The 57,671-nt window shown below is 69.3% G+C and carries 52 protein-coding genes (1 of these 52 running past the window's edge); 31 read left to right on the plus strand and 21 right to left on the minus strand.

The features are described 5' to 3' along the window. The first annotated feature begins 7 nt into the window (after window positions 1–7). Window positions 8–1,567, plus strand: a complete 1,560-nt coding sequence (locus tag BLU81_RS35085) for a chitinase (RefSeq protein WP_172890676.1) — start codon at window positions 8–10, stop codon at window positions 1,565–1,567. A 203-nt stretch (window positions 1,568–1,770) separates the two neighbouring features. Further along, a complete protein-coding gene (locus tag BLU81_RS35090; RefSeq protein ID WP_092558063.1) occupies window positions 1,771–2,073 on the plus strand; it encodes a hypothetical protein in 303 nt (100 codons plus the stop codon). Between the two features lie 102 nt (window positions 2,074–2,175). Here the strand turns inward: BLU81_RS35090 and BLU81_RS35095 are convergent, their stop codons facing one another. Continuing rightward, window positions 2,176–3,366 carry a glycosyl hydrolase family 18 protein gene (locus BLU81_RS35095; RefSeq protein ID WP_092551245.1) on the minus strand — a complete coding sequence of 397 codons (1,191 nt, stop codon included), beginning with the start codon at window positions 3,364–3,366 and terminating at the stop codon, window positions 2,176–2,178. 13 nt (window positions 3,367–3,379) lie between these two features. Further along, a complete protein-coding gene (locus tag BLU81_RS35100) occupies window positions 3,380–4,621 on the minus strand; it encodes a chitinase (protein ID WP_092551248.1) in 1,242 nt (413 codons plus the stop codon). Window positions 4,622–4,779: 158 nt separating this feature from the next. Between BLU81_RS35100 and BLU81_RS35105 the strand changes: the two genes are divergently transcribed. The 4 genes from BLU81_RS35105 to BLU81_RS35120 all read left to right on the plus strand — a co-directional run bounded on the left by BLU81_RS35105 (window position 4,780) and on the right by BLU81_RS35120 (window position 8,321). Continuing rightward, a complete protein-coding gene (locus BLU81_RS35105) occupies window positions 4,780–5,394 on the plus strand; it encodes a sigma-70 family RNA polymerase sigma factor (protein WP_092551251.1) in 615 nt (204 codons plus the stop codon). Then, entirely contained in the window at window positions 5,391–6,128 is a 738-nt protein-coding gene (locus BLU81_RS35110; RefSeq protein ID WP_092551254.1) for an anti-sigma factor, read from the plus strand. The genes BLU81_RS35105 and BLU81_RS35110 overlap by 4 nt, the downstream gene beginning before the upstream one ends. A 70-nt stretch (window positions 6,129–6,198) precedes the next feature. After that, window positions 6,199–6,846, plus strand: coding sequence for a fasciclin domain-containing protein (locus BLU81_RS35115; RefSeq protein ID WP_092551257.1), 648 nt, complete (start codon window positions 6,199–6,201; stop codon window positions 6,844–6,846). Next, a complete protein-coding gene (locus BLU81_RS35120) occupies window positions 6,846–8,321 on the plus strand; it encodes a molybdopterin-dependent oxidoreductase (protein WP_092551260.1) in 1,476 nt (491 codons plus the stop codon). Before BLU81_RS35115 ends, BLU81_RS35120 begins: the two co-directional genes overlap by 1 nt. Here the strand turns inward: BLU81_RS35120 and BLU81_RS35125 are convergent. The 7 genes from BLU81_RS35125 to BLU81_RS35155 form a co-directional block, all read right to left on the minus strand. Next, the gene (locus BLU81_RS35125) at window positions 8,302–8,526 is read right to left on the minus strand and encodes a ferredoxin (protein ID WP_231953648.1); all 225 of its coding nucleotides are present in this window, start codon (window positions 8,524–8,526) and stop codon (window positions 8,302–8,304) included. The genes BLU81_RS35120 and BLU81_RS35125 overlap by 20 nt on opposite strands. Beyond that, window positions 8,520–9,716, minus strand: coding sequence for an NADH-ubiquinone oxidoreductase-F iron-sulfur binding region domain-containing protein (locus BLU81_RS35130; RefSeq protein ID WP_197686017.1), 1,197 nt, complete (start codon window positions 9,714–9,716; stop codon window positions 8,520–8,522). The genes BLU81_RS35125 and BLU81_RS35130 overlap by 7 nt, the downstream gene beginning before the upstream one ends. After that, on the minus strand, window positions 9,716–10,315 hold the full coding sequence (locus tag BLU81_RS35135; RefSeq protein ID WP_092558069.1) for a ferric reductase-like transmembrane domain-containing protein: 600 nt from the start codon (window positions 10,313–10,315) through the stop codon (window positions 9,716–9,718). Before BLU81_RS35135 ends, BLU81_RS35130 begins: the two co-directional genes overlap by 1 nt. Beyond that, the gene (locus tag BLU81_RS35140; protein WP_092551263.1) at window positions 10,312–11,226 is read right to left on the minus strand and encodes an FAD:protein FMN transferase; all 915 of its coding nucleotides are present in this window, start codon (window positions 11,224–11,226) and stop codon (window positions 10,312–10,314) included. Before BLU81_RS35140 ends, BLU81_RS35135 begins: the two co-directional genes overlap by 4 nt. A 1-nt stretch (window position 11,227) precedes the next feature. After that, window positions 11,228–11,461, minus strand: a complete 234-nt coding sequence (locus BLU81_RS35145; RefSeq protein ID WP_092551266.1) for a hypothetical protein — start codon at window positions 11,459–11,461, stop codon at window positions 11,228–11,230. A gap of 130 nt (window positions 11,462–11,591) precedes the next feature. Further along, window positions 11,592–12,722 (minus strand): LCP family protein, encoded by a 1,131-nt coding sequence (locus tag BLU81_RS35150; protein WP_092551269.1) that lies wholly within the window; start codon window positions 12,720–12,722, stop codon window positions 11,592–11,594. A gap of 162 nt (window positions 12,723–12,884) precedes the next feature. Beyond that, window positions 12,885–13,367 carry a flavin reductase family protein gene (locus tag BLU81_RS35155; protein WP_172890677.1) on the minus strand — a complete coding sequence of 161 codons (483 nt, stop codon included), beginning with the start codon at window positions 13,365–13,367 and terminating at the stop codon, window positions 12,885–12,887. 141 nt (window positions 13,368–13,508) lie between these two features. Here BLU81_RS35155 and BLU81_RS35160 point away from each other — a divergent pair, with 141 nt between their 5' ends. The 4 genes from BLU81_RS35160 (at window position 13,509) to BLU81_RS35175 (ending at window position 18,672) form a co-directional block, all read left to right on the plus strand. Further along, window positions 13,509–15,170 (plus strand): ABC transporter ATP-binding protein, encoded by a 1,662-nt coding sequence (locus BLU81_RS35160; protein WP_231953649.1) that lies wholly within the window; start codon window positions 13,509–13,511, stop codon window positions 15,168–15,170. Further along, window positions 15,167–15,901 carry an energy-coupling factor transporter transmembrane component T gene (locus tag BLU81_RS35165; RefSeq protein WP_172890678.1) on the plus strand — a complete coding sequence of 245 codons (735 nt, stop codon included), beginning with the start codon at window positions 15,167–15,169 and terminating at the stop codon, window positions 15,899–15,901. Before BLU81_RS35160 ends, BLU81_RS35165 begins: the two co-directional genes overlap by 4 nt. Further along, window positions 15,898–16,470, plus strand: a complete 573-nt coding sequence (locus BLU81_RS35170; protein WP_092551275.1) for an ECF transporter S component — start codon at window positions 15,898–15,900, stop codon at window positions 16,468–16,470. The genes BLU81_RS35165 and BLU81_RS35170 overlap by 4 nt, the downstream gene beginning before the upstream one ends. A gap of 126 nt (window positions 16,471–16,596) precedes the next feature. Then, the gene (locus BLU81_RS35175) at window positions 16,597–18,672 is read left to right on the plus strand and encodes a hypothetical protein (protein ID WP_157751945.1); all 2,076 of its coding nucleotides are present in this window, start codon (window positions 16,597–16,599) and stop codon (window positions 18,670–18,672) included. Between the two features lie 26 nt (window positions 18,673–18,698). Here the strand turns inward: BLU81_RS35175 and BLU81_RS35180 are convergent, their stop codons facing one another. After that, window positions 18,699–20,852, minus strand: coding sequence for a hypothetical protein (locus BLU81_RS35180; RefSeq protein WP_092551280.1), 2,154 nt, complete (start codon window positions 20,850–20,852; stop codon window positions 18,699–18,701). A gap of 200 nt (window positions 20,853–21,052) precedes the next feature. On the opposite strand from BLU81_RS35180, the gene BLU81_RS35185 reads away from it, so the two are divergent. From BLU81_RS35185 to BLU81_RS35210, 6 genes are all read left to right on the plus strand, one after another. Then, entirely contained in the window at window positions 21,053–21,625 is a 573-nt protein-coding gene (locus BLU81_RS35185) for a hypothetical protein (protein WP_157751946.1), read from the plus strand. Between the two features lie 142 nt (window positions 21,626–21,767). After that, window positions 21,768–21,965, plus strand: a complete 198-nt coding sequence (locus tag BLU81_RS35190; protein ID WP_092551286.1) for a hypothetical protein — start codon at window positions 21,768–21,770, stop codon at window positions 21,963–21,965. A 626-nt stretch (window positions 21,966–22,591) separates the two neighbouring features. Then, window positions 22,592–22,909 (plus strand): MerR family transcriptional regulator, encoded by a 318-nt coding sequence (locus tag BLU81_RS35195; protein ID WP_092551289.1) that lies wholly within the window; start codon window positions 22,592–22,594, stop codon window positions 22,907–22,909. Window positions 22,910–23,269: 360 nt separating this feature from the next. Continuing rightward, a complete protein-coding gene (locus tag BLU81_RS35200) occupies window positions 23,270–24,106 on the plus strand; it encodes a hypothetical protein (RefSeq protein WP_157751947.1) in 837 nt (278 codons plus the stop codon). A gap of 194 nt (window positions 24,107–24,300) precedes the next feature. Further along, window positions 24,301–26,121 (plus strand): site-specific DNA-methyltransferase, encoded by a 1,821-nt coding sequence (locus tag BLU81_RS35205; protein ID WP_092551295.1) that lies wholly within the window; start codon window positions 24,301–24,303, stop codon window positions 26,119–26,121. Window positions 26,122–26,124: 3 nt separating this feature from the next. Next, a complete protein-coding gene (locus BLU81_RS35210) occupies window positions 26,125–28,401 on the plus strand; it encodes a DEAD/DEAH box helicase family protein (protein WP_092551298.1) in 2,277 nt (758 codons plus the stop codon). Here BLU81_RS35210 and BLU81_RS35215 read toward each other — a convergent pair. The 4 genes from BLU81_RS35215 to BLU81_RS35230 form a co-directional block, all read right to left on the minus strand. After that, window positions 28,307–29,062, minus strand: a complete 756-nt coding sequence (locus BLU81_RS35215) for a heme ABC transporter ATP-binding protein (protein WP_092551301.1) — start codon at window positions 29,060–29,062, stop codon at window positions 28,307–28,309. The two genes, BLU81_RS35210 and BLU81_RS35215, sit on opposite strands and share 95 nt — an antisense overlap. Further along, window positions 29,059–30,066, minus strand: a complete 1,008-nt coding sequence (locus BLU81_RS35220; protein ID WP_231953650.1) for a FecCD family ABC transporter permease — start codon at window positions 30,064–30,066, stop codon at window positions 29,059–29,061. Before BLU81_RS35220 ends, BLU81_RS35215 begins: the two co-directional genes overlap by 4 nt. A 77-nt stretch (window positions 30,067–30,143) precedes the next feature. Then, window positions 30,144–31,169 (minus strand): heme/hemin ABC transporter substrate-binding protein, encoded by a 1,026-nt coding sequence (locus BLU81_RS35225; RefSeq protein WP_092551307.1) that lies wholly within the window; start codon window positions 31,167–31,169, stop codon window positions 30,144–30,146. Then, window positions 31,166–31,954, minus strand: a complete 789-nt coding sequence (locus BLU81_RS35230) for a hypothetical protein (RefSeq protein WP_157751948.1) — start codon at window positions 31,952–31,954, stop codon at window positions 31,166–31,168. The genes BLU81_RS35225 and BLU81_RS35230 overlap by 4 nt, the downstream gene beginning before the upstream one ends. Before the next feature lie 125 nt (window positions 31,955–32,079). Between BLU81_RS35230 and BLU81_RS35235 the strand changes: the two genes are divergently transcribed. The 4 genes from BLU81_RS35235 to BLU81_RS35250 all read left to right on the plus strand — a co-directional run bounded on the left by BLU81_RS35235 (window position 32,080) and on the right by BLU81_RS35250 (window position 36,639). Next, window positions 32,080–33,264, plus strand: a complete 1,185-nt coding sequence (locus tag BLU81_RS35235; protein ID WP_231953651.1) for an HtaA domain-containing protein — start codon at window positions 32,080–32,082, stop codon at window positions 33,262–33,264. Between the two features lie 76 nt (window positions 33,265–33,340). Continuing rightward, window positions 33,341–34,333 carry a WxL protein peptidoglycan domain-containing protein gene (locus BLU81_RS35240; RefSeq protein WP_092551316.1) on the plus strand — a complete coding sequence of 331 codons (993 nt, stop codon included), beginning with the start codon at window positions 33,341–33,343 and terminating at the stop codon, window positions 34,331–34,333. 67 nt (window positions 34,334–34,400) lie between these two features. Continuing rightward, window positions 34,401–35,066 carry a biliverdin-producing heme oxygenase gene (locus BLU81_RS35245; protein ID WP_092551319.1) on the plus strand — a complete coding sequence of 222 codons (666 nt, stop codon included), beginning with the start codon at window positions 34,401–34,403 and terminating at the stop codon, window positions 35,064–35,066. Window positions 35,067–35,166: 100 nt separating this feature from the next. Beyond that, window positions 35,167–36,639 carry an Ig-like domain-containing protein gene (locus BLU81_RS35250; protein ID WP_092551322.1) on the plus strand — a complete coding sequence of 491 codons (1,473 nt, stop codon included), beginning with the start codon at window positions 35,167–35,169 and terminating at the stop codon, window positions 36,637–36,639. 16 nt (window positions 36,640–36,655) lie between these two features. Here BLU81_RS35250 and BLU81_RS35255 read toward each other — a convergent pair whose 3' ends face one another. Further along, a complete protein-coding gene (locus BLU81_RS35255) occupies window positions 36,656–40,054 on the minus strand; it encodes a DUF4132 domain-containing protein (protein WP_092551325.1) in 3,399 nt (1,132 codons plus the stop codon). Between the two features lie 72 nt (window positions 40,055–40,126). Here BLU81_RS35255 and BLU81_RS35260 point away from each other — a divergent pair, with 72 nt between their 5' ends. After that, window positions 40,127–41,221, plus strand: coding sequence for a threonine aldolase family protein (locus tag BLU81_RS35260; protein ID WP_092551328.1), 1,095 nt, complete (start codon window positions 40,127–40,129; stop codon window positions 41,219–41,221). Here BLU81_RS35260 and BLU81_RS49330 read toward each other — a convergent pair. Continuing rightward, window positions 41,218–42,837 (minus strand): pectate lyase family protein, encoded by a 1,620-nt coding sequence (locus tag BLU81_RS49330; RefSeq protein WP_172890679.1) that lies wholly within the window; start codon window positions 42,835–42,837, stop codon window positions 41,218–41,220. The two genes, BLU81_RS35260 and BLU81_RS49330, sit on opposite strands and share 4 nt — an antisense overlap. 110 nt (window positions 42,838–42,947) lie before the next feature. On the opposite strand from BLU81_RS49330, the gene BLU81_RS35270 reads away from it, so the two are divergent. The 6 genes from BLU81_RS35270 to BLU81_RS51665 all read left to right on the plus strand — a co-directional run bounded on the left by BLU81_RS35270 (window position 42,948) and on the right by BLU81_RS51665 (window position 49,399). After that, on the plus strand, window positions 42,948–43,493 hold the full coding sequence (locus BLU81_RS35270; protein ID WP_092551331.1) for a hypothetical protein: 546 nt from the start codon (window positions 42,948–42,950) through the stop codon (window positions 43,491–43,493). An 84-nt stretch (window positions 43,494–43,577) separates the two neighbouring features. Further along, a complete protein-coding gene (locus BLU81_RS35275; RefSeq protein WP_092551334.1) occupies window positions 43,578–44,720 on the plus strand; it encodes a Gfo/Idh/MocA family protein in 1,143 nt (380 codons plus the stop codon). Then, window positions 44,717–45,856, plus strand: a complete 1,140-nt coding sequence (locus tag BLU81_RS35280; protein ID WP_092551337.1) for a dihydrodipicolinate synthase family protein — start codon at window positions 44,717–44,719, stop codon at window positions 45,854–45,856. Before BLU81_RS35275 ends, BLU81_RS35280 begins: the two co-directional genes overlap by 4 nt. Beyond that, window positions 45,853–46,644 (plus strand): sugar phosphate isomerase/epimerase family protein, encoded by a 792-nt coding sequence (locus tag BLU81_RS35285; RefSeq protein ID WP_092551340.1) that lies wholly within the window; start codon window positions 45,853–45,855, stop codon window positions 46,642–46,644. The genes BLU81_RS35280 and BLU81_RS35285 overlap by 4 nt, the downstream gene beginning before the upstream one ends. Before the next feature lie 276 nt (window positions 46,645–46,920). Then, window positions 46,921–48,018, plus strand: a complete 1,098-nt coding sequence (locus BLU81_RS35290; RefSeq protein ID WP_092551343.1) for a serine/threonine-protein kinase — start codon at window positions 46,921–46,923, stop codon at window positions 48,016–48,018. A gap of 67 nt (window positions 48,019–48,085) precedes the next feature. Next, window positions 48,086–49,399: a calcium-binding protein gene (locus BLU81_RS51665; protein WP_092551346.1), complete on the plus strand. Its 1,314-nt coding sequence runs from the start codon at window positions 48,086–48,088 to the stop codon at window positions 49,397–49,399. Here BLU81_RS51665 and BLU81_RS35300 read toward each other — a convergent pair. Continuing rightward, a complete protein-coding gene (locus BLU81_RS35300) occupies window positions 49,384–49,725 on the minus strand; it encodes an ArsR/SmtB family transcription factor (protein WP_092551349.1) in 342 nt (113 codons plus the stop codon). The two genes, BLU81_RS51665 and BLU81_RS35300, sit on opposite strands and share 16 nt — an antisense overlap. A gap of 168 nt (window positions 49,726–49,893) precedes the next feature. On the opposite strand from BLU81_RS35300, the gene BLU81_RS35305 reads away from it, so the two are divergent. Next, the gene (locus tag BLU81_RS35305; RefSeq protein ID WP_092558077.1) at window positions 49,894–50,265 is read left to right on the plus strand and encodes a hypothetical protein; all 372 of its coding nucleotides are present in this window, start codon (window positions 49,894–49,896) and stop codon (window positions 50,263–50,265) included. Between the two features lie 78 nt (window positions 50,266–50,343). Here the strand turns inward: BLU81_RS35305 and BLU81_RS35310 are convergent, their stop codons facing one another. The 4 genes from BLU81_RS35310 to BLU81_RS35325 form a co-directional block, all read right to left on the minus strand. Then, the gene (locus BLU81_RS35310) at window positions 50,344–50,937 is read right to left on the minus strand and encodes a biotin transporter BioY (protein ID WP_231953652.1); all 594 of its coding nucleotides are present in this window, start codon (window positions 50,935–50,937) and stop codon (window positions 50,344–50,346) included. A 99-nt stretch (window positions 50,938–51,036) separates the two neighbouring features. Beyond that, window positions 51,037–52,998: a M4 family metallopeptidase gene (locus tag BLU81_RS35315; RefSeq protein WP_092551352.1), complete on the minus strand. Its 1,962-nt coding sequence runs from the start codon at window positions 52,996–52,998 to the stop codon at window positions 51,037–51,039. A 135-nt stretch (window positions 52,999–53,133) separates the two neighbouring features. Beyond that, a complete protein-coding gene (locus tag BLU81_RS35320) occupies window positions 53,134–53,715 on the minus strand; it encodes a DNA mismatch repair protein MutL (protein WP_231953653.1) in 582 nt (193 codons plus the stop codon). Window positions 53,716–53,781: 66 nt separating this feature from the next. Beyond that, window positions 53,782–54,993, minus strand: a complete 1,212-nt coding sequence (locus BLU81_RS35325; RefSeq protein ID WP_307833819.1) for an RNA-guided endonuclease InsQ/TnpB family protein — start codon at window positions 54,991–54,993, stop codon at window positions 53,782–53,784. Between the two features lie 184 nt (window positions 54,994–55,177). Here BLU81_RS35325 and BLU81_RS35330 point away from each other — a divergent pair, with 184 nt between their 5' ends. The 3 genes from BLU81_RS35330 to BLU81_RS35340 all read left to right on the plus strand — a co-directional run. Beyond that, on the plus strand, window positions 55,178–55,864 hold the full coding sequence (locus tag BLU81_RS35330; protein ID WP_092551361.1) for a response regulator transcription factor: 687 nt from the start codon (window positions 55,178–55,180) through the stop codon (window positions 55,862–55,864). Continuing rightward, entirely contained in the window at window positions 55,861–57,129 is a 1,269-nt protein-coding gene (locus BLU81_RS35335) for a sensor histidine kinase (RefSeq protein ID WP_092551364.1), read from the plus strand. Before BLU81_RS35330 ends, BLU81_RS35335 begins: the two co-directional genes overlap by 4 nt. An 87-nt stretch (window positions 57,130–57,216) precedes the next feature. Continuing rightward, window positions 57,217–57,671: the 5' portion of a lytic polysaccharide monooxygenase gene (locus BLU81_RS35340; protein ID WP_092551367.1), read on the plus strand. 355 nt of this gene lie beyond the right edge of the window; 455 of the gene's 810 nt are visible here — the first part of the coding sequence; its start codon is at window positions 57,217–57,219; its stop codon lies off the right edge, out of view.

Here is a 57,671-nt window from a genome sequence, read left to right on the forward strand (position 1 = left end):
GGCATCCATGCCGGAGTACGACCCCCTCGCCGACCCGAACTGGCAGGAGCCGGAACAGTCGCCCAAACGGCTGTCGTGGACGAGGCTGGGAATCCTGGTGCTCGTACTGGGCATGGTCGGCGCCGGAAGCACCTTCGGGGTGCTGCACCTGCGGGACACGTCCGGCCCCACCGCGAAATCCTGGGCGGTGCCGTACGTCGACGTCACCCTCACGCCCACCTTCCAGTTCCAGGACCCCAGCGCGAACCCCGCCAACGACGTCGCCCTCGGCTTCGTCGTCGCCGACCCGGACGACTCGTGCACCCCGAGCTGGGGTGGGGCGTACACCCTCGGCGAAGCCTCCTCCGCTCTTGACCTGGACCGTCGCATCGAACAGCTCCGGCAGGCCGGCGGGGACATCACCCTCAGCCTCGGCGGGCTCAGCAACTCCGAACTGGCCGTCGCCTGCACCGACCAGGATGAACTCACCGCGGCGTACCAGCAGCTGATCGACCGGTACGAGGTGCGGACCCTCGACCTCGACATCGAGGGAACCGCCACCGCCGACCAGGCCTCGCTGCAGCGCCGGGTCAAAGCGGTCGCCGCGGTGCAGAAGGAACACGACGACCTCGACGTGTGGCTGACCCTGCCGGTCACCCCGAGCGGTCTCACCGCGGACGGTGTCGGCGTGGTCCGCGGCATGCTCGAAGGCGGCGTGGATCTGCGCGGCGTCAACGTGATGACGATGGACTACAACAACGGCGACAAGACCCCGGACATGCTGGCGCTGGGCCTCAGTGCCCTGAACGGCACCCACCAGCAACTGACCGACCTCTACCTGCGGCTCGGCCAGAAACTCACGTCGCCGCAGGTCTGGTCCCGGATCGGCGCCACCCCGATGATCGGCCAGAACGACATCGACGCCGAACGTTTCACCGTCGCCGACGCCGAAGGCCTCGCCCGGTTCGCCGTCGACAACGGCCTCGGCCGGGTCTCGATGTGGTCGATCAACCGGGACGCGCCCTGCACCGGAACCTTCGCCGGGGTGGTCGTGCACTCCAACACGTGCAGCGGTGTCGACCAGGAGGTGCTCGCCTTCTCCAAGGTCTTCGCCGGACTGCCCGGCAAAGCCACCGGCGACGACCCCGGCTCGGTCGAGATCCCGGACCGGGCGATCACCGTCGACGACCCGAAGACCAGCCCGTACCCGATCTGGCGTCTGACCGCCCTGTACGTCACCGGCTACAAAGTGGTCTGGCGCGGCGTGGTCTACGAGGCCAAGTGGGGCAACTCGGGTGTGGACCCGTCCGGGGTGCCGGTCGCCGGCCAGCAGAGCGCCTGGTCGGTGCTCGGCCCGGTCAGCCCGGTCGAGAAGGCCCCGGAGCCGACCCCGCAGGTCACCAACGTCGTCCGCACCTGGAAACCGGACCTCACGTACCGGCGTGGCTTCCGGGTGCTCTACGAAGGCCTGCCGTACGAGGCGCGCTGGAACAACAAGGACCAGACCCCGTCGACAGCGTTCCCGATCGACGCCGACGACCCGTGGAAGCCCTTGTTCGACGTCCCCGGCGAGCCCTCGACGTCGTGACGACAGCGACTCGTCTCAGGTCCGATGTGTTCTGTCGCTGAACAACAACACCAAGATTGGTGCGTACGGCGAGACGGTCCCGTTCACGGTGTGCCTCGGCACCACGTGGACCGGATCGCGCCGTCGTCCGAATATCGGCCGACGGGATCGTTCCCAGATGAAATAATCATGTAGGTCACTGCATCTGGGAGAACGGGGTGGACATGACGGAGCCTGACGTGCCATCGGTGCTGGCGGGAATGCCGACGTTCGAGTGGGACTCGGACCAGGCGGTGCGTTACGAGGTCGCGGTCGAGGCGATCAGCCAGGCTGTGGCCGCTTACACCGCGCTCGTCAACCAGGCGAGGACCCGAGGTGACAGTGCTGAGGCGGAGCGGCTCGCCGGGCTGCGTGCCGACTGCACGCAGGAACGTAACGCGTTGCGTTCGACCGATTTCGCCGCGCTGAACGCCACCGTTCGCCGGTATCGGGACCTGATCGAGAGTCTGCGGGCACAGGCTCGATGAGCGATTTCGATCCCCGCCGGTACCTGCTGTCCAAGGCGTAATCCCGGCGGATCTTCCGGAGAAGGGCCGACCACCACGGTGGCCGGCCCTTCTCCGCACCGGTCAGAAGCCGGCGGTGACCCGGGTGAACTCCCAGTCCGCCTGGGCGATGCCGGAGCATTCGCTGACCACGCCGCCGCCGGCGCAGCCGCGGTCGCGGTTGACCGACCAGAAGGTGAAGCGGGCCAGGCCCTTGCTCGTCGCGTAGTCGCGGATCCGGGTCCAGGTCTCGACCGTTGTCACTTCCTGCTGGTCGGAGAGGCCGTTCATACCGGAAATGCCGATCTTGGCGTACGCCTGGGCGTCGGTCCAGCCGAACGTCGTCTTCAGGGTGTTCTTCAGGCCCTCGGTGGCGCCGATGGTGGCGGCGTACATGTCGGCGTGCCCGTTGAAGTCGAACGGCATCTGGGTGAACACGTCGATGTTCGCGTTCTTCGCCTTGGCCTGCTGGATCAGCCGTAGCCCGCTGGGGTTCGGGCCGGTCGGCGTGGTGCCGAAGGTGATGATGGTCTTCACGCCGGGGTTGCGCTGCTTGACGATCTTCAGCGCGTCGACGATCCGGTCCGCGACCACGTAGTTCTCGAACTCGTCGGTGTTCTCGATGTCGATGTCGATCGCCTTGAGCTGGAAGGTGTCGATCACCTTCTGGTACGCGCCGGCCAACGCCTCCGGGGTGGAGCAGTTCGGGCCGAGCTTGTTGCCGCTCCAGCCGCCGATCGACGGGATCACGTCGGCACCGGCCGCCCGGATCGCCGCGATGGTGCTGGCGTGCACGCCGCCGGTCAGGCCGGTCGAGCCGTCCCAGGCCGGGTTGCAGCCGTTGCTGGCCAGCACGAACGCCATCGTGAACGCTCTGATGCCGGTCGCGTTGACGACGGTGGCCGGGGCCGGCGGGTTACCCCAGCCGGGGTAGAGGTACGGGGCGGCGGCCATCTTCGTACCGGACGGGGGGTTGGTGGTAGGGGGTGTGGTTGTCGGGGGTGTGGTGGGTGTGGTGCCGCCACAGACGCCGTTGTCGATCCAGACCGCCCACTGGGTGCTGCTGGTGGCCGGTGACTCGTTCTGCGTCCACCACTTGGCGGTGTAGTTGTGGCCGCTTTGCGAGGCCACGGTGTCCTTGAGGTAGACGGTGGCCGCGTTCCATGCCGGGGCGCACGCGACGGCCGCGTTCGAACTGGCCATCGGCAGGATCGCGGCGGCGGCACCGACGGCTCCGACCGACGCCACGATGGCGATCTTCTTGCTGAGTCTCACGGGGAACTCCGAATCAGGGGAGGGTGGTGAGGTGCGGCGCGACGGTGTTGGCCCAGCTGTTGCCGTTTGTCACATCCCAGTTGATCGACCAGGTCATCGCGCCGCGGATGCCCGGATACGTGGCCGGTGGCCGGAACGTGCCGCAGTTGACGCCCCTGGCCAGGCAGTCTAGGGCGGCGTTCACCACCGTCGGAGCGACGTATCCGCCACCGGCGGCGCGGGTGCTCGACGGCAGTCCGAGAGCGACCTGGTCGGGGCGCAGCCCGTTCTGCAGGGGGATGCAGGCGAGCGCGGTCAGGAAGTTGACGGTGCCCTGGCTGTACGCCGCGTTGTTGTCGCAGCCCAGCATCGCGCCGGAGTTGTAGTACTGGGTGAAGACGACGGTCAGGATGTCCTTGATGTCGAGCGCGAGCTTGAAGTACGAGGACTGCGGGTTCTGCATGTCGATGGTCTGCGGCGCCATCGTGATGATCAGAGTGGTGCCGACCTTGGCCCGCAGAGCGCGCAGCGCACTGGCCATGTAGGCCGGGTCGAGCCCGTTCTCCAGGTCGATGTCGACGCCGTCGAAACCGTAGGTCTGGATCAGCCGGTGCACCGAGTCGGCGAAGGCGGTGGCGGCGGCCGGGCTGTTCACGGCGACCGTGCCCTTCTCCCCGCCGACCGAGATGATCACCTTCTTGCCGCGGGTGTGCAGCGTGGCGATGTCCGCCTTGAACTGGGCGTCGGTGTAGCCGCCGACCGCAGCGGCCAGGCCCGGATCGAGGTTGAAGGTGACCGCGCCCGCGGTGGTGGTGGCGTCCGCGAAGGCGACCGCGATCAGGTCGTAGGTGGCCGGGACGGCGGCGAGCTTGAGCGGTGTGGCGCCATTGTCGAAGTTCTGCCAGTACCCGGTGAGGAAGTGCTTCGGCAACGAGCCGTCACCGGGAGGCTGGGTGGTGGGTGGCGTGGTGGGCGGGGTCGTTGTCGGCGGGGTGGTCGTCGGCGGGGTGGTGGTGCCACCTTCACAGACCCCGTTGTCCGCCCAGACCGCCCACTGGCTGCTGTTGGTGGCCGGTGACTCGTTCTGCGTCCACCACTTGGCGGTGTAGTTGTGCCCGCTCTGCGAGGCCACGTTCCCGTTGACGTAGACCGTGGTCGCGCTCCACGCGGTCGCGCAGGCGGCGGCCGCCGAGGCGCTGCCCGCGAAGTTGGTGGCCACGGCTCCGGCGAAGAGCGCCGTCACCGTGGCGAGGATTACCGATCTGGAACGCCTCATTAGCAGCCCCTCCACCGAACACCAGTTGAGATGTATCAATATTTAGGACTGTTAACAAAAAAGTAAAGAGGCAGGACCTTAAACATCCTTAAACCCGCACCAATCCGCGGCCCGCCCGGCTCCGAATGGGGATAAGTTGTCGGTGAGGACGGAGAGTCATGGCGGAGCGTGGCACTAACAATCGCCCGGAGTACTTGACTCCGGTTCCGGAACCGGATCGAGGCCCCGATGCCGGTGAACTCCTGCGGGCCGTGGCCCGTGGTGACGAAGAGGCGTTCGGCAAGCTGTACGACCTGGTCGCCCCCCGTGTCTACGGCCTGATCCGGCGGGTGCTGCGGGACCCGGCGCTGGCCGAGGAGGTCGCGCAGGAGGTGATGGTCGAGGTGTGGCGCTCGGCCGCCCGGTTCGATCCGGAGCGTGGGTCGCCGACGGCGTGGGTGTTCACCATCGCGCACCGCCGGGCGGTGGACCGGGTGCGATCCGAGCAGGCCGCGACCGACCGGACGATCCGGGCCGGTGCGGCCGCGGTCGACACCCCGTACGACGCGGTGGCCGACGAGGTCACCGGGCGACTGGAGCGTCAGCAGGTGCGGCACTGCCTGGACGACCTGACCGAGTTGCAGCGGCAGGCGGTCACGCTCGCCTACTACCAGGGGCACACCTACCCACAGGTCTCGGAGTTGCTCGCGGTGCCGCTGGCGACGGTCAAGACCCGGATGCGCGACGGGCTGATTCGTCTGCGCGACTGTCTCGCGAACGGGGTGGCGGCATGACTGCAGACGTTCACGCCCTGGTCGGGGCGTATGCACTGGATGCGCTGGACGACATCGAGCGGGCCACTTTCGCCCGGCACCTGCGCGACTGCGAGCCGTGCCGGATCGAGGCGGGCGAGTTGCAGGAGACGGTGACACGGCTGGCCGACGGCGCCTGGTCGGTGCCGCCGCCGGGGCTGCGCGACAACGTGCTGGCGGCGATCGGGACGACCCGGCAGATCACTCCGGCGGGCCGGACCACAGCCGCCCCGGTGCGGGCTCCGCGGAGGATGCGGCTGGTGGCCGCGGCTGCCGTCGTGGTCGCGGTGGCCGGGGCGGGTGCGGCGGTCTGGACCGTTCAGGATCAGCGGGTACGGCAGGCGGAGTCCCGGGCCGAGCAGGCTCAGGCGAGCGAGTCCCGGCTCCGGTCGATCCTCGCCGCCCCCGACCTGGTGGTGACCGAGGACCGGTTGACCAGCGGCGGCCGGGTCACGGTGGCGAGTTCTCGTCTGCAGAACGCCGGTGTGGTCACGCTCGCTGCCGACCGGGCGCCGGACGCCGGCCGGGCCTTCCAGCTGTGGACGATTCGCGGCGAGACGCCGACCTCGGCCGGGGTTCTGGCGGCGGGCCAGTCGTCGATCGTGCAGGTCGTCGAAGGTCTTCCGGGCGCCTCCGCGGTGGGTGTCTCGGTGGAGCCGGCGACGGGTTCCACGACGCCGACGGCACCTGTCCAAGCACTCGTCAAAATAATCTGAGAACCGACCAATCCAGCGCATGGGTCGTTCCGAAGAAAGGGTGTAAAAACCCCGACGTAAGGAACGAGCCATGCGCGCTACGAAGCTCACCGCCATCGCCGCCGCCACGATCTTCTCGATCTCTCTGGCCGCCTGTAGCAGTGATGACAGCACCACCGACACCAGCACCGGCACCGACTCGGCGGCGGCGCCGACCATGACCACCGCGGCACCGAGCGCGGCGGCCACCACCGACTCGATGGTCAATTTCGGTCCCGGCTGTGCGGCGGTGCCGACCGACCCGGCAAACGCCGGCAGCTTCGAGGCGATGGCCGAGGTGCCGGTCGCGACCGCGGCGTCCGGCAACCCGCTGCTGTCCACCCTGGTCACCGCGGTCAAGAAGGCCGATCTGGTCGACTCGCTCAACTCGGCCGACAAGATCACCGTTTTCGCGCCGACCAACGACGCCTTCGCCAAGATCCCGGCCGCGGACCTCAAGAAGGTGCTCGCGAACAAGAAGACCCTGACCGACATCCTCACCTACCATGTGGTGGCCGGGCAGCTCACGCCCGCCGACCTGGACGGCGAGCACAAGACGCTGCAGGGTGGCGAGGTCACCGTCACCGGCAGTGGCGAGGACTTCAAGGTCAACGGTGAGGCGGCGGTGATCTGCGGCAACGTGCAGACCGCGAACGCCAACGTCTACATCATCGACACCGTTCTGATGCCGAAGAGCTGATGACGAAGCACCTGCGTGGTGCGTCGGCCGGAGTGGCCGCCGCGGGAATCGGGATCGCGGTCGCGGAACTGTTCGCGGCCGTGGCCCGGCCCGCCGCCGGACCCCTCGTCACGGTCGGGGCAGCCGTCATCGACGCCACGCCGACCCCGGTCAAGGAGTTCGCCGTCCGCGAGCTCGGTACGTACGACAAGCCGGTCCTTCTGGCCACCATCGGCCTGGTGGTGGCCGCCTACGCCGCCATGATCGGCATTCTCGGGCAGCGCCGCCGCCCGGTGATCGTGGCCGGTACCGCACTCTTCGGGGCTCTCGGCGCCACCGCGGCCCTGTCCCGGCCGACCGGAACCCTGCCGGACACCCTTCCGTCGCTGCTCGCCGCGACAGTGGCCGGAGCGACCCTGTGGTGGCTGCTCGGGCACATCGGGCGGCCCACACTCACGAATCGCCGATCCTTCCTCCGCGGACTGGCCCTGGTCGCCGGGGCCGCGGTCCTAGCCGAAGGTGGGGCCCAGATCGTCCGGCGCACGGTCGGCCGGATCCGGACCGACCTGCGGCTACCGGTCCCGCAGTCGCCGGCCGAACCGTTGCCCTCCGGCATCGGACCCGGCTTCACCACTCCCAGCGCCGACTTCTACCGCGTCGACACCGCCCTGACGGTGCCGCGCGTCGACCCGGACACCTGGTCGCTGCGGATTCACGGCATGGTCGGGACCGAACTGCGGCTGTCGCTCGCTGAACTGCTCGCCCGGCCGATGATCGAACGGGACATCACGCTCAACTGTGTGTCCAACGAGGTCGGTGGCCCCTACATCGGCACGGCGCGCTGGCTCGGCGTACCGCTGGGTCCGCTGTTGAAGCAAGCCGGTCTGGACGCCGGGGCCGATCAGATCGTGGCCCGGTCGGTGGAGGGCATGACCATCGGAACCCCGATCGCCACCGCTCTGGACGGCCGCGACACGATGCTGGCGGTGGCGATGAACGGCGAGCCGCTGCGACCGGAGCACGGGTTTCCGGTCCGGATGCTGACCCCGGGGCTGTACGGCTACGCCGGCGCCTGCAAGTGGGTCGCCGAGCTGGAAGTGACCACGTTCGCGGCTTTCGACGCCTACTGGGTCGAACGCGAGTGGGCTCCCGGCGGCGAGGTGAAGACCGCGTCCCGGATCGACCGGCCACTGCCGTTCGCCCGTCCCGACGCCGGCCCGGTGACGGTCGCCGGGGTGGCCTGGGCACAGGGCCGGGGCATCACCGGGGTCGAGATCCGGGTGGACGGCGGCGAGTGGCAGGCCGCCGAACTGCTGCCGGTCCCGTCGGCCGACACCTGGGTGCAGTGGCGTTACCGGTGGCAGGCCACTCGTGGCCCGCACTCGCTGTCGGTGCGGGCCACCGACGGCACCGGCGCGGTGCAGATCGAGGAGCGGGCCACCCCGTTCCCGAGCGGGGCGACCGGCTGGCACACCATCACCGTGACGGTTGCCTGACCTGCGGAAGCAGGCGCAGCGCCAGTGCCGGGCAGCGGTTGACCGCTTCCCGCGCGGCCGGTTCCAGTGACGGCGGCACGGACATGTCACCGCGGGCGACCGGATAGCCCCAATCGTCCTCGACCAGCAGTTCCGGCAGGAGTTCGGCGCAGAGGCCGCGCCCGTCGCAGGCGGTCCAGTCGATGTGCAGTGAGGTGTTCACCACGATCCCTCCAGTGCCAGGCAACGTCCGGTCAGGTGCGCGGCGACGTCGGCTTCGAAAGCCCGCATCGCGCTGAGGACCAGACGGGCGGTCCCGTCCGGATGCCGGCAGGCGCCCCGGCCGGTGACCAGCCGGGCCAGGCGTTCGACCTCGGCCGGCAGGCCGGGACGGTTCCGTCGCCGGGCCAGGTCGGAGAGGGTCTCCGCCATCCGGGGCAGGCCGTTGACACACGGGCCGCACTGGCCCGCCACCTCACCGGCCAGGTAGTTCGCGATCCGGGCGGTCTCGGTCAGCCCACAGGACGTAGCCGGCAGTGCGATGATCACTCCGGCGCCGGGTGCGGCACTGTACGGGGCGAGCGCCGCCCGGCTCACCGGCAGCGCGGGATCGGCCGGCACCCAGCCGCCGTGATAGCCACCGACCAGCACCGCCTGTATCCCGGTCGCCGCGACACCACCCGCCGCGGCGATCAGATCCCCGAGCGGCACGCCGTAACCCGCCTCGACCACGATCCCGGGCCGGTTGACCGAGCCGCTGACGGTGGCCAGGAACGTGCCCGGCTCGTCGGCCGTGCCGGCGCCGCGGAACCAGTCGGGCCCGTACCTGGCGATCAGCGCCAGATGGGCGAGCGTCTCGACGTTCTGGACCAGGGTGGGTGCGCCGTCGACGCCGGACTCGGTGATCCGGATCCGCTTGTCGGCGGGCACCGCGCCCCGCCCGGAGACCGCGCCGACCACCGCGGACTCCTCACCGGAGACGAACGCGTCCGGTGCCGCGTGCAGACCGACCGGCACCGGGTCCAGACCGGCCCGCCGGCGCTCGTCCAGCAGCGCCCGGATCGGGCCGAGAGCCGCCGCCGGCGCGTAGAAGTGCGCGGTCTTCGCCCCGGTCGCCCGGGCCGCCAGTTGGAGACCGTCCAGGATCAGGTTCGGTGCCACGGTGAGCAGCGCCTTGTCCTTGCCGGCGGCCGGTTCGCCCTCGGCGGCGTTCGCGATCACCACGGCCGGACGGCCGACGGCGGCCACCGCGCTCAGCTTGCGCCACACCGGGAACCCGGCGCCGCCCCGGCCGGTGATCCCGGCCTCGCGGGCCATCGTGATGATCTCGGCGCCGCTCAGTGCGGGCAGCGGGCCGTGCGCGCGGTCCCCGGTCAGGAGCCGTTGTTCCACCTGCGCGGTCATCATGCCGGTCATCAGTTCCCCTTCGACGAAACGCTCAGTGGCCGGAGTCGCGGTGAGACCTGCCGGTCCGCGCGGGCCGGGAAACGACCAAAGGACGCGGACGTACGCCACCCGACGGCGGCCATCACCACGGCGGCACAGCCGATCGAGATCGCCCACAGCCACCAGGTGCCGTTGTCGCTGCCGGCGCCGAGCCCGTGCATCAGCGCGATCGGCCAGCTCAGGTAGGCGAGCCAGTGCACGATCCGCCAGGCCCGCACTCCGATCCGGTGCCGCAGCAGACTGGTGATCACGATCGCGGCGAGCAGGTCCAGGGCGACCGTGCCGAGCCCCTGCCAGAACGGGCTGTAGTCCCCGACGAACGGGACCACCAGGTCGATCAGATCCAGATCGGCGTACGAGTCGAACAGCAGCGCGATCACGTGCCCGGCCAGGAACAGCACGCTGAGCAGGGCCGCGTTGCGGTGCAGCAGGTTGACGGCGAAACGGGGCAGCCCGAAGGCGGTACGCCCGGACCGGGCCCCCACCCCGAGCGCGACCACCACGGTCAGCAGGACCAGCGAGACGACGCCGCTGCCCCGGGCGAAGTACCAGAGGACTTCGTCGCTCATGCCGGCCACCCACCCGTACGCAGGATCCGCATCGACGGGGTGACCAGCCGGCTCGGCACCCCGGCGAGCAGACGCGGAGCGCCGTGGCCCCGAACGATCGCGGCGGTGCTCAGGGTGTTGGCCTGCAGGCAGCTGAAGGCCGCCACCGAGACGGTCCGCCAGACGGTCGGCGCGGGCCGCCCGGTCGCCGGGTCGACGATGTGGTGCAGCAGTTCACCGGGCCGTCCCCAGGTGCGCCCGGCGGTGCTGGAGGTGGCAAGCGCGGAGCCGGCCGGGATCCGGATCGTGCAGGACGGGTCGCCGGGCCGGTCCTGGACCAGCACCTGCCAGCCGCCGTCCGGGCCGGATCCGGCGGTGGCGATGTCCCCACCGAGCGCCACCAGCACTCCGGTGCCGAGCCGGTCGGTGATCCGGGCCGCGGCCCGGTCGGCGGCGACCGCTTTCGCGGTGGCGCCCAGGTCGATCAGCATGCCGTGCGGGACGGTCAGTTCCCGGCCGCGCAGCCGCACGGCCCGCCAGTCGGGTGCCGGGAAGACCCGGACCCCGGAGCCGACGGTCCGGCCGGCCAGTTCGGCGAAGTCCCGGTCGTACCCGAGGGCGCAGAGCGCCCCGCCGACGGTCGGGTCGACCGCCCCGTCGGTCTCCCGGGCCGCGGTCAGTGCCGCGCCGACCAGTTCGGCGAGCAGGGCGCTGACGATGACCGGCCGGCCACCGGACCGGCACACGTCGCGGATCTCGGAGGCCGGGCGGAACCGGCTGCACGCCTGCTCGACCGCGGACAGCTCGTCCCGCAGGATGCCGGCGGCCTGGTCCAGGACGGCCGGGTCGGTCACCACGAGTCGGGCCACGGTGCCCCAGGCCGGCCACTGCGCGGTGTCCGGGCGGACCGGGAGCGTTTCGATCAGCGGCATCTCAGGAACCTCCCGAGGTCGCCTGCGAGCTGCTGCTGTCACTGCCGCTGGAGACGGTGGGGGAGTCGCTGGTCGATGTCGATGTCGATGTCGAGGACGTGGTGGAAGCTGTGGAGGTCGAGGAGTCGTCGGCCGCGTAGGCCGCCGCGCCGATCGTCGCGGTAGCCGCCACACTCGCCACGACCAGGGCGCCAGTGATCAGCGCGGCCTTGCGTTTCCCGGTGTCCCGCTGCATGGGGGCTCCCTTCACTCGATGCTGTGAAGGAAAGCGTGCGCCGGAAGTCTCGCCCTGACCTTTGCGAATCCTGTGCGGTTCCCGTGAACGAGAAAAGGGGCCTCGCGGCCCCTTTTCCCAGCGTGCGTGCTCAGCCGTCCTTGTTGACCAGCTTCGGGTTGTCCAGCAGGAACGGGGCCACCCGGTCCTCGGCGACGGCCGCGAAGAAGTCGTCGGCTCCGGCGCCGAACTCCTCACCGAGGTAGGAGTTCCCGTCGAACTTGCCACCACCGGGCAGCTTGACCGTCGTCATGTCGTCGACGTTCAGGTCCTTCATCGCCACCGCCCACTCGATGGGGCTGTTGCCGCCACCCGCGAACGTCAGCGACTTGCCGGCCGCGTCCAGGATCTTCGAGAGCTTGCTGACGTCGGTGATGACGTTCTTGCTCATCGCCTCTTTGGCCATGGCCTTGATGAACTGCTGCTGGTGCCGCTGCCGGTCGTAGTCGGTCATCGGGACCCCGGCGTTGGCGTACCGCTGCCGGACGTAGTCGAGCGCCTGCCACGGTTCGAGCCGGACGGCCTTGCTGCTCTTCTTGTACGTCGCCTGCGGTCCGGTGTACGGGTGGTCGCAGCCACTGGGCGAGTTCTTCGCCGGGCAGCGGTCCAGCCGCGGGCGCTGCTTGCCCTCGGGCGTGAGGTGTTCCGACTTCACGTCCATGTCGATGACCATGGAGACGCCACCGAGGGCTTCGACGACGTTCTTGAAGCCGCCGAAGTTGATGATCGCCGCGGCGTCGAACTCCTTGATGCCGGTGACGTTGCGAACCGCCTTCTCCAGCACCTTGAAACCGTTCGCCACGTTGATCTTGCCGTTGACCTGGCTACCCAGCGCCATCGCGGAGTTGATCTTCCCGCGGTGCGCGCGGAGGCCGGACTTCGAGTCGGCCGGGATCTCCACGTACAGGTCGCGGGGGATCGAGAAGAGGTAGGCGGTGCTCATGTCGGCCGGGACGTGGACGACCACGATCGAGTCCGACAGCGGCGGGGTCTTCGCGTTCCGCGGGTCGATACCGACCAGCAGCATCGTCAGCGGGCCTTTGATGTCCTTTTTCGCCGCCGCGTTCGCCGCTGTGCTCTCGAGCAGACTGTCGTCGGTGAAGTCGCTGGTGTACTGGGCGATCAGGGTCTGCCCACCGACCAGTGCTCCGCCGCTGACCACGGCGAGTGTGCAACCGACAGCGGTGGTGATCCGTGCCCACAGCGGTGCGCGACGTTTCATGGTTCTCGCCAAGCCACTCTCCCCACCAACGGGTCCGACAACGCCACGCACTATCGCATGGCAAAGCAAACGTCTCGATGGTTCGGGTGGTCATAACCGCCCGAACCTAAGGAGAGTCACGTCACGTGAGGGCGGTTCGGTTCAATCTTGACCCGCTTCGTCTCAGATGTCTTCTCCGAAGAAGGTGCGGTCGTGGTGCACGAGCCGTCCGCCCGGCGGCCCGAGCAGAACCTGGAGCACTCCGGCGACGACCACCGTCGATGCGCCGACAGGCACCAGGTGCAGGGGTGCGATCCGCAGGCTCGCCAGGGCGCCGGGCAGGAACGGCTCGCCGGTGGGCAGCGTCTCCCAGCCCTGCTCCGGGGTGAACCGGGGACCGCCGGAGCGGGCGAAGTCGCGGGCCAGGTCGAGGTGCGCCGCGCTCAGCAGATTCACCGTGAGACTCGGCGCCGCGAGGATCGCCCGGGCCGAGGTGCCGTCCATCACCGAGAAGGACAGGGCCGGCGGGTGGGCGGCCACCGACGCGACGCTGGAGGCGGTCAGGCCCACCGGTCCGGCCGCGGCGATCACCGCCACCCCGGTGGGATAGCGGCGGAAGGCGTCCTTGAACCGTTGGCCGGTCTCGGTGTCGATGTCGCTGAACACGCGTTCCCCGTCTTTCGGTGGTCTGTCGGGGTGACGGTAGAACCTCAACCCGAATTGAAGTCAACGTCCAGCCCCGAGAAGGCGATATCGGTCACTGCCCGGGGACCCTCCGTCAAATGAGGTATGCCTATCCTTAGCTTCATGTCCGATGTGCTGCTGCGGCTCACCGGTGTGTCCGTGCGGCACGAGGTGTACGACGAATCCGGTTCGATGAGTCACGGCGTGCCGCGCCCGGTGGAGGTGTCGGCCGAACTGCGGGCCGGCGAGGTGGTGCTGCTGCTCGGCCCGTCCGGCTGTGGCAAGTCGACACTCACCCTCACCGCGAACGGCCTGATCCCGCACGTGATCGGCGCCGAGATGGACGGCACGGTGACCGTCGCCGGCACCTGCACCGCCGCGAGCACCGTCCCCGAGCTGGCCCGCGACGTGGCGATGGTCTTCCAGGACCCGGACGCCCAGATCGTCACCGCCAGCCTGCTCGACGAGGTCTGCTTCGGCCCGGAGAACCTGCTGGTCCCGGTCGCCGAGGTGCTGGAGCGGGCCGAGGAGGCGCTCCGGCTGGTCGGCCTCTGGGACCGCCGGCACGACGACCCCGACATCCTCTCCGGCGGTGGCCGGCAACGGCTCGCGATCGCCTGCGCGCTCGCGTTGCGTACCCCGGTGCTGGTCCTCGACGAGCCGACCGCGAACCTCGACCCGGCCGGTGTCGAGGAGGTCTACCGGACGCTGCGGGCGGTCGCCGCCGGGCGGGACCGGGCGGTTCTGCTGGTCGAGCACAACCTCGACGCCGCCATCGACTTCGTGGACCGGGTGATCGTGCTGGACGGCGCGGGCCGGGTGGTGCTCGACGGCCCGGCCCGCGCGATCCTCACCGATCACGTCGACGAACTGCTCGAACTGGGCGTCTGGCTACCGGTCGCCACCCTGGCCGCGCTACGGCTGCGGACGGCCGGTGTCGTCCTGGAACCGCTGCCACTGACTCCGGCGGAGCTGGCGACCGCCCTGGACGCCGTGCCGGTGCTGCCCGCACTGCGGGACAACCCGAGATCAACGTCAAGGTCCGAGACCGCCATCTCGGTACGGGGTCTGACCGTCACGCGGGGCCGGACAGCAGTGCTCCACGACATCACCGTGGACATCGGCGCCGGGGAGTTCGTCGCCATGGCCGGAGCCAACGGGGCCGGCAAGACCACCCTGGCCCAGGCGCTCGCCGGAGTGATCCCCAGCAGGCGGGTCACGATCACCGGGCCGGCCGGTTTTGTCTTCCAGAACCCCGAGCACCAGTTCCTGACCAACCGGGTCGACGACGAACTGGCGTACGGCACGACCGCCGCCGCCCGCGTCGAGGAACTGCTCGACCGTCTGGACCTGCGCGACCTGCGGGCCGTACACCCGTTTCTGCTCTCCGGCGGGCAGAAACGGCGACTGTCGGTCGGCGCCGCCCTGGTGACCCGCCCTCGCGTACTGGTGCTCGACGAACCCACCTTCGGCCAGGACCGGGCCCGCGCCGCCGAACTGCTCGACCTGCTCGGCGAACTGCACCGCGACGGCACCACCGTGGTCGTGGTCAGCCACGACATGCACCTGATCGCGGAGTACGCCACCCGGCTGCTCGTGCTCGACGACGGCCGGGTGATCGCCGACGGCACGCCCGCCGAGATCTACACCGACACCGCACTGCTGACCCGGACCGGGTTGTGCCCGCCACCACTCGCCCGAGCCGCTCGTACCCTCGCCCGTCATCCGGCCTGGCACACCGTGACCCGCCTCGCCGACCTGCCCGCCCTGGAGCCGTCGCGGTGACCGCCTCGATCCTGTCGCTGCGCTCCTACAACCCGGTTGTCAAAGTGCTGGCCCCGGTGCCGGCGATGATCGTCGCCGGGCTGTCCCGGGACCTGTGGACACCGGCCGCCCTCGCGGTGTCCGCCCTGGTCCTGCTGCTGGCCTTCGGCGGGCTGCGGGGCCGGGTGCTGCTGTGGACGCTGGCCGGCCCGCCGCTGCTGGTCGTGGTGCTGACGCTGTCGTTCGGGGTGTGGACCGACCCGTCGAAGGCCGACGACTGGCGGGGTGCCCTGGAGATCGGGCTGGCGACCGGACTGCGGGTGGTCGCGGTACTGATGCTCGCGCTGATCGCCGGGCTCACCACCGAGGGCACCGACCTGGTCCGTTCGATGATCACGCACCTGCGGATGCCGTACCGGATCGGTTACGCCGGGTTCGCCGCGATGCGGTTCGTGCCCCGGTTCCGGCGCGACCTGGAGATCATCCGGCTGGCGCACCGGGTGCGCGGAGTGCACGGCGGCCGCGGTCCGGTGGCCACCACCCGGCGTTACAGCGGGTACGTGGTGCCGCTGCTGGCCGGGGCGATGCGGCACGGCGATCGGGTGTCGCTGGCGATGGAGGCCCGAGGCTTCGGCGCGTACCCGGCGCGCACCGAACGCAGGCATGTCCCGTTACGGGGCCGGGACGCCGTACTCGCGATCGGTCTTCTTCTTCTCTGCCTTGTTCCTCACCTTTCTGGAGTCCTCGGATGAAGAGATTGACCACCCGTTTCCTGATGGCGTGCGCGGCGATCGGCGCGGCCACCGGTGTGCTGCTGATACCGGCGTTCTTCGTGTCGTTCGCGATCTCGGCGACGGTTCCGCTGGCCTACGCGGCGATGGCCGGTGTGTGGCTGCTCGGCCCGGTGATCGCCCTGGCGGTGCTGCGCCGGCCGGGTGCCGCGGTGCTGACCATGCTGCTCGCCGGGATCATCAACATCGCCTCACCGGCCGGGCCGAGCGCCATCGTCACCAACCTGATGATCGGCGTCGCGATGGAGCTGGGCTTCCTGGTCACGCTCTACCGGATCTGGCGGCCCTGGCTGTTCTACCTGACCGCGCTGATGTTCCAGACCTTCTACGCGATCAGCGCGTACGCCTACTTCGGCATCGACGACATGGCCGTCGCCGGGAAGGCCGGTTTCTTCGTGCTGCTGGCCGTCAGCACGATCGTCTTCGTCAAGATCGGCCTGGTCATCGCGAAGCGGTTGACCGTGGCCGGAGTGGCCCGCGGCATCGCCCCGGTCTCAGCCGCCCGAGGAACCGCTCCCGCCGGACACTGACGAGCCGCTGCGGTGGTCACCTCAAGCACGCTAGGACACCCCGGCTACCGGGTGGTGCCGGAACGTAATCGTCGGGGCCGGTGCGGCAGTGGAGCGTTGTGCGGTGTTCTGGGTATCTTCCTGCGCGTGTTCATCGGACGCCTTGCTGAGCTGCGGGCCCTGCATACGGCACTGGCCGAGAGCCGGGTGTGCGTGCCTGCCGGGCCGCCCGGCGCTGGAAAGACGGCATTCGCGACTGAGTACGTGACCCGGTCCGGCGCCGGATATCGCGGCATCTGGCGGGTGAGCCTGGCCGGCAGCAGCGCCGACCCGGACGAGACGGTCGCCACACTCGCCGCCGGACTACGGGCGCAGATGGCGCTGCCACCGTCCGGCGACGCGCTGGCCGAGTTCGCCGAGCGGGTCGCCGCGGAGAGCGGACCGAGCCTGCTGATCGTCGACGACATCCCGGGCGAACTCGACGACGACCTGATCGGGCGGCTCACCGTGCCGTCCGCGGGCCGCCGGCTGCGGACCGTCCTGATCACCAACCGGGACGTCGCCGGCCTGGCCGTCCCCACCGTCGACATCGGACCCCTCGACATCGCGGACGCCGCCGGGATCCTCCGCGGCCACCGCGACGGAACCGAACAGGAAGCCGCCGAACTGGCCGAACGACTCGACGGGCACGCCCTGTCGGTGCGTCTGGCCGGGCTCGCGCTGCGCGACGGGTCCGGTTACACCAAGCTGACCGGGCGGATCGGCAACCATCCGGTCGCGATGCTGCTCCGGGACCGTCTCGACGCCCTCAGCGAACCGGCCTGCCGCCTGTTGCGGGTCTCCGCGCTCACCTCACCGGCCGCTCTGCCGCCCGGCCTGATCCGGCTGTTCCTGGGCGCCGCCGCCGAACAGGCCGCCGACGAACTGGCCCGGCACCTGTTCGCCACCCGGATCGACGGAACCTGGCACGTGCACTCGCTGGCCCGCGACGTGGCCCGGCGGTACCTGCCACCGATCGACTGGACCCGGCTGGCCCGGCAGTTCGCCGACGCGGTGCTCGACCACCCGTGGTCCGATCCGATCGAATCGTTCCTGGTGGCCCGGCACGCGGCCCGGCTGTCCGGACGCCCGGACCTGCCCGGCGCGGTTGTCGACCGGCTGCACCGACGGGTGGTCGCCCACGGCTCGATGACCCTGCCGCACCACCGGGACCTGGCCGAACAGAACTTCGACGACCCGGCCGTCCTCACCGAAGCGGCCCAGCACCTGCGGGCGGCCGGCGACCTGGAGGAGGCCCGCGACTGCGCCGACCGGGCGGTACCGCTCGCCAACGACCCGGCACTCCGGCACCGGGCCCGCCTGCTGCTCGCCGAGACACTCGAGGACCTCGGCGGTGACACCACCCGGGCGGACGCCCTGTGGACCATCCTGACGTCATCGAACGACACCGGGACGGCCATCGCCTACCTGCGGTCGCGGCGGCTGCGGGGCGAGCACGAGGAGTCCCGGACCGGCCTGATCGACCTGATCGACCGTCTCGGTCCCGGTTCGGCCGCCTTCGGCCCGGTGCAGGAGGCCCAGCGGGAACTGGCCCGCGCCGAGATCGAAGCCGGATCGGAGGCGTCCGCCCGGCGCCGCTTGGTCCGGGTGATCGCCGACTACCTGAGCTGGCGCCGCGACGATCACCCCGGGCTGATCGAGGCGGTCCGGATGCTGGCCGCCGCGGAACTGGCCCTGCCGCTCACCGAGCCGAAGAACGACCGGACGATCTGGGAGGAGACCGCCCGCGAGCTGCGGCGATTCCGCGGACGTTTCGCCACCGGCCACGGCCCGCGGCACACCCTGACCCTGACGTTGGCGGTGGTCCATGCCGAGGCGCTGGTCGCCTGGGGGCGATACGAAGAGGCAGTTCAAGAGCTTGCGGCGGTACGCGAGGACGTGCGCGACCGATTCGCCCTCGACGAGCCGGTCCGGTTCCGGGCCGAGTTGCTGTTCGGCTGGGCGGTCGGCGGCGACGAGCACTTCGAGGACGCGTTCCAGGGCGCCCGGCAGGCCCTCGGCGACACCCATCCGCAGACCTTGCGCGCCGAACTGGGCCTAGGTGTAGCCCTGAAGCCGGTCAACCGCTCCCGCGCAGCCCGCCACATCCTGCATGTCCTCCGCCACGCCCCAGCAATGTTCCTACCCGGCCAGAACTGGCCCCGGACGGCTCCCCAGGCTTGACATCCCGGGGAGCCGCTGGAGTCACATCACTTGCGAACCGTGACCGCCTTGCTGGTGGCCCGGCCGTTCAGGTGGCCGGGCCGGAGCGCGACGACCGTCACGGTGATCTTCTTGCCCTTCATCGACGCGGTCAGCTTGAGCGTCTTCGTGGTGGTCTTGAGCAGTTTGCCGTTGACCCGCCACTCGTACCGGTAGGAGCCGGCCTTCGGTGACCAGACCCCGACCCGGGCGGTCAGGGTCTTACCGGCTTTCGCCGTACCGCTGATCGTGGGTCTGGTGGTCGCCTTGGGTGCGGCGCCCTTCACCACGGCCGGAGTCGCGGTGGCGACGGCGGTGCCGGACGGGTGGCCGACGCGGTCCGCGATCACCGTCACGGTGAGGCGTTTGCCGAGGACCGAGGCGGGGATGACGTACGTGGCCCCGGTCGCTCCCTTGATCGCCGTCCCGTTCGCCGCCCACTGGTACCGGTAGGAGCCGGGCGCGGGAGTCCATCCACCGGCCGAGGCGCGAACCGTGCCGCCGACCGCGACGGCTCCGCTGATCACCGGCCGGCTCGTCGACCTCAGCGCTGGAGACGCGGTGACCTGCCAGGACGTCCCGCCATTACTGGTGGTCACCCCGGCGGCGTTGCGGGCCGTCACGTTGAGCCAGTTGTATCCGCTACGCAGCGGGACGAACCGGATCGTCGCGCTGCCGTCGGCGTTCGGCTTGACCGTCCGGCGGGTGGTCGCGTCACCGTTGAAGACGACGTCGTAAGCCACCACGCCGGTCATGAGGGTGCGTGCCGTGAAGACGGCCGTCTGGCCGGTCGCATCGCCGCCACTGCGGCTCACACCCGGTGACGCGCCGGAGATCGAGAAGTGTCCCCAGCGGGGCACCGACAGAGTGCCGTCGCTGCTGAGGCTCTGCACCCACAGGCCACCGAGATTCAGCTCGTTCGCGGCGACGGCGAGGTCGGCACTGCCGGTCGACCCTGCTTTCAGCGTGCGCTTCGGGCCGGGCTGACCCGAGACGCTGAACCAGTAGACGTACGACGTGACTTTCGGCCGGCGCGGCTCCAGGTGGAAGCGCAACGTCGAGCCGATGATCACGCTGCGGTCGATGTCCCCGGTGAGACGGGGGCCGTCGTCGACCAGGAACTCGTACGCCCGCTCGGCGTGCACCTTGCCGTCGGCGGTGCGGCTCCGCACGTACAGCGTCTGCTTTCCGGCCTTGACCGGGGTGATCGATGTGGTCGCCTCGCGTTCCCTGGCGGCCACCGAGACCGTGCCGGACGGGCCGTCACCGTCGATCCGCCACGCGAAACCGGTGGTGTCCGCGATGTTCGAGGTGAACTGCCAGTCGGCCGGAACGCCGACGTTGTACTTCAAGGTGCCGCTGTAGTCCGGGTACGCCGCGGTGAAGATCGACGGGCGGGTCTCCGTCACGGAGAACTCGTGATGCGCCGCCACGGAGTAGTTGCCGGCTCGGTCGACGGCGTAGACGGTGAGCCAGTGGCTGCCCGCAACGGTCGGTGTCCACGACAGGGTCGCCGGGCCGCCGTCGGTGGGGATCGTCCGCCAGGGGTTGTCCTCGCTCAGCTCGGACGCGGAGAGCCGGTAGTAGTAGCCGACCGTGTCGTCCGATGTGGTGGCGAAGGTGAACGTGCCGGGCACACCGATCGCGCCGTGTGCGCTGTCCCAGCTACCGGCCGGATAGTCGTCGCTGGTGACGGTGGGCGCCGCGCCACCGTCCCGGTCGACGGTGAAGTAGCAGGTCCCGCTCCACGGCGAGGCCGTGCCGGCCGGGTCGAGGACCCGCACCCGCCAGCCGTAGGTGACCCCGTCGAGCTGCTTCGCGTCGTCCTCGAGCTGGACGTAGACCCGGTTGTTCGCCGTGCCGACACCCCGGAGCCACTGCTGCGGGTCGTCCGGGCTGGTGACGTCCCAGACCTGGAAGTCGGCCTGTAGTTCCTGGCCGGTGACACCGCCGGCGAAGGTGCCCTGGAGCACCACGGCCGCGGAGTCGTTGAGCCGGCGCGGGCTGAGATAGGGGCCGGGTGCGGTGGTCGTGCACGCCTGCCCGGCGGTGAGCAGGCCGGCCGGTGCCTCGATCGCGGCGAGCGCCGGTGTGGCCGTCAGGGCGAGTGTGCTCCCGCAGATCAGTGCGGAAGTGGTGAGGAGAGTGATGAGTCGAGCCAAAGTGGATCTTCCCCCGAAGGATCGATGTAGCCCAGTCGGAGCATGATAGAACGCTGTCGTTTCGTCGTAACCGTCCAAACGGGTGGGACGGTGGCTGTCCGTCAGAGTCGGGCGTGCGGTGATGCCACCCACGGTGATCGGCCGACGGTGACCATTCGTAATAATCTCTGGGCCCGCCCACCGGCGGTCACATTCAGGCTGTGGAAGGGGAGGCTCAGGTGGCGGCATCGGCGGCTGCTCGGCAGCGGTCCGGGTTGACGGCGCTGTACCTGGGAATCTTCGCGGCGCTCTGGCTGAGCGTGCCGGAGACCGACCCGCAGCTGGGGCCGTTCCTGGTCGCCGGCAGCATCGTCGCCCTGCTCACCGCGGGTGCCGGCGGCGCGCTGGTGATCCGCTCCCGCGCCGACGGTCCGTTCCCTCGGGACACCGTCGCGGACCGGAAGTATCTGGTGATCTTCGCGGCCGAGCTGGCGGCCGCCGGATTCGGTGCGATGTTGCTGGCCGTCACGCACCGGGGCGAGTACATCCCGGTGCTGGCCGCCTTCGTGGTCGGTGTGCACTTCTGGCCGCTCGCGCCGGTGCTGACGGATCCGGCGCTGAAGGTCCTGGCCGTGCTCGTCTGCCTGGCCGCCCTGGCCGGCCTGATCGCCGGCCTGGTCTCGTCGGTGATGCCGGGCGAGGTGGTCGGTGCCGGTGTCGGCGTGCTGCTGCTCGGTTATGCGTTGGGCGCGCTCCTCCGCGCCGGGATGGCGCTGTGCCGGTCCCATTCCTGACGGCCCCGTCAACGCCCGCGTCCGGGTGCGAGTTGTGTGTCTGATGAGTGTGGTCTCTGCGCTACCGTCGGCGTATCGCGGAAGTCGCGCTTCGGGGCCGGCGGTGTCTTCGCCCGGTCTTGAACAGCACAAGGAGAAATCGATGACCGACCCGACCGCGGATACCGGATCAGAGCCCGAGACCGAGACCGAGGAGACGCCCGAGCCGTTCGCCAACCGGGCCGCACGCCGAGCCAAGGGTAAGGCGTCCGCCCAGGCCGTGGGCGCTGGTGGCCCGCGCCAGCTGCAGTCTGGCAACGTTCAGAGCCCGCGCCAGTACGGCAACCGCCGTAGCGGCTGATTCTCGAACCTCTGACGTATGGCCGGGCTGATCAGCCCGGCCATACGTCGTTTGCGGCCTTCTCCGGCTCGGCCCCGAGAAGCCTGCCCCAGCGGCGATAAAAACTATGGCGTGTTGACTAGATTTTCTTCCCAGGAGGGGTTACGGTTTCTCTCGTAGCCAAGAGAGATCGTCGAAAACGCAGACGAAGGCGACCGAGCGTCAAGCAGGGCCCGGAGTTTCGTGGCTCGCTCGGTTCCGCGGTGGAGACACGTCACCGCCCGCAGTGGTTCAGTTAGTCAAGACCTTGACGTAATTCCAGGTCAGGGCAGATCAGTCGCACGTGTGGGGGCCATGAAGTCGCGTGGGGTTCCGACACCGGCTGGTAGCACGTCAGTTGTGGTTAGAAGCAGAGGAAAGGGAGGGCTGGACACCGTTGGATCGCCCGCCGCCGGGACGCAGTTGGAGTCCGGTGCGGACACCGCAGTTTCCATCGAACGAGAGGTGGTCTCCGGTCACGCTTACGCGATCCTCGCACTCAGGCCGCCGATGGCGGCAAGTGCGGATACGAGTAGATGGTGTTTTCAACCCGTAACCCTGGGCCCCGGCGCTTGCGCGCCGGGGCCCTCGTGCATGGAGGTAACTATATGGCCCAATCCGACGATATGTTCGGAGACGACGACTATCCTGCCTACACGATGGGCCGCGCCGCGGAGATCACTGGCGCATCGCAGGACTTCCTGCGGCGGCTCGGCGAAGCGAAACTGATAGTCCCGATCCGTTCCGGCGGCGGTCACCGGCGCTACTCGAAGTACCAGTTGCGTCTAGCCGCACGAGCGCGGGAGATGGTCGACGAGGGCATCGCCCTGGAAGCGGCCTGCCGCATCATCATCCTTGAGGATCAGCTCGAAGAAGCCCTCCGCCAGAACGAGGAACACCAGCGCAGACTGAATTCTGCCGACTGAGCGACCCCACTGAGCACCGACGCCGTACAGCGGCCCAGCATGATGCCGGGCCGCTTCGCGCGTTCAAGGACCAGCGGTAGGTGACGGCCAGCACGCTGGAGAGCAGACCCTTCGGGTTCCTGGAACGAGGATTCCGTCGATTCATCAGGGTGGCCCGAGAAGGTCGTCCGTGAGCGAAGAACTCTGATGTTTGAGACGGTTGAGAGCTAATTTGCCGATTGATCCGTGGTTGCGGGCCGGGCCCCTACACTGAGATTTGACCACGAGAAGTGGCAATCCGATTACTTTCAGTGAATCTTCAGGCTTGTCCTTTTCGGGCCGGTCCGATGAGCGCTGTCCAGGAACCTTTGAAGGTGTGCTGTGAAACGAACGATGGCAGTCCTCGCCGCTGCGACGATGTTCGCCGGAATGCAGGCCGGACCGGCTCTAGGAATGCCGGAGGCGGCTGGTCAGCCGTCCGACTGCATTCCGGTGAACGACAGTTGTGTCTACCTGTCCCAGATCACCGAGAACACGCCGATCTACATCGTGGACGGTCCGGGCGGTGAGGTGCAGGGCTACGACGACTTCAGCCAGTACGTGCAGGTGCTGCGGAGTTACGGGGTGGCGATCAGTTCCAACGGCCAATCGCTCAGCGTCTCCGGCGGCGGCTACCCGACCTATCCGCCGGAGGTAGACCCGACCTATCCGCCGGAAGTGGACCCGACCTATCCGCCGGAGCCGGAGGAGCAGACCTACCCGACCGGTGAGGAAGAGACGACCTATCCGCCGGAGGAAGAGGAGCCGACCTACCCGACTGGAGAGGAAGAGACGACCTATCCGCCGGAGGAGGAGGAAGGTCCGTACTACTCGTTCGCCCGGGTGGCTCAGTCGGCGGAGATGTCGGATTTCGTGAGCTTCTTCGACCAGAGCAACTACTCCGGCCCGTCCTTCTCGGTCGGTGTGGGTGGCCCGCACGACCTGGCCGCTGTTCAACACCCGAACGGGGGGACCTGGTCGCGGCGGATCTCGTCGTTCATAGCGAGCGGCGGCTCGCCGACCAAGCCGGGTGTCGTGCTCTGCGCCAAGTTCAACTGCAGCAAAGCCGGCTGGGTACGGACCTTCAAGAACGGCACCGAGATGTCGCTGGCGCCGCAGGGTGGCCTACCGGCCGCTCCGTTCAACAACGCGGCCCGGGGCGTGATCGTCCTGAAGTGAGCCGGAGCAGCGCTTCCGCCGGGCCACCGCATTCGGCCCGGCGGTCGCGTTTCGGCCTCGGGCCGCACCGCCCTCGCGGGGACGATGCGGGGCTGTTCCCGAGCGTACCGAAAAATGTTTTTATGGTATTTCCGTGGTAGGAAAGGTGCTTTTGCCGGGTAGGGTACGGGTTCCGTGGAAACCGAGGACGGCCCGTGGAGAAGCTGCCGAGCGCCACCGACCCGGCGTCGCGCGATGTCGACCGGCTCGCCGACCTGTTCCCCCTAGTCGTCACCGAGGTGACCGACGCGGCCGGCAATCTGACCCGGGCCATCGACTTCGACCTGCTCAGAGAGCATCTTGACGGGTATGTGGCCGACGGCGCGCCGGAGCGTTACCGGTTGGACTGGCCGGGCCGGCGGATGGCGCAGCGGGCGGCGCGCGAGCCGGCGACCGGGACTCTACGGCCGTCGCGGGCCGAGTCGGTGGATTTCGACGGCACCGGAAATCTGTTCATCGAGGGCGACAACCTCGATGTGCTGAAGCTTCTCCAGGAGCCGTTTCTCGGGCGGATCAAGGTGATCTACATCGATCCGCCTTATAACACCGGCAACGATTTCATCTATGACGACGACTTCTCGCAGACCCGCGCGGGCTATCTGGCCGGGTCGGGTCAGGTGGACGGGGTCGCCAATCCGGAGTCGGGCGGGCGGTTCCATTCCCGGTGGCTGAGCATGATGTATCCGAGGCTCGCTCTGGCCCGGGATCTGCTCACCGACGACGGGGTCGTCTTCGTTTCGATCGACGATCACGAGGTCGACAATCTGCGTAAGATCTGCGCGGAGATCTTCGGCGAGCAGAACTTCGTGGCCCAGATCATCTGGCAGAAGGTGTACGCCCCGAAGAATTCGGCCCGCTGGTTCTCCGAGGATCACGACTACATCGTTGTCTTCGCCCGGAATCGGGAGCGCTGGCAGCCGCGTCCGCTGGCCCGCACGGAGGCGATGGAAGCGCGATACCGGAATCCGGACGGTGACCCGCGTGGCCCGTGGAAAGCCGAGAACATGTCGGCCCGCAACCGTTATGACGCCGGTGTCTACCCGATCACCACGCCGTCCGGGCGGGTCATCGACGGGCCGCCGCGCGGCAGTTACTGGCGTGTCTCCCGGCAGCGTTTCGACGAGCTGAACGACGACGATCGCATTTGGTGGGGCGCCGGTGGCGACAACGTGCCGGCAGTGAAACGCTTTTTGTCCGAGGTGTCGGCCGGCCGCACCCCGCAGACGCTCTGGCCCTATGACGAGGTCGGCCACACTCAGGACGCGAAGCGCACGCTGCTGCGGTACGTCCCGTTCGAGCACACCGCCAACGTCCTGAACTCCGTCAAACCGGTCGAGTTGGTGCAGCGTGTCCTTCAGCTCGCCGGGCGGCCCGATGACGGTGACATCGTGCTGGACTTCTTCGGCGGCAGCGCGACCACCGCGCACGCCGTTCTCGCGCAGAACCGGGCCGACGGCGGCAACCGACGGTTCATCAGCGTGCAGATCCCGGAGCCTCTGCCGGTGGCCGAGAGCGGCCTGTCGTCGATCTTCGAGATCGGGCTGACCCGGGTCCGCAACGTGGTGGCCGAGATGGGCTCGGGGGCTGGCTTCCGGGTCCTCCGTTGGGATTCGTCGAACTTCGCCGAGATACGGACAGTGCCGGACGACCTCGCCCAGGACGCCGTGGCCGAGCACGCGGACCTGGTCAAAGCGGACCGGACCGCCGAGGACCTGCTGTTCGAGGTGCTGATCAGATCCGGTCTCGACCCGGGCCTGCCGATCTCCCGCACAGACGGCTGCCTTGTTGTCGGCGCGGACGATCTGGTCGCCTGTTTCGAGGAGCGGATCGACCCGGACGTGGTGCGGGCGATCGCCGGACGGCGGCCGGTCCGGGCGGTCTTCCGGGACTCGGCGTTCGCCGGTGACGCGGCCCGCATCAACGCCGAGCAGATCTTCGCCGAGTTGTCGCCGGGTACCGACGTGAGAGCCGTCTGAACGGTGCGGCTGCGGTTCAAGGTGCAGGAGTTCCAGACCGAGGCGGTGGCCGCGGTGGTGGACTGTTTCGCTGGTCAGCCCCGGTATCCGGGGGGTGTTCGGAACGCGCCGATCGCACTGGGCGAGGGGCGGCTGCTGGCCAACGTGCGGGCGGTGCAGGACCGGGCCGGGCTGCCGCTCTCCGAGGCTCTGGCCGGCGGCGACGTCCCGAACCTGGATGTCGAGATGGAAACCGGCACCGGCAAGACCTACGTCTACATCCGGACGATCATGGAACTGCACCGGCGGTACGGCTGGTCCCGGTTCATCGTGGTGGTGCCGGGGGTGGCGATCCGGGAGGGAGTGCTGAAGACGTTCGCGGTGACTGCTGATCATTTTCAGCAGCTGTACGGCACGCGGCCCCGCTGTTTCGCCTATGACTCGTCGGCTCTGCACGAACTGGACCGGTTCCGCTCCGGTGCCGGCGTCCAAGTCATGATCATCAACTTGCAGGCGTTCAACTCGGCCTCCCGCGAGAACCGCCGCATCTACGAGGAACTCGACGGCTTCCAGTCGCGCCGCCCGATCGACGTGATCAGCGCGGCCCGTCCGGTTGTCGTGATCGACGAACCGCAGCGGATCGGCTCGGCCCGTTCGCTGGAGTCGCTGAGCCGGTTCGGGCCGCTGCTGGTGCTGCGCTATTCGGCCACCCACCGGGTCCGGCACGATCTGGTGCACCGGCTGGACGCCGCTGAGGCCTACCGCGAGAAGCTGGTCAAACGGATCGCGGTGATCGGAGTCGACGGAGTGGCCGGGCCGGCGAAACGGCGGCTGCAGATCCGGGAGGTGATCCGTGCCCACCTGGAGAAAGAGAGGGAACTGCACGGCCGGGGTGTCAAAGTGCTGTCGCTGTTCTTCATCGATCAGGTGGTGAAGTATCGCGATTACCGTCGTGCCGACCAACTCGGTGAGTACGCCCGGATGTTCGCCGCTGAATACGCCGCGCTGACCTCGGGCGAGCCGGACGGGCCGTATCGCCGGTATCTCGCCTCGATTCCGGTCGAGCGGACCCATCAGGGCTATTTTGCGGTCGACCGGAGGACCGGGCGGCAGGTCGACGGGCGCGCCTCCGATGTGGATGCTTATGACCTGATTCTGCGGGATCGGGAGCGGCTGTTGTCGCTATCCGAGCCGGTCCGTTTTGTCTTCTCGCACTCGGCGCTCCGGGAGGGCTGGGACAATCCGAATGTTTTCGTGATCGGTATCCTCAAAAGCGGCGAGGGTGGTGTCTCGCGGCGTCAGGAAATCGGTCGTGGGCTACGGCTAGCCGTAGCTCAGGACGGTCAACGGCTTGACGATCCGGCCACCGTGCACGAGATCAACGAACTGACAGTGGTCACTGACGAGTCTTATGCGGCATTTGTCGCCGGGCTGCAACGGGAGTCCTGGACCGGCGAGGTGATCGACGGCCGACAGCTCACCAAAATCTCTTTAAATGCCAATTTCCGCCGGTACGATTTTCAAGACGCCCTGTCCCGGATCAGTCCCCGGGTCGTGTACCGAGTCGAGTTCGACTCCAGCCTGCTGATCAGGCGTTGTGTCGAGGCGGCGGATGCTCGGCTGTCGGTGGAGTCGGCGCAGCATGTGGTGCAGTCAAACCAACATGTAGCGATATTTCCGTACAAGTCGGGTGAAGCTGTTGACCTCGTCGGAGCGATCGCCGACCGCACCCGGCTCACCCGCCGCACCGTCGGCACGATCCTGACCCGGCTCCGCACGGCCACCTTCGCGCTCTACCGAGCAAACCCCGATCACTTCATCATCGCCACCGCCGAGCTGATCAACCAAGAGAAGTCCGGCTTGATCACGGAGAGCGTCAGCTACCAGGTGATCGACGGGCAGCACGAGATCTTCGGCGGCCGGTCCCCACGACTCGACGTCAGCCGGGCCGGGCCCCGGCTCGCCAAACACGTCTACGACCACCTCGGCACCGGTTCGGCGTTCGCCCGCGAGTTGGAGGCCCGCGACGACATCCTGGTCTACGCGCGACTGCCCGGCGACTTCGCCGTCCCGACTCCGCTCGGTGACCACCACCCGGGCTGGCTGATCGTCCTCACCGACCGGATCGTGGTGACCGCCGGTGACGACGACCCGGCCCGGATCGCGTGCGCCAGGCGCTGGGCCGAGACCCTCGACGGGGTCACGTTCAGCGCCTCGGTACTACCATCGGCGCACCGGTCCGCGGATGATCGAAAACTTCCACCTCGTGCTGATACACGTCCCCGAGCAGTTCAGCGGTGAACACTTCCCGGGGCGGCCCGACAGCGCGAACCCGGCCGGCCGCCAGGACATAGGCCCGATCGGCGTACGCCGCGGCCAGCCCCAGATCGTGCAGCACCACCACGACCGCCACACCCGCGACTGATCGTTCCCGGACCGTCCGCAGCACCAGCTCCTGATGTCGCAGGTCCAGGGCCGCGGTCGGCTCGTCCAGCAACAGCACCGGGGTGCGCTGGGCCAGCACCCGGGCCAGCGCCACCCGCGCCTGCTCACCCCCGGACAGTTCCGGGAACGGCCGGGCCGCGAACCCGGCCGTCTCGGTCAGCCGCATCGCCTCGACCACCGCGTCCTCGTCGTCGGCGCTCTCCGGCCGCCCGTGCCACGGCGCCCGGCCCATCCGGACCACCTCACCGACCGTGAACGGAAACGACAGCGCGGCCTTCTGTGGCAGCACCGCACGGCGCCGGGCCAGTTCCACCGGTTTCCACGCGGACAGCGAACGATCGCCGATCTCTATCTCGCCAGTGCAGGAGAGGTCCCCGGCGAGCGCGGCGAGCAGGCTGGACTTGCCGGCCCCGTTCGGGCCGACCAGGGCGACGACCTCACCCGGACCGACATGCAGATCGACGTCGTCGACCACCCGGCGTCCGCCGAGGCTCACCGAGACAGAGACGGCCCTCATCCCCAGCCTCCTGCCCGTGACCGGGTCCGCCGCAGCAGCCAGAAGAACGCCGGCCCGCCGACCACCGCGGTCAGCACCCCCAGCGGCAGTTCCTGGTACTCGATCGCAGTCCGGGCGATCAGATCCCCGGTCACCACGACCACCGCCCCGCCCAGCGCGCTCGCCGGGATCAGAATCCGGTGCCCCGGCCCGGCGGCCATCCGGATCAGGTGCGGCACCACCAGGCCGACGAAGCTGATGATTCCGGTGAAGGCCACCGCCGATGCGGTGAGCAGCGCCGTCACCACGATCGCGATGATCCGCAGCCGTTCGGTGTCGACGCCAAGGTGCCGGGCCGGGCGTTCGCCGAGGGCCAGGAGGTCGATGCGGCGGGCGATGAACCCGGACACGATCAGTCCGGCGGCCGCGCACGGCCCGGCCACCGCGACCGCGCCCCAGGTAGCTTGCGCGAGGCTGCCGAGCTGCCAGAACGCGATCGCCCGAACCCCGTCGTCATCGGTCATGAACATCAGCAGGCCGAGCAGGGCGCCGGCCGTCGCGTTCACCGCCACCCCGGTCAGGACCAGGGTGACGACCTCGGTGCGGCCCTGCGAGCGGGACATCGCGTAGACGACCAGGGTGGTCACGATGCCGCCGAGGAAGGCAGCTGCCGCGGTGGTCCAGATCCCGGCGACGGTGATTCCGGTGACGATCGCCGCCGCCGCACCGACCGCGGCCCCGGCCGAGACCCCCACTACGCCCGGTTCGGCCAGCGGGTTGCCGAACACGCCCTGCATCAGCGCTCCGGCGCAGCCCAGGGCCGCGCCGACGATCACCGCGAGCGCCACCCGCGGGAACCGGACCAGCCACAGCGCGTTCTCGCCCTGCACCGCCGACGGCAGTGGCCCGATGTTCAGCCCGAGCCGGTGCAGCACCGACCCGGCGACCTCGGCCGGCGAGATCGGCACCTGCCCTTTCCCGGCCGCGACCAGGCAGATCACCGTGAGAGCGGTGGCCAGACCCACGATCAAACCAGTTTTCCGGTACGTGTCCCGCGGCGTCCTGTCCGCAGCGGTCGCATCCGCGGGGTCCACGGTGGTCCTCACTGGCACGTCGCGTAGACCGCCCCGGCCAGCGCTTCCACGGCTTTGCCGGTGCGCGCCCCGAAGTTGAGCAGCACGCCGTCCTCCATGTCGACGATCCGGTTGTTCACTCCGGCCGGAGTCTGCGCGACGCCGGGCAGTTCGAGCAGCCCGTCCACTCCGCCGACCGAGTTGAGTCCCTCGGTCATCACCAGGATCACGTCCGGTGCCGCGTTGATCAGGCCTTCGCTGGTCAGTGGCCGGAACTTCTTCAGGCCGGCCGCGCTGCCCGCGTCGACGGCGCCGATCGCCTCGATCATCGCGTCGGAGCCGGCCCCCTCGCCACCGATCAGGTAGACCCCGGCCGTACCCCGCACGTAGAGGAACACGATCCGCGGCGGCGTGCCGTCTTTCGGCGCTGACTTCCGGGCCGTGTCGATCTCCGACTGCACGCGGGTGACCAGCCGTTCCCCGGCCTCGGTGACACCGAGCGCACCGGCGACCGCGCGGATGTGCGCCGGGATCGCCTCCAGGGTCTGCTCGTCGTCGACGATGACGACCGGGATGCCGGAGTCCCGGATCTGTTTGAGCACGGTGGCCGGGCCGATACTGTCGTCGGCGATCAGCACGGTCGGGTTCAGCTTGAGGATCGCCTCCGCCGACAGGCCGTGGCCTTGCGGCGTGACCAGCGGGAGTTTCGCCGCCGCCGGGAACGCCGTCGAGGTGTCCCGGCCGATCACCCGGTCACCGAGGCCGAGGCTGAAGACGATCTCGGCCAGCGAGCCGTAGAGGTTGACGGCCAGGATCCGGTCGGCCGACTTCACCGTGACGTCGCGGCCGTCGGCGGATTTCACGGTGACCGGCAGCCGGGGGACGGGTTTCGGGTCGAGTGGGTCGACGTCTTCCTCGGTCAGTTTCGCCGTCGTGGCGCCACAGTTCGCGGCGAGAGCCGTGCCGTCCTCCGGGCCGACCTCACTGACCGTGGTGCAACCGCTGGTGAGCAGCAGGAACGCGGCGAGCGCGAGGACTGTCGTACGGCGGATCATGCCTTCTCCTGCTTCGTCTTCGGCCGGCGGATCCGCCCGAGAACACCGGCGGCGAGGATGCCGACCAGGAACGCGCCACCGATGGACCACCAGTGGCCGAGTGGGGTGGCGCTGCTGGTGCGGTTCAGGGTGGGTTCGGCCGCTTCCAGGGCGGCCACGGTGGCGACGGTCGGCGGGACGGCGGTGGCGAGCTTGCCGGTCGGCGGCCCGACCGCACTGGCCTTGCCGCTCGCGGTGGTTTTCGTGCCGCTGCCCGTGGTGGCGGTCCGCGTGGTGCCCGGAGCCGGCGTCGGGTTGGTCACTGTGGACGGCGCGGCGAATCGGACCGGGATGCGCACGTCCTGGGAGCGGTCACCGGTGCGGGTGTGGTCGTTGCGGGTGACGATCGCGCATGCCCGGACGGCGCAGTCGATCTCCCCGATCATCTGGCTGACCCGGATCGAAACCGTGAAGGAGCCGTTCTTGCCGTACGGCTTGGTGAGGCCTTCCGCATAGGACGGTGGATTGGAGGAGATCCACACCGACGCTCCGGAACTGCCCGACATGTCCTGCCCGCCACCGCACGGCGACGGGAGCACGCCGGCCCCGTTGTCCAGGCAGAACGCGACGTAGATGCCTTTGGTCTCGTCGTACCCGCGGCCGGTCACCGTGACGGTCTCGCCACTCCGGTCGAGTTTTTTGGTCTTGGAGGCCGTGAGGCGTTTCGCGGCGGACGCCGGCGACCCCGTCATGGTGATGACCAGCAGTGCCAAGGCGGCGGCCGCCGCCCGTGACCCGATGCGCACCGAGTCCTCCATCTCACACGCTTCCGCTACGACCTTGATTGATCCCGGGAATTAGGTGAGGCTACCCTAACCGAACCCGCACTCGTGGGTCACCGCCCTCTTCGGACCTCATGGAAGGAACAAGCGTGGGCAAACTCAAGGGCTCGCACCGCACCGCACTGTTCGCGAGCGCCATCGCCCTCGGCGCCTCCACCGCGCTGTTCGGCATCACACCGGCGCAGGCCGCCGCGGTCACCGTCGCCGGCGGCAGCCTGGACTGGGGTTTCAAGGCCTCGTTCCGGGCGTACGTCGGTACCGGCAACGGCACCCCGCCGATCGCCACCCTGAACGGAGCCACCCGCAACACCGATGGCACGTTCGACTTCCCGGCGACGGGAGGCACCTACGACGCCGCAGCTGGCACCGCAACTGTCAGCTACGGCGGCACGGTCGTCTTCTCGTACCCGGCGCACATGTTCGAGATCACCGTGGCCAACCCGACAGTGGTCGTGGACGGCGACGGCACCGGCTCGCTCAAGGCCGACGTGGACCTGGTCGCCAACGGTGGCACCACCAACCAGCACCTCGACCAGGCCGAGATCGCCACCCTGGTCACCACCGCGCCGACCGTGACGGGCGGGGACATCTCGTTCGACTCGCTCGCCGCGACCCTCACCTCGTCGGGCGCCTCGGCGTTCGCCGGCTTCTACTCGGCCGGCACCGCGCTGGACCCGGTCACCGCGTCGGCCTCGGCGTCGGTCACCGAGCCGACCGACCCCACGGACCCGACCGACCCCACCGACCCGACGGATCCCACCGATCCGACGGACCCGACGGACCCGGGAACCGGCAACGGACCGGCCGCGCAGACCATCAAGGCGGCCGTCGCCGGTGGTGCGCTGACCCTGACGTCGGCCGGCACCGCCGTGTCGCTCTCGGCGGCGACGCCGGGCCAGACCGCGGCGGGATCCCTCAACGCGGTCACGGTCAGCGACCTTCGGGGCACCAACTCCGGCTGGGACCTGGTCGGCCAGGTGACCGACTTCACCTCGACCGGTGGCGGCAGCATCCCGGCCGCCAACCTCGGCTGGACCCCGGCCGCTCAGGTCGCCGGCACCACCCTGGTCGCGGCGAACGGCGTCCAGAACGCGGTCACCCCGGGCGGCGCTGTCGCTCCGGGCTCCGGCCTCGGCACCAGCCGCACCCTGTGCAGCGCCGAGACCGGTAGCAGCCTCGGCAGCGCGACCTGCGGCGCGGCCCTCAACCTCGGTATCCCCGAGTCCAGCGCAGCGGGTGAGTACAGCGCGGTTCTCACTCTGACGCTCGCCTGATCACTCGCGGGGCTTAGGAACCGGCCGGGAAATCCGCAACATTTCCCGGCCGGCCCGCCCCATCGTAAGGAGCGACATGACCGTCCGAGGCCTCCTGGCCGCGGTTCTTCTGCTGATCCTGATACCGGTCCCGGCACAGGCCGCCCCGAAGAGCTCCGACGTGCGCTGGTCGGTCCAGCCGTCGAGCGCGAAGGGCCCGGACGGACGTGACTTCATCATCCGGCGGGCGGCTCCCGGGGAGCGGCTCACCGATTACGTCGGCATCACCAACCTGACCACCCGGCCGCTGACCTTCACGGTCTACGGAACCGACGCCTACAACACCGACGACGGGTCGTTCGCGCTGCTCCCGGCCGCGCAAAGCCCGACTGACGTGGGCTCGTGGATCACGCTCGGAGCCGCTGACCTCACGGTCCCGGCCAACACCCGCCTCGACGTGCCGTTCGCCATCACCGTTCCGGTCAACGCCACCCCCGGTGACCACGCGGGCGGGGTGATCGCCTCGATCGCTGAGGAGACAGTCGACGCCACCGGGCAGAAAGTGCTGGTGGACCGCCGGGTCGCGGCCCGCGTCTACCTCACCGTCGCCGGGGCGGTGGCGCCAACCCTCAAGATCGATACCGTACGTCTGGAGTACGTCCAGTCGACGAACCCCGCCGACGGTGGCGAGATGACCGTCCGCTACCTCGTCCGCAACACCGGTAACCTGCGGCTCAACGGCACCGGCGCGGTCCGCGTCACCGGCCCTCTCGGCTGGGAGCTGGCCCGTACCGAGACCATGGAGATCCCCGAGCTGCTGCCCGGCGGCTCGGTGACCGTGACTGAGAAGATCACCGGAGTGCAGCCGACCGTGCGCCTCAGCGCCGAGGTCATCGTCGAACCTGCCCACTTCGAACAGAATCTCCCCACGGTCACCCGCGGCACCACGGTCTGGGCCTGGCCCTGGGCCTTGGTCGGCCTGCTCGCAGTAGGTTTTTTGTACCTTGCCTTCCGATTTGTCCGCAGCAGGTTGTCCCGCAAGCGGCAGAAGACTGAGCCGCTGGGTCTGGACCCGGCACCCGCTCCATGAGGATGATCAGAACGACATCGTCGTCGTGCCCCACCACCGCTTCGATGATCAGGAAGGACGAGCCGACATGACCGACTTCTCCACCCGGGTTCGCCGGGCCACCATGGTCGAGCACCGTGAGGCCGAGACCCGCGGCTTCATCTCCCGCCTGATGGGCGGATCGGTGCCGCTGCCCGGGTTCGCCGCACTCACCGCGCAGTACCTGGCGGTCTATCGCGAACTCGAAGGCGCCGCTGAACGGATGCGTGCCGCCGACGGTCTCGCCGCCGAGTTCGCCGACCCGGCCCTCACCCGGGTCCCGGCGCTGGAAGCGGACCTCGCCCACCTCTACGGTGCGGACTGGGAGTCGACCGTGACGGTCCTGGCCTCCACCAAGGCCTACACCGAGCGGCTCCGCGACCTCGCCGCCACGTCGCCGGTGCACTTCATCGCCCACCACTACGTCCGCTACCTGGGCGACCTCAGCGGCGGACAGATGATCGGGCGCAAGCTGTCGACGGTGTACGGGCTGGGCGAGGCCGGCACGTCGTTCTACCGTTTCGAGCAGATCCCGGACCCTCGCGCTTACAAGATCGATTACCGCGCGAAGCTGGACGCCCTGAACCTGCCCGAGGAGCAGGCCGCCGCCCTGGTCGCCGAGGCTCAGTTGGCCTTCCGCTTCAACGGTGACATCTTCATCGAGCTGGGCGGCCTCTTTCCGGAGAGCCCCGAAGCGCTGGCCCCCGCCGCCTGATTTCAATTCCGTATCGACGTCCACCGGGCCCGCGAACGGGTCTGGTGGACGTCGATACGGCTCAGTAGCGTGCGAGTGACCAATGTGTACGGGGGGCTCCATGCGTCACCGCGCCGTAATACTGTCCACTGTCCTCACTCTTGCCGTCAGCGCCACTCTCGCGTCACCGGCTCAGGCCGCCGCGGGGGTCGTCGTCGATCTCGGGATCGCGCCCGGCACCCGGATCAACAAGACCGTCGAGCTGCTGCCCACTCTCGCCGACGACACCGGTGTCACCCGGGTCAGCCTGTCGGCGAACAACGGGATCGTGGCCTCCGCCACCGCGAAACCATGGCGGCTGCGCTGGGACACCAGCGCCATCGCCGACCAGGACGTCCAGCTGAAGCTGATCGTCAGAATCGGTGATGCGGAGACGACAAGCGATCCGGTCATCGTGCGGGTCGACAACTACGCGCCGCTGGCGGACTTCCCGCGGAGCTGGGGCAACAGCAGCCAGTACCAGGGCAGCAGCAACAGCTTCACCGGGACGGTGGCGTTCAACCTGACCCCGCGGAATGACGCGGCGACGGTCCGGAGGATCGACCTGCTCGTCGGCGACACGATCATCGACACCGCCACCGCGGCGCCGTGGCCGGTCACCTGGGACACCACCACCCTGCCGGAGGGTTCGGTGCGCCTGTTCACCCGGACCTACGACGACCTCGGCAACGTCACGAGAAACACCGCCGCCCTGTGGGTGGACCGGTCCGCGCCGACCGTGGCCATCCGCTTCCCGGTGACCACCGGAGTCGTCAGCCGCGGTGCGCCTCTGCTGGTGGAGGCGAGCGACCCGGCCGGGGTCGAGCGGGCCGAGCTCTGGGCCGGCAACCGGCTGGTGCGCACCGACCGGACGCTGGCGAGTAGCGGCACCGGCACGGCCGAGCTGCCGCTCGACGCGGCAGTCCCGAACGGACCGGTGACGATCACCGTCAAGGTTTACGACAACCTGGGCAACGTCGCCGAGCAGACCCGCACGGTCACCGTCGACAACGACAAGCCGGTCGCCACCGGCACGCCGGCCTCGACGTACCTGCGAGGCACCGTCACCGCCGGCCTGACCGGTCTGCGCGAGTCGACCGGCCTGATCACCCTGGGCGCCTTCCTCGACGATCACTCCGGCACCGGCGGATACGTCTTCCGCAGCCCGTGGACGGTGCGGGTGAACAGCCGGGCGGCGGCCGACGGCAAGCACGTCCTGAACTGGTACCTGACGGACAAGGCCGGCAACACCACCCACCTGCGGCGGACGGTCTACGTCGACAACACCGCGCCCACGGTGCGGTACCTCAAGGCGCCGAAGAACAAGGCCAAGCTCTCCGGCACTATCAAGATCACCGCCAAGGCCGCCGACAAGTACGGCGTCAGCCGCGTCCAGCTGCTGGTCAACGGCAAGGTGGTGGCCACCGACAGCAAGGCCGGTTACGCCTTCACGCTGAACCCGAAGAAGTACGGCAAGAGCTTCACCGTGCAGATCCGGGCGTACGACCGGGCCGGCAACGTCAAGCACACCGCGAAGCGCACTTACCGCCGCTGAGCCCGGCCGTTCTCCCCTAGGACCCGGTCACATCGGTCAGATCCCGCAGGATCTCCGAGGCGGTGACCGGGTCCAGGCTGCCGAAGTTCACGTGCCCGCGCTTGTTCTCGTTCCACCACCGCGAGCCGGTGCCGTCGTGCAGGAAGACCTCGGTCACCTCCTGGTCGGGGAACATGTCCAGGTAGCCGATCGCGATCCCCGGCTTGATGGCGATGACCACCTCGCGCCCGGGCTCGACGGTGAACTCGATCTGGCTCTGCACACCCGCGTCCTGCGGGGTCTCCCGCCGCCAGCCCTTGCGCTCCAGGCCGATCAGCTTGGTGGCCGGCACCGTGATCCCGTGGAAGCGGGGCAGGGTGCTCGCCGTGCGCTCCTGCTCGGTGAGCGTGAGCACCGGCCGCCCGAGCTGCGGAAACGGCTGGAGGATCTCGTAGTCCGCGAACACCCCGGCCCACGCCGCGCCCTCGGCACCGAGGTGCAGCGGGTGCGCGACCCCGACGACGGCGTCGTCGGCCAGCGTGGTGGTGTCGTCGTCCACGGTGGAGAGTGACCGGTCCTCGGCGACCCGGAACGCGCCGCCCGGCTTCCCCGCCTCGTCGAACCGGACCCAGACCAGACGCCGGACGATGTGCCAGAGCAGCGGATGCTCGACGAAGAGCCGGTGGAACTCGGCACCGGACCACCGGCGGTTGGTGACCATCGCCTGCTCCAGCCTGCGCACCTGGTCGACCGCGACCGTGCGGACGTCCTTCTTCAGCGCGGTGAACTGTTTAGCGGCGGCCGGGGCCAGGACCTGGTCATCCTTCACACCGGGTTTGGGCAGGGCCTTGAGCCGCTTGCCGGTGCCGTCAGCGACGAACGGCCGGAGCTGCTCGTCGAACCCGACGGTGAACTGCCGGGGACCGTAGTCGAGGACCAGGCTGCCGTCCGCCGCCAGCCCGAAGTCCGGCACCAGCCGGTCGGCCAACTGCTCGGCGGTCAGCCCGAGCCTCTCCGCGACGGCCTGCAACCGCTCCTGGGCGGCGGACTTCAGCCCGGCGAACTTGGCACGCTGGGCGACCCGGTGCAGGTGCATCAGGGCGACGTCGGTGCCGATACCGGCCAGGATGTGCAGGCCGGTGACGGCCCGTTGATGGGCGCTCTGCCCGGGCCAGAGCATGATCAGCGGGGTCAGGTTCCGGACCGTGTCGTCGTCACCGAACAGCCCGAGCGCGTCCAGGGCCCAGATCTGTTTCGAGTCGGCGCCACTGGCCTGCCACTGCGCGAACAGGCTCCACGTGAACGCGGCAAGGCTCGCCGGCTCACACTTCTCCTCGACGTCGTCGAGTCCCGGACAGGGCGCGCCCAGCCGGGACATCGCCAGAGCGACGACCAGGTTCGTCACCGCCTCGTCCGGCAGCCGGCCCGACCCGTCGCGCAGCATCACCGGCCGGAGCAGCGCCGGCGCCGCCCACGTCGGCGCCTCCGGGACCTTGACCGGGTCGAAAGCGGCCGGGTCGGTGGCGAGCAGGGTTTCGATCGCGGCCGCGGCCTCCGCGCCGTAACCGGCGGCGGCCGTCCGTACCGCATCCGCCTGCCCGTTGGTGTTCAGCGCGAACAGTGCGGTCTCGGCTTGCCTACGGGCTTTGCCGGCTTTGCCGAGCGCCGGTGGGACGAGAGCGCGGGCCGCCGCGGCCGGGTGCCGCAGCAGCCACTCCAGCGCCTCCGCCTGCATGGACTTGAGCCGGGCCAGCCAGTCCGCCACCAGCACGGCGATGGCCGGGGACGCGAACGGCAGCAGGGTCTGGGCCATGTCGGACGCGTCACGGCGGGCCGCGTCGAGGATCGTCGGCAGTGCCGCCAGTTCGAAACGCGCGGCGACCGGCCGCAGGTACCAGCCGACGGGATCAGGTTTCCACGTAACCAGAGCGGGCCGGGCGATCTCGTCGGGCTGATCCCGGAAGAAGACTGCGGCCCGGGCCCGGCGCATCGCCGACCGGCCGGCGAGGATGTCCCGGAGTAGTTGTGCGGGGTCCCCTTCGGTCTCGTCGACGTACTCGTACTCCGGGATCCGGGTCGCGGCCCAGTCCTCCCGCTGACCCGGCAGCCAGTCCACCGTGGGCTCGTCGGTGCAGGTCAAGCCGGTGATGACAACCGGTTTGGGTCGCTCGTGCACGCGCAGCCACGGCGGGGAGGCGAGCACCGGTGGCACCATGGCGAGCGGGGCCGGGGCGACCGCACCGGCGTCGGCGACCAGTTTCCCGACCCGATCGGCGGCTTCCGGACCGAGCCGTGGGAGCACCTGATCGATCAGGTCGGCGTGTTTCACCAGATGCCCGCGGAGCAAGTCGGCCACGGCCCGCTTGCCGGCCGCCTCGGCGAGCAGCCGCAGTGACCGGGCCGGGAACCGGTCGGCGTGCTCCAGCAGGGCGGGCACCACGTATTTCGCGTCGATCCGGTCGATCAGCCCGCTGGTCACCTCGTCACCGGGGAGCAGGACCAGTGCGGAGAGCAGGCGCCGCATCGGGTCGGCGGTGCCGGTGGCGTCACCGAGCCAGTTGAACAGTGCCGGGGCGGCGGCCGCGCCCACCCCGTCGAGCATGGTGGTCAGCAGGGGCAGGGAGTTGACCATCGCGTACGCCGTGGCCACCGGGAACAGCGCCCGCACGTCGTCCGGTGTGCTCGCCGCGGTCAGCAGGATGGTCGCGAGGTACCCGTCGTGGGCGGTGCCGGTCGCCCACCGGACGTCCTCCTCGAACCAGTCGCGTCGGCCGGGGACGAGCACGGACGTGGCGGCCCGGGTGTAGGGGTGCGCCTGACGGTACGGCTCCAGGGCGGTGACGACCGCCGCGAACTCCTCGTCGGAGGTGGCGGCGAGAGCGTGCCGGACCCGCAGCAGGAGCCGCATCGAACTGTCCGCGGCCCAGCTCGACTTGGCCTCGCCGGGGCGCCGGTGCCGGATGCCGGGCTTGTCGTTCATGGTCGAGCGAGGGTACGGCGGAGCGAAGTCGTCCTCGATGATCAGCGACATCAGCGTGACCGCGGCCTCCGCAGCGAACGGCAGGCCTCGCTCGGTGATCCACACGTCGGCGAGCGGGCTGGCCATGCTGGCGTCGTGCCACCAGTGCGACCCGTAGGACTCCAGGATGAACCCGGCGACGGCGGCACCGAACGGTCGCGCCTCCGGATCGCCGGCCAGCCACTCGCGGGCGGCCAGCCGGGTCGGCTCCTCGGTGGTCCGCGCGGCCAGGACGCTGTCGAGGGTGGGGCCGCGCTCGGTGATCCGCTCGTCGATGGTGGCGCGGGCCGTCGCCGCCGGAGTGAACCGGCCGATCCCGGTGGTGCCCCGCCGCGCGGCCCGGTAACGCTGCCAGGAGGCGGGCAGGACGAAGGTGTCCTCATCGATGGGCTGCGGCGCGGACGGGAAACTCGACATGACGCGCACAGTAGCCACCGGGTCCGACAAAATCAGTCGGTCGTGAACAGCCGGCCGTGCGATCATCCGCGGATGGCCGACGACCTCAAACAGCGGCGCCTGCACGCGATGCGGGGCTGCGACCGGATCCTCTCCGGAACCCGCCCGAAGACGATCCGGGAGCGGCTCGCCGACCTCGAAGCCGGCGGCGACCTGGACGCGATGCCGGACTTCTACGGCGGCGGCCCGGTCACCGAACTGGAGGAACGGGTGGCTGGTCTGCTCGGCACCCAGGCGGCGGTCTTCTTCCCGACCGGGACGATGGCCCAGCAGGTGGCGCTGCGGTACGGCGTTGAGCGGACCGGTGTCACGGCTGTCGCGCTGCACCCGCTGAGCCACTTGGAGATGCACGAGCGGCACGCGTACTCGCAGCTCAGCGGCCTGCGCGCGGTCACCTCGACGCACGAGCCGCGCAACCCGACCGCCGCTGAGATCGCGGCGCTGGACGAGCCGGTCGGTTCGGTGGTGCTGGAACTGCCGATGCGTGACGCCGGGTTCGTCCTGCCGACCTGGGACGAGCTGGTCGACGTCACGGTGGCGGCCCGGTCGATCGGCGCCCGGGTGCACTTCGACGGTGCCCGTCTCTGGGAGTCGGTCATCCATCTGGGCCGGACCCTGCCGGAGATCGTGGCCCTCGCCGACAGCGTCTACGTCTCGTTCTACAAGTCGCTGGACGGGATCAGCGGGGCGGTGCTGGCCGGTTCCGACGAGATGGCCGGTTTCGCGCGGGCGTGGCGGCACCGGCACGGCGGAACGATCTTCCAGACTTTCCCGGCGGCGCTGTCGGCCCTCTCCGGACTCGACCGTGAGCTGCCACGACTGCCGGATTATGTCCGGCACGCCCGTACCGTCGCGGATGCTCTTGCTTCTCTGCCCGGCGCCCGGGTCTTCCCGCATCCGCCGCACACCCACCAGTTCCGTCTCTGGCTGCCGTATGCGGCGGACGCCCTGGCCGAGGCGGTGCTGACTCTGGCCGAGCGGGAGCGGATCTGGTTCGCCGGTGGCTGGCAGGACACCGACGTGCCCGGCTACGCGATGACCGAGGTCACGGTGGCCGGGCACGCTCTGGAGTGGACCGCCGAGGATGTGGCGGCGGCCGGTTGGCTGTTGGCGCAGGAGCTGGATTAGAGCTTTCCGGCGCCCGATCCGGCCTGCACCGCGGCGGAGACCGTGCTGGTGGCGTCGAGGGTCACCGCGTACGGCGCCTTGGTGAAGGTTCCGGTCTTGGTGATCTCCGGCGTTTCACCGCCGAAGTCGTTGCCGGAGATGACCGCGAAGCCGTCGAGGTCGGAGTCCTCGGTGGTCCAGACCGGCAGTTTGACGTTCACGAAGACGTTGTTCTGCACCAGGCACTGCGACTCCATCAGGCAGTGGATGCCGCTGGTCTTCGCGTCGGTGAACAGGTTGTTGTAGAGGTGCACGGTGCCGAAACGCAGGCGGGGCAGCCGGGACGCGACGTTGTCGAACCAGTTGTGGCTGTAGGTGACGCGCAGCTTGCCGGTGTCCTCGGCGGCGTTGTTGTCGCTGTGGCCGAGCAGCGAGCCCTTCGAGTGGTCGTGCAGGTGGTTCCAGGAGATCGTGACCAGGTCGGTGGCGTGCGTCAGGTCGAGCATGCCGTCGTAGAAGTCTTTGCCGTGGCTGGTGTCGTTGAACAGCTCGTTGTGGTCGATCCACAGGTGGTCGGACTTCTGCGCGGCGATCAGGTCGGTCGGCGCCTGCACGAACGAGATCTTCAGGTTGCGCACGATCACGTTGCTGGCGTTCTTGATGAAGATGCCCGCACCGGTGAGTCCGGCGTTGCTGCCGACGCCGACGATCGTCTTGTTCGAGGTCACGTCGACCCGGTCGGTGCCGCTGCCGGTGAGGATCGTGGAGATCTGCAGGATCTTCGCCCCGGTGGAGGCGGCCTCGGTCTTCAGCTGGCTCAGCGAGGTGATCTTGACGGTGGTGCCGCCGGCGCCGCCGGTGGTCCCGGCCCCGAATCCGATCGGGCTGGACTCGAACTTCCCGGTCGAGGCGGCCGGCGCGGACGTGGTGGGAGTGGCCGACGGCGCGGAGGTCGTGGGAGTGGCCGACGGCGCGGAGGTCGTGGGAGTGGCCGACGGCGGGGCGGTGGAGGCCGTCGTGGTCGTCACGGTGACGTCGTCGAACTGCGCGGTGGCGTCGAAGGTCTGCAGCCCGATCCGGCCCTTGCCGAAGGTCGTCGCGGTGGCGGACAGGATCGACGCCCCGTTGACCGAGCCGGTCAGCGAGTTCCCCTTGGCGGTCAGGCCGAGGTTGTAGACCGCGCCGGGCGTGACGGTCAGCGCCGCCTCACCGAGAACGGTGATGGTGCCGGATTTCACCGACTCCAGCCGCACCTTGTTCGTACCGCTCAGTGCCAGTCGGTAGTAGCTGGTCGAACTGGTGGACCGGGCCACGAGCGCGGCGAATCCACCGGCACTGACCGACAGCGGCTCGACCTTGGCGCTGACCGTGTAGTCGGCCCAGTCGGTGCTTCCGGCGAACTGGCGGGACAGGGTGGTGCCGGTCTTGGCCTGCTTCAGCACCTTGCTGCCGTCGCTGACGACCGACCAGGTGCCGCCGGACTTGGTCCAGCCCGCGGTGTCGCCGTCCTCGAAACTGTCGGTGAAGCCGACAGCGGTGGCATCGTCGGCGCCGGCGAACGAGACCGTGGCGACCGCGCCCATACCGGCTACGACCGCCGCCATGCCGGTCGCGATGGCGACCTTCCGCTTGTTCATCGGTGTTCCTTTTCGGTGGGGTGCAGTGCTCAGTTGTGGTCGGGGCACCCGGAACGGTTGCCGTGATCACCGTCACAGCAGGTTTGCGCGGCCGATGTTGAATGGCGCGGGTGGGCACCTGGCTGGCGACCATCCGTCTTCCCGGAGCTGTTCGGTACGCCGACTACAGCACCGTGGTCGACGCCGTCTGCCGGCCGTTGTACCCGTCGAGACACGAGTCGTACGGCCGGAACCGCGCGAGTGGTGAACCGCTGCCGGAGTTCCCGGATCGGCCGCTCGCCCCGGTCGGCGACTTGATCCTGGTCACGGTCGAGCGGGAGCCGGACGGTGACTCGTGGCACGCCCTCTACTGCCCGGACCGGGCGCAACTCATCGGCCCCGTCACCGATCACTACGGCTATCGGCTTCAGGACGACTACGAGCTGGTCCAGGGTCACCTGCGCCGGTGGGCCGACCCGCACGCCGAGTGTGGTGTCCCGCTCGATGCGCGCCCCGGCGAGGCCCCGCCGCCGGATCTTTTCGCCCAGTGGACCGATCCGGACCTCTGCCGTCGTTGTTTGCTCACCTGGTTGACACGACCGGAGGAGAATCGTCGACGTGACGCTGACGTGCCCGAATCGGTCCCGCGGCATCGATGGTGGCGGTTCGGCCGCTAACCCGCCCTTGTCGGAAGGCATTTCGACGCCTACGCTGCCAGCAGCAGGAAAGCGCTTTCCTATAAACCTCCGGAGGGATCCCGTATGGCAGCGCGTAGATCGATCGGCATCGTCGTCAACGGCGTCACCGGCCGGATGGGCTACCGGCAGCACCTGGTCCGCTCCCTTCTCGCCATCCGTGAGCAGGGCGGCGTCCCTCTCGCCGACGGCACCCGCATCTGGCCCGAGCCGATCCTGGTCGGCCGTGACCCCGACAAACTGGCCGCCATCGCGGAGCAGCACGGCCTGACCGAGTGGACCACCGACCTGGACGCGGCCCTGGCCCGCCTGGATGTGGAGATCTACTTCGACTCCCAGGTGACCTCGCAGCGGGAGAAGGCGATCCGCCAGGCCATCACCGCCGGCAAGCACATCTACACCGAGAAGCCCCTGGCCGAGGGCTCCGCCGCGGCACTGGAGCTGGCCGAGCTGGCCGCCGCCGCGGGGGTCAAGAACGGCGTCGTCCAGGACAAACTGTTCCTGCCCGGCCTGCGCAAGCTCAAGCGCCTGATCGACGGCGGCTTCTTCGGCCAGATCCTGTCGGTGCGCGGTGAGTTCGGCTACTGGGTCTTCGAGGGTGACTGGCAGGTCGCGCAGCGCCCGAGCTGGAACTACCGGCTCGCCGACGGCGGCGGCATCGTGATGGACATGTTCCCGCACTGGAACTACGTGCTCGAGGAGCTGTTCGGCACCGTCCGCTCGGTGCAGGCGACCACCGCCACGCACATCACCAAGCGGATCGACGAGCGCGGTGAGGAGTACGTGGCCGACGCCGACGACGCCGCGTACGCGATCTTCGAGCTGGAGGGCGGCATCATCGCCCAGCTCAACTCCTCCTGGACGGTCCGGGTCAACCGGGACGAACTGGTCGAGTTCCAGGTCGACGGCACCCACGGCAGCGCCGTCGCCGGCTTGCGCGGTTGCAAGATCCAGCACCGGGCCGGCACGCCGAAGCCGGTGTGGAACCCGGACCTGCCGCTGACCGGCAAGTCGTTCCGCGACGAGTGGAGCGAGGTGCCGGACAACGACGAGTTCGACAACGGCTTCAAGGTCCAGTGGGAGGCGTTCCTGCGGCACGTCGTCGCGGGCGAGGAGTTCCACTGGGACTTCACCTCCGGCGCCCGTGGTGTCCGGCTGGCTGAGGCGGGCCTGGAGTCGGCGCGTACCGGCCAGCGGATCACGCTGTGAGCACCGTCGACCTGCCCGGTGGGCGCAAGCTGAGACTCACCGCCAAGAGCTGGGACAAGCCGGCCGGGCCGCCGAGCAGCCGGATCGCGTACGCCGCCGCGCACGTCGTCGCCGACCCGCTGGCGGAGAACGCGCCGGGTGCGCCCGCGGCCCTCGACTGGGACGACACCCTGGCCTTCCGGCACCACCTGTGGTCGCACGGTCTCGGTGTCGCCGAGGCGATGGACACCGCGCAGCGGGGCATGGGCCTCGACTACGCGGCGACGAAAGAGCTGATCAAACGCAGCGCCGCCGAGGCGGCGTCGGTCGGCGGCAAGATCGTTGCGGGGGTGGCGACCGACCAGTTGCCGCCGGGTTCGGCGGTACTCCTGGACATTCATTCCGCGTACGAGCAGCAACTCGCCGACGTTCTCGCGGCGGGCGCCGCACCGGTCCTGATGTGCAGCCGTCATCTCGCTGCCACGGCTCGGGATGCCGACGACTATCTCAGCGTATATCGTGAGCTGTTGGATAAGTCCGACAAGCCGGTCGTGCTGCACTGGCTGGGCACCGCGTTCGACCCGGCCCTGGAGGGTTACTGGGGTTCGTCCGACGTGGACAAGGCCACCGAGACCGTGCTGGAGCTGATCAACAGCAACCCGGCCAAGGTCGACGGCATCAAGGTCTCGCTGCTGGACGCGGAGCACGAGATCAACCTGCGCCGTCGTCTACCGGCCGGGGTCCGCCTCTACTCCGGTGACGACTTCAACTATCCCGAGCTGATCAAGGGCGACGAACAGGGCTACTCCGACGCGCTGCTCGGCATCTTCGCGGCGATCACCCCCGCCGCCGCGGCCGCCTTCGCCGCTCTGGACCGTGGTGACCTGGACGAGTACGACCGGATCTTCGCCCCCACGGTCACGCTCTCCCGGCACATCTTCACCAAGCCGACCTTCTATTACAAGACCGGCATCGTCTTCCTCGCCTGGCTGGCCGGCCACCAGAAGCACTTCACCATGGTCGGTGGCCTCCAGTCCGGTCGCTCGGTGCCGCACTTCGCCACGCTCATCGAGCTGGCCGACGCCGCCGGGCTGCTGCCCGACCCGGCGCTGGCCGCGCACCGGGCGAACCGGTTCTTCGAGGTGACGGCCGGATGAACCGCTTCTCGTTCAACCAGATCACCGCGAAGCACTGGGACCTGGAAGACCTGGTCGCCGGCCTGACCGAGGCCGGTGTCGACAAGGTGGCGCTCTGGCGCGAGCCGGTGCAGGAGTACGGCCTGGAGCGCTCCGCCGCCCTGGTCCGTGATGCCGGCCTGTCGGTGACCACGCTCTGCCGCAGCGGGTTCTTCCAGCTCGACGGCTGGTTCGACGACAACCGCCGGGCCATCGACGAGACCGCTGCCGTGGGCGCGCCGGTGCTGGTCCTGGTCTCCGGCGGTCTGCCGGAGGGGTCGAAGGACATCGCCGGTGCCCGGGCCCACGTCGCCGACGCGATCGCCCAGCTGGTCCCGCACGCGTCCGCCGCCGGGGTCACCCTGGCGATCGAACCGCTGCACCCGATGTACGCCGCCGACCGCTGCGTCATCAACACCTGGGACCAGGCGATGGCCATCGCCGAACAGCACCCGGCCGCTCACGTCGGTGTCACCGTCGACACCTACCACCTGTGGTGGGACGACACGGTCCTGACGAAGATCGAAGCGGCCGGCGACCGGATCGCGATCTACCAGCTGGCCGACTGGATCACCCCGCTGCCGGCCGGCGTCCTGACCGGCCGTGGCCTGCCCGGCGCGGGCTGCGTGGACATGCGTGCCTTCCACGCGGCCGTCGAGAAGGCCGGATACACCGGCCCGATCGAGGTCGAAGTGATGAACGAGGAACTGTGGCAGCGCCCCGGCCGCGAGATCCTGGCCGATACGATCGCCGGTTACCAGGCCATCTGAGCACCGGGTAGACCCCGGTTCGCGGTCAACGACGCCCGCGAACCGGCCTCGCCCCACCCGCCTCTTCGCCCACATCACGCCGCCCGTACTCCATTGTGGAAACACTCGGCCGGGATTGTTAACCCGGAGGATGTACGCCCCGGGGCCCGGACAGGATAAGAATGAGGCCGCGTTCCGCAACGAGCCTTCGGCTGATCTTGCTGACCGGGTGACTGTTGCCGTTGTCGGGCGCGTCGGGTGAGATGCGTACTTTGAGGTCTGCGGGGGAGGCGACACGTGGCGGGGATCGACACCCCGGCTGGCTACTCGCGCCTGGAGCTGACCAGCACGGGTGCGGACGCCGGTGTCTACCGTGCCTGGGATGAGCGGGCCGGCCGGTGGGTGGTGCTGCGGCTCTTCCACCGTTTTGTCGGCGGCCGTTCCGAGGAGGCCGCGTTCGCGGCGCACGTCACCTCCGCCATCGGGCTCGGCCGTAACCCGTCGATCGTGCCGGTCCGGGCCGGTGGGATCACCGCGACCGGCCGCCCCTGGATGGCCCTCGACCACATCGACGCCCGCCCGTTCAGTGAGGTGCTGCGCGACGCCCCGCCCTCGCCGATCGAGGCGATGGAGCTGGTCAACGCCCTGGCCGACGCCCTCGCCTGGGCGCACTCGACCCGCCCGTCGATGGTGCACGGCTGGATCCGGCCGGAGTCGGTGCTGATCACCGCGGGCCGGACCCCGATGCTCACCCACTTCTCGGCGCCGCGACCGCCGGGCACGCCCGCACCGACTCCGCGCGGCGACGTGTTCGGGCTGGCCGGGCTGCTCTTCCAGGCTCTGACCGGTGGCCCTTGGCCGGGCCGGGGCGTCGACGACGACTGGATCATCTCGGGCTGGCCGGGTCTGAGCGTGCTGCTCGACGAGGTGCTGACGCCGGTTCCGGCGGTTGACACGATGGCGGTCTTCGCGACCCGGTTGCGGCAGGTGCGGCACGGTGCCGGCGTGATGCTCCCGTTGCCGGCCGGGGCCGGACCGGAGATCGTTCCGCGGCTCACCGTGCCGGACTCCCTTCCGGCTCTGCCGGTCGCCTTACCGGCTCCGCCGAAGATCGACGAGCAACCCCCGGCGGCGTACGGCCGGAGTCGCCACCTGCCGGTTCTGGCCGCTGCCCTGGTGCTGCTCCCGATCGGGTTCGGTGTGGTGCAGCTCTTCCCTGGTCGCGCCGTCGGCGAGGCCGAACCGGTCGCCCCGGCCGCCGCGGTGGAGTCGGCGGCCCCGACGGTCTGCGCGTCGGACACGCCGGTGCCGGGCACGCGGCCGTCGGTGCGCTCGCCGGGTGACGGCTCGTCCGGGTGCGACCGTCCCGGCGAATCGCCCCCGAAGGTGCCCTGAGCGGGGCAGCGCACCAGATCGAAGCGCGCCTACGATCCTCACACTGGTTCCAGGGGGAGGGTCCACAATGGCTCGTCAGGTTTGGTTGCCACTTCTCGCCACCGTTTCCACCGTTGCGCTGGCCTCGCCCGCTCAGGCGGCCGCGACCGGTGTGGCGTCGGTGGCGGGGACGACGATCGTGCAGTTCAAAGCGGCTGCCAAGAAGCAGAACCGGATCGTGGTGACCCGCTCCGGCAACACCGTCACTCTCGACGACCGGGTCGCGATCAAGGCCGGTCCTGGATGCAAGGCCGTCAAGAAGGACAAGACCAAGGTCACCTGCAAGCCGTCGCAGGCGCCGACCCGGATCCGCGTCTACGCCTACGACCTCGCCGACTCGATCACCAACCGGACCAGCCTGCCGTTCAGCGCGAGTGGCGGCTCCGGCGACGATGTCATCACCGGTGGGTCCGCCGCCGACGCGCTCTACGGCGGTGCCGGTGCCGACACCGTCCGGGGCAACGGCGGGCACGACTCGATCTGGGGCGACGCCGGTGACGACAGGATCTACGGCGATGCCGGGAACGACAAGATCTACGCCTGGACCGGCTTCAACACCGTCTACGGAGGTGCCGGCGACGACCACATCGAGGTCTGGACCGGTGGTAGCCGGGTCTGGGGTGACGCCGGCAAGGACACGATCTACGGCAGCCACAGCGCCGACCGGATCCTCGGCGGTGACGGCCCGGACGAGCTGTTCGGCCAGGGCGGCAACGACGTGCTCGACGGTGGAGCCGACCGGGACTACCTGCGCGGCGGCGACGGCGGCGACTCCCTGAACGGAAGTGCCGGCAACGACTCGATCGACGGCGACGGCGGCAACGATCTGCTCGCCGGGGGCGCCGGTGACGACGTGTTGCAGGGCAGTAGTGGCGACGACCGGGTCTACGGCGAGGCCGGGGCCGATCGGCTCATCGCGCACGCCTTCGACGGCGACAGCCGGACCGACGGGCATGGCGCGGACCGCTACGCGGGCGGCGCCGGTGACGACACGGTGAGCTACGCGTCGTACTTCAACTCGAACGTGTCCGCCGACCCGGACGGGGTGAGCGGTGACGACGGCGCCGACGGCGAGCGGGACACCATCGCCACCGACGTCGAGAACATCTGGGGTGGTGCCGGCAACGACCGGCTCATCGGCGGGCCCGGCGACAACTTCCTGTCCGGTGGGGCGGGCAACGACCGGCTGGAAGGTCGTGGCGGCGCCGACATGCTCTATGGCAACGAGGGCGACGACTTCCTGGACGGCGGGGACGACGGCGTGGCCGACACCCTCGACGGCTTCGAGGGCCGGGATGTCTGCGCTCAGTGGCCGCTGGACTTCGCTCAGCGCTGCGAGTAGTTCTGCGCGCGTAACTCCACCAGCAGGCCGTCCCGGTCGGTGAGGACGGCTCCGAGGATGCGCCGGCCTGCCGCGAGCAGGTCGGCGACGTCCGGGGTGCTGAGGGCGTACATCACCAGAGCGCCGTCCCGGAACGAGGTGACGATGCCGGCCCGGCGCAGGACCGCGAGCTGCTGGGACAGGTTGGAGGCCTCGACGTCGATCTCGGCGAGCAGGTCACGCACCGGCCGCGGGCCGCCCTGCAGCAGCTCCAGTACCCGGATCCGGACCGGATGGCCGAGTGTCCGGAACATCTCCGCTTTCGCCTGGTACAGCGGCACCGACACGTCCCCTCCCCTCTGACCGCTTTCGTAGTTGCAGAAATCTTCAACTGCCTGGTTGGTACGAACATTGAACCCATGTCCCGAGAGCGCCGAGGCGGACATCGTGTGCGACTCGTTCCGTTCGGTGTCGTACACGCTCTGCCACAGACCTGGACCGATGTGGAGGATCAGATGCCGGACATGGACGTAGCCCTCAAGGACGCGATGCAGATCGATGGCGCGATCGGAGCCGCGCTCGTCGACCGTTCCAGCGGAATGGCGCTGGGGGTCGCGGGCGGGAGCAGGGACTTCGACCTACAGGTGGCCGCCGCCGCCAACACCGAGGTGGTTCGCGCGAAGCTGCGCACGATGGAGATGCTCAACCTGCACGAGAAGATCGAGGACATCCTGATCACCCTCGACTCCCAGTACCACCTGATCCGCCCGTTGACCGGCCGTTCCGGGCAGGGCCTGTTCCTCTACATCGCGCTGAACAAGGACCGCGCCAATCTCGCTCTGGCCCGGCACCAGTTGAAGCGGATCGAGGGCGGCCTCGACCTCTAGGATGATCCCGCTGATCGGATTCGCACATCTGTTCGAGTTATCCACAGGCTGTGCACACAGCCTGTGGGTATCCCGGATTCAGCGCCGGCGGTTGATCAGCAGCCAGGTACCGGGGAGCAGAGCCGCCGCGAGCAGCACCTTCAGCACGTCGCCGATCAAGTACGGAACCAGGCCGTTGGCGGCCGCGGAGGCCAGGTCGGAGCCGGTGGCGACGGCCAGCCACGGCACCCCGACCAGGTAGATCAGTGAGTGCCCGGCGGCCATCAGGCCGATCGTGTGCGAGGGGCGGCGGTCCCCACCGAGCGCCGCGAGCTGCCCGATCAGCGCGGTCGCGATGATGAATCCGAGCAGGTAACCGGCGGTGGCCGAGGGCCAGCCGGAGGTGCCGCCGGCGAACCACGGGACCCCGAGCACCCCGGCGACCAGGTAGAGCAGCATGCCGGCCGAGCTGCGGGCCGCGCCGAGGGTGGCACCGGCCAGCAGGACGGCGAAGGTCTGCCCGGTGATCGGCACGGGTGATCCGGGAACCGGGATGGAGAGTTGCGCGGCGAGGCCGACGGCGCCGGCCGCACCGAGGATCAGGACCACATCGCGTACGGCGGACCGGCCCCACACGTCGGCGAGCACTCCGGTCGGCCGGCCCTCAACGATGCCGAAAGCGCTGTATGTCACCGGGGCTCCTGTCCGTACGGGTGGGAGGAACGATAGGCCCCCGGGTGCCAGAACGGCAGTGACCAGGGGCCTATCGTGATCGTTTCGGAGCCTCTCCGGTCAGACGGTGAGGGTCCAGGTGTTGATGTAACCGGTGTCCGAGGAGTAGAGGTCCTGGGCCTTCAGGCGCCAGGTGCCGTTCGCAGCCTCACTCGACAGGTTCGCCGTGTAGGTCGCGACGACGTTGTCGGTGCTGTCCGAAGTGGACGTCGCCTTCAGGGCGTAGACGGTGCCGTCCGGCGCGACCAGGTCGAGCTTCACGTCACCGCGGTAGGTGTGCACCACGTTCACCGCGATCGTCGACGTCGACGAGGCGCTGCGGGCGCAGCCACTGATCGCGATGTCGCTGTAGACCGCGACGCCGGCGTCCGGGATCGAGACGTCGGTGGCGTTGGTCCCGGCACAGCCCGCCGGAGCGGACGTCGTCGAGGTGGTGGGGGAGGCCGTCGGCGACGTGGTCGAACCGGTGCAGGTCGGGTCGGCGGTCTGGGCCGGCACGCTGACGGCGTCCCAGGCGGCCTTGGTGGTGTTGAAGAGTGCGCAGGTGCTGTCCAGGGCCTTGGCCGAGGTCAGCGTCCAGGTGCGGTACTTCAGGTAGGACGAGCTGGAGGTCTTCATCAGCATCGCGTTGTACATGATCTTGGTGGCGGTCTGGATGCCGACGCCGGTGATGGCGCCGCTGCCCGAGCAGCGGGTGCTGGCGGGCTGGCCGTTGGTCGGGGCGGTGCCTTCGGCGAGCAGGTAGAACCAGTGGTTTCCGGGACCGGCCGCGGCGTGCACCTCCTGGCTGGGGGTGCTGCTGGAGTAGCAGTTGTCGTCGCCGGCGAGTGACGGGTTGTACATGTAGCGGATCGGGCCGGAGCCGACCAGGTTGACCTCTTCGCCGACCTGGTAGTCGGCCGGGTCGCTGGCGTTCGCGGCGTAGGCCTCGGTGGCCGCGCCGAAGACGTCACCGACGAACTCCTGGGTGCCGTTGCCGGAGATGCCGCCAGGGGTGTTGTCGTCGATGCCGTGACCGATCTCGTGACCCACCACGTCGAGCGAGGAGATCCACTGGCCGGCGTTGTTCTTGCCGATCTGGACCTGGGTGCCGTCGTAGTACGCGTTCACCTCGTTCAGCCCGACCCGGATCGGCCAGGCGCCACCGCTGCTGGTGAAGCCGGTACGGCCCAGCCAGGACGACAGCATCGCCTTCTGCTTCTGCGCCGCGTAGAACGCGTCGACGCAGCCGGTCTCCTTGTTGGTGCCGACGCCGGTGCCCCACGCGTTGTCGGTGCCGCTGAAGGTGGTGTTGGTCGACGCGTCCTGACAGGTCAGGGTCGCGATCGACGGGTCCTTCAGGCTGTACGTGCTGCTGGACAGCGTGGTGTCCAGGCTGACCGAACCGACGATCCAGCCGGTCCCGGTGCCGGTCACCTCGGTGACGTGCTCCTTGGTGCGCAGCACTGCGCCGCTGGTGGCGTCGACGTCGACGGTGAGACGGCTGACCTGATCCTCACCGTGATCGTTGACCTTGGTGCCGTTGACGGTCGACTCCCAGGCCAGCGCCGGAGCAGACTCCGAGTTGACCACGACGAGGCGGGTGCTCTCGACGTTCTTCACGGTCTTGAGCTCGGCCTTCGCGAACGGCACCGAGTCGGCCGCGGAGAGCTTCGGGGTCACCGAGAGGTCGCCGATCGGCCGGGTCTGCGCGACCGACGTGTACTGCGTCTGACCGGACTGGTCGGTGACGACGACGAAGTCACCACCGATGACCGGCAGACCCTTGTACGTGCGGTCGTACGGGACGTACTGCAGCTTGTCTGTGGTGATCACCTGGCGTTGGACGAACGCCTCGCCGTCGCTGGACTGCAGCACCGGGGGACGTCCGGCCACGAGAGCCGACGCGCTGTCCGACGCGCGCGCGGCCAGCGCGGCGGGATCGGACGGAATGGCGGTCGCCGGTCCGGCGACCGCCACCATCGCTGAGGCGGCCGCGGTCGCGGCAGCCAGTGCGATGACGACTGGGGTACGTGATTTCACGCCTACTCCTCTCCCGCCCGTGGGGGTTCGGGCGGGCCTCAACCGTCCGTAGACGGCGGGTCACACCGAGGTGACTTGAGGTGAGACGTTAGATATCGACAAGCTTCACCGAATCGGGGAAAACCCTTGCGAGGGTCAGCCGCCGATCTCGCTGACCTCGACGAACGGAGCATCGTTGAACCACTGTGCGTGAACGATGAAGCTGTGGTTGGTCTCGTTGAAGTAGACCGCCAGGTTCACGTCGGAGCCCTGCTTCACCACCTGGAAACCGTCCGCCGGAGTGGCTGTGACCAGCGAGACGATGCCCTTGCTGGTCATCTTGATCACCGCCGTGCCGCCCTCGGTCACGAACGACTTCAGATAGGTCTTGACGCCGTCACTGGTAGTGACGGTCCAGCCGTCCTCGACAGTTGTCGCCGGTTTAGTGGTGGGAGTCACTCGGGACGGTTCAATCGAAGTGTGTGATTTCGACGACGGTTTCGGCTCGGCCGTCGACCGGGTGCGCGACGGCGCGGGCCGAGTGGTCTTCGCCGGCGGCGGCACGTCACTCGTCTCGGCCACCGCGGTCGGTGCCGGAAGCTGATTGATGTCCGGCAGCTCGCCGGACCCGGTCCGGGCGGCACTCAGCACCGGAGTCAGCGCGACCGAGGAGAGCGCGATGCTGGTCGCCGTGGCCAGACACCACCCCGCTATCGGCATCCAGCGGGAAGAGCGCACGCGGCCATCCTCTCACCTGCCCCTGTGACTCCTCCGCCCGATGGACCGAGCGGCTTCTCTGAACGTTTAAGCGGTCAGAAGGGCCAGCCCGGCCCTGAGTACGTTGATGGCGCCGACGACGTCAGCGTGATCGGTATAGTCACACGACATGCAACGGAAGTCGGCTTGGGTGAGGCGGTTCTCCCGCGCACAATGCCCACAGAGCGGGCACGTGCGGGAGGTGTTGGCGGGGTTGACCTCGACAACCACGCGTCTGGCGCTTTCAGCCTTGGCCCGAAGTACGGTGAGGAACACCCCCCAGCCCGCATCTAGGATCGACCGATTCAAGCCGGTCTTCTGTGCCACGTTGGTCCCCGGCTGATCAGCGGTGCCGGACGCCGAACGTGTCATGTTCGTGATGCTCAGTGCTTCGACCGCGATTACGTCATAGTTCTCGACCAGCCAACGGGCGGTCTTGTGGGCATGGTCAAGGCGTCGTCGACGGACCTTGGCATGCAAGGCGGCGACCCGGTCGCGAGCCTTACCCCGCCGGCGGGAGCGGGTTTTGCGGCGAGCGAGAGCCTGCTGGGCGGCCGCCAGTCGGGCGGCGGTGCGGCGCCCGTATCGCGGATTGGTGACATGAACGCCGTCGGAAGTGGTCAGGAACGAGGCGATGCCCATGTCGACGCCTATCGACCGGCCGGTGTGCGCGAACGCTGGCTCGGGAACGTCATCACAGGACAGAATCAGGTACCAACGTCGGCCTTCACGCTTGATGCTGATCGTCTTGATGACCCCTTCGGTCTTGCGGTGGGCGTGGACCCGGACGTGACCAATACCTTGAAGGTAGACGCGGGTCTGCCCGCTGTCGGGAGTGGAATCCCAGCGGCAGCCGTCCCGGTCCTTGGGCCATTCGACGGTGTCGAACCAGCCCGCCCCCTTGAACCGGGGAAATCCTGGTACCTGGCCGGTTCTCAGTCGCCGAAGGAAGGCCTGGAACGTCTTGTCAAGGCGGCGCAGAGTGGCCTGCTGAGAGGAGAACGACCAGCGAGCTTGGCCTAAGGGATCGGCGCGGCGGATGTCCTTGAGCTGTGCGGACTGTTCGCCGTAGCGGATGGAAACCTTGGCCTTGCGGTACGCCTCGCGGCGTTCCTCCAGCGCTGCGTTGTACAGGTTCCGGTGAGCGTCGAGGCATGCAGTCAGCATCTGTTGTTGCCCGGTAGTAGGCCGTAGCAGAAACTTGAACGACTTCCTCACTGCGCGCGGCCCCCGACCGAGCAGCGGTCCTGCGGGCGCCACACCAAGTGGTGTCCGAAGTCATATTCCGCCTTTGCGGAGAACGGCGCTCCACGGCTCACATCGCAAATCTATGCACGTTTCATATCCATCAGTCGCACCCGGAGTGTGATTACGACTGAGTTACCGTGCTGCCCACCCCGGTCCATCGGTCGTAAGAATGCGATAGTCCCTTCGGAGGTAACTGATGGCGATGATCCTGTTGGTCGAGGACGACCGCATCATCACGGCCGCGCTGACCCGGGCCCTGACCGATGCCGGGCATGTGGTGCGCCCGGTCGGCCTGGCTGCCCAGGCGCTGAAGATCGTCACGCAGGAACGGCCCGACCTGGTCATCCTCGACCTCGGGCTGCCCGACATCGACGGCACCGACGCGCTGCGTATGATGCGAACCGTCTCCGACGTCCCGGTCATCGTGGCCACTGCCCGGCGCTCCGAGGCGGACATCATCGCCCTGCTCTCGGCCGGCGCCGACGACTACGTGACCAAGCCGTTCTCCGGCGGCCACATCCTGGCCCGTATCTCCGCCGTGCTGCGCCGGTCCCGCGCCACCGTCGAGCAGCAGCCCAACGCCATCACCGTGGGCGAGCTGGTGATCCGCCCCCGACAACGCCGGGTGGAGTTGCGGGGCGAGCCGCTGCAACTGACCCGCCGCGAATTCGACGTCCTCGCCTACCTCGCCGAGCGCGTCGGTCAGGTGATCAGCCGGCGCGAGCTGATGAACCAGGTGTGGCAGCAGGCCCGGATCGGTGAGGAACAGACCATCGACGTACACATCTCCTGGTTGCGCCGCAAGCTCGGCGAGACCGCCGCCAAACCGTGCTACCTGCACACCGTACGAGGCGTGGGTGTGATGATGGTCGATCCGCAGTGAGGTGGGCGCTCAACCGCCTCGCCCTGGCGATCACCTCGATGGTGGCTCTGGCGTTCCTGGTCCCGCTCGCGGTGGCGACCCGGCAGATCGCCTACGACCGGGCCATCTCCGACGCCCGCCAGCAGGCCACCTCGATGGTGACAGTGCTCGGCGTCAACAGTGACCCGTTCACCCTGACCAACGCGGTCGCCAGCACCGCCGCCGGCAGCGTCGGAAGGCTCGCCGTCCACCTGCCCGGCGTCGACCCGATCGGCAACACGCACCTGACCGGTGAGGTGGTGCGACGGGCCGCACAGGACCGGCGGGCGGCCACCGCGCACACCGACGACGGGGTGGCGTACCTGCAGCCGACAGTGCTCACCGACGGTCGTACCGTCGTGGTCGAGGTCTTCGTCCCCGACGAGGAGACCCGGCGCGGTGTCGTCGTCGCCTGGCTCGCCCTCGGCGGCCTCGCCGTGGTCCTGGTCGGCGGCTCGACCCTCTTCGCCGACCGGCTCGGCGGCCAGCTGGTGCGCGCCACCCGCCAGCTCGCGGCGGCCAGCCGTCGTCTCGGCGGCGGCGAACTCAACAAACGGATCACCCCCGTCGGCCCGCGCGAACTGCGCGACGCCGCGAGCGCCTTCAACGGCATGGCCGACGATCTGCGACGGTTGCTGGACCGCGAGCGGGAACTGGCCGCCGACCTTTCCCACCGATTGCGTACGCCACTGACCGGTCTCCGCCTGGACGTCGAAGCGATGCCACCCGGTCCGATCGCGGAACGCATGCGCCAAGCCTGTGACCTGCTGGACGAGGAGCTGGAGGCGATCATCACCGGCGCCCGGCTGGGCAGCATCGAGAATCGTGGCTCCCAACAGTGCGACCTGGTCGACGTGCTGGCCGACCGCCTCGCCTTCTGGTCGGTGCTGGCCGAAGATCAGGAACGGCCGTGGGAGGTGGTCGGCGGCAACGAGCCGGTCCTGCTCCCGATGCCGGCCGGTGAGATGATCCTGGTGGTGGACGCCCTGCTCGGCAACGTCTTCTCACACACCCCTGACGGCACCGCGTTCCGGGTCCTGGTCTCGGCCGGCGGCCTGCTGGTCGACGACGCCGGCCCCGGGATCGTCGACCCGGAGACCGCGGTGAAACGCGGTTACAGCGGCGCCGGCTCAACCGGCTTGGGCCTGGACATCGTGCGCCGGGCGGCGGAGACCGTCGGCGGGCGGATGGTGATCGACCGATCGTCGCTGGGCGGCGCCCGGATCGGCTTCCTGCTGACTTTATGACCCTCTTCCGGTCTCGTTAAGGCCCCGTTATGGCAGCGCCTCATAACGTTCCGGTTCGTAATCGCCGGACGGATTTGGAGTGCTCACATGCGCAGGATGATCGCCTACCCGCTGGCCACCCTCGGGATGGTCGCATCGAGCCTGGCGGTCGCGTCGTCGCCGGCCATGGCACACGGCTACGTCTCCTCGCCCCCGAGCCGCCAGGCCCTCTGCGCCGCCGGCACCGTCGCGGACTGCGGCGCCATCCAGTTCGAGCCGCAGAGTGTGGAGGCTCCGAAGGGGTCAAAACAATGCAATGGTGGAAACTCCGCCTTCCCGGTCTTGAACGACGAGTCAAAGAACTGGCCGGCCGCCACCGTCGGGAAGTCGGCGACCTTCAACTGGGTGCTGACCGCCCGGCACCGAACCGCCACCTGGGAATACTTCGTGGACGGTACGTCGGTCGCCACTTTCGACGACAAGAACGCCATCCCCGCGGCTTCGGTCTCGCACACCGTCGACCTGAGTAGGTTCTCCGGCAAGAAGACGGTGCTGGCGGTCTG

The sequence above is a fragment of the Actinoplanes derwentensis genome (genome assembly GCF_900104725.1).
Lineage (GTDB): Bacteria > Actinomycetota > Actinomycetes > Mycobacteriales > Micromonosporaceae > Actinoplanes > Actinoplanes derwentensis.

Excerpts from the sequence above, each read along its gene's own strand:
- BLU81_RS35085 (WP_172890676.1), top strand. The coding sequence starts at position 8 with ATGCCGGAGTACGACCCCCTCGCCGACCCGAACTGGCAGGAGCCGGAA.
- BLU81_RS35090 (WP_092558063.1), top strand. The coding sequence starts at position 1,771 with ATGACGGAGCCTGACGTGCCATCGGTGCTGGCGGGAATGCCGACGTTC.
- BLU81_RS35100 (WP_092551248.1), bottom strand. The coding sequence starts at position 4,621 with ATGAGGCGTTCCAGATCGGTAATCCTCGCCACGGTGACGGCGCTCTTC.
- BLU81_RS35105 (WP_092551251.1), top strand. The coding sequence starts at position 4,780 with ATGGCGGAGCGTGGCACTAACAATCGCCCGGAGTACTTGACTCCGGTT.
- BLU81_RS35110 (WP_092551254.1), top strand. The coding sequence starts at position 5,391 with ATGACTGCAGACGTTCACGCCCTGGTCGGGGCGTATGCACTGGATGCG.
- BLU81_RS35115 (WP_092551257.1), top strand. The coding sequence starts at position 6,199 with ATGCGCGCTACGAAGCTCACCGCCATCGCCGCCGCCACGATCTTCTCG.
- BLU81_RS35120 (WP_092551260.1), top strand. The coding sequence starts at position 6,846 with ATGACGAAGCACCTGCGTGGTGCGTCGGCCGGAGTGGCCGCCGCGGGA.
- BLU81_RS35130 (WP_197686017.1), bottom strand. The coding sequence starts at position 9,716 with ATGACCGGCATGATGACCGCGCAGGTGGAACAACGGCTCCTGACCGGG.
- BLU81_RS35135 (WP_092558069.1), bottom strand. The coding sequence starts at position 10,315 with ATGAGCGACGAAGTCCTCTGGTACTTCGCCCGGGGCAGCGGCGTCGTC.
- BLU81_RS35140 (WP_092551263.1), bottom strand. The coding sequence starts at position 11,226 with ATGCCGCTGATCGAAACGCTCCCGGTCCGCCCGGACACCGCGCAGTGG.
- BLU81_RS35145 (WP_092551266.1), bottom strand. The coding sequence starts at position 11,461 with ATGCAGCGGGACACCGGGAAACGCAAGGCCGCGCTGATCACTGGCGCC.
- BLU81_RS35150 (WP_092551269.1), bottom strand. The coding sequence starts at position 12,722 with ATGAAACGTCGCGCACCGCTGTGGGCACGGATCACCACCGCTGTCGGT.
- BLU81_RS35160 (WP_231953649.1), top strand. The coding sequence starts at position 13,509 with ATGTCCGATGTGCTGCTGCGGCTCACCGGTGTGTCCGTGCGGCACGAG.
- BLU81_RS35170 (WP_092551275.1), top strand. The coding sequence starts at position 15,898 with ATGAAGAGATTGACCACCCGTTTCCTGATGGCGTGCGCGGCGATCGGC.
- BLU81_RS35190 (WP_092551286.1), top strand. The coding sequence starts at position 21,768 with ATGACCGACCCGACCGCGGATACCGGATCAGAGCCCGAGACCGAGACC.
- BLU81_RS35195 (WP_092551289.1), top strand. The coding sequence starts at position 22,592 with ATGGCCCAATCCGACGATATGTTCGGAGACGACGACTATCCTGCCTAC.
- BLU81_RS35215 (WP_092551301.1), bottom strand. The coding sequence starts at position 29,062 with ATGAGGGCCGTCTCTGTCTCGGTGAGCCTCGGCGGACGCCGGGTGGTC.
- BLU81_RS35225 (WP_092551307.1), bottom strand. The coding sequence starts at position 31,169 with ATGATCCGCCGTACGACAGTCCTCGCGCTCGCCGCGTTCCTGCTGCTC.
- BLU81_RS35240 (WP_092551316.1), top strand. The coding sequence starts at position 33,341 with ATGACCGTCCGAGGCCTCCTGGCCGCGGTTCTTCTGCTGATCCTGATA.
- BLU81_RS35245 (WP_092551319.1), top strand. The coding sequence starts at position 34,401 with ATGACCGACTTCTCCACCCGGGTTCGCCGGGCCACCATGGTCGAGCAC.
- BLU81_RS35250 (WP_092551322.1), top strand. The coding sequence starts at position 35,167 with ATGCGTCACCGCGCCGTAATACTGTCCACTGTCCTCACTCTTGCCGTC.
- BLU81_RS35255 (WP_092551325.1), bottom strand. The coding sequence starts at position 40,054 with ATGTCGAGTTTCCCGTCCGCGCCGCAGCCCATCGATGAGGACACCTTC.
- BLU81_RS35260 (WP_092551328.1), top strand. The coding sequence starts at position 40,127 with ATGGCCGACGACCTCAAACAGCGGCGCCTGCACGCGATGCGGGGCTGC.
- BLU81_RS49330 (WP_172890679.1), bottom strand. The coding sequence starts at position 42,837 with ATGAACAAGCGGAAGGTCGCCATCGCGACCGGCATGGCGGCGGTCGTA.
- BLU81_RS35275 (WP_092551334.1), top strand. The coding sequence starts at position 43,578 with ATGGCAGCGCGTAGATCGATCGGCATCGTCGTCAACGGCGTCACCGGC.
- BLU81_RS35285 (WP_092551340.1), top strand. The coding sequence starts at position 45,853 with ATGAACCGCTTCTCGTTCAACCAGATCACCGCGAAGCACTGGGACCTG.
- BLU81_RS51665 (WP_092551346.1), top strand. The coding sequence starts at position 48,086 with ATGGCTCGTCAGGTTTGGTTGCCACTTCTCGCCACCGTTTCCACCGTT.
- BLU81_RS35305 (WP_092558077.1), top strand. The coding sequence starts at position 49,894 with ATGCCGGACATGGACGTAGCCCTCAAGGACGCGATGCAGATCGATGGC.
- BLU81_RS35330 (WP_092551361.1), top strand. The coding sequence starts at position 55,178 with ATGGCGATGATCCTGTTGGTCGAGGACGACCGCATCATCACGGCCGCG.